The following is a 52,337-nucleotide window of genomic DNA, read 5'->3' on the forward strand; positions in this document are numbered from 1 at the left end:
GGACTCCAGCCACTCGGCGGTCTCTTCCGGATCACGATCAGGCAGCTGGTTAGTCAACCCGCTGAGGATATGGGAGGTCTCTTCTCCTGCAGCCACGTCCAACCTCTCTTTGAGCGCATGCATCGGCGCCCTCAGCTCCGGCAGGGTATCTGCCTGGCGTGAACGCGACGTGTGCGACGTATCGGTTACAACTGCCCGGTCATGTGCGCCGGGCAAGGTCCAATCACAACTATGCCCGCCTTCGTCAGCGGGGCGTCCGCCCTCACAGGCGTAGTCGTCATCAGCCACTCTAGCTCTGACCGCTCGGGGATGCGTAGCTGTCGCATGGGGGCCCAGTCGTATTTGACCCGCATACTGGTTGTGTGACGACGTGCCGCCCGGCGGTGCCCGGAATGCCGTGTGTGACGCAGAATATGGCGGATCGCGGGGCCAACAGCTTGAAGCGCAGGCGCAAAGGGTGTTGGCTTGGAGTAATGGAAATCACTAGAGCTATTGAAAACCCCAAGCATAGGAGCAACACGTGAGCGAGGCCGACGCCGCCACTTCGGTAAATGTGGCGGAAAAACTGGGTTTCAAAACCGGGGACCTGATTCAGGAATTCGGTTATGACGACGACGTCGACTTCGATTTGCGGGACGACATCGAAGATCTCACCGGTTCGGAACTCTTCGATGAGGACGACCACGAGGTAGTTGACTCCGTCATACTTTGGTGGCGGTCCGGCGACGGCGACCTCGTTGACACCCTGGTCGACTCGCTGACCACCCTGGCTGAGGGCGGCGTCATCTGGGTGCTGACCCCCAAGTCCGGCCGGGTGGGTTACGTATCACCAGCGGACATCCAGGATGCCGCACCCACCGCAGGACTGCACTACACCACCTCCGCCGGCGTCTCCAAGGACTGGAGCGCCACCCGGGTCACGCGGAAGAACAAGTGACCCCAGCCGGAGCGGTTCGCACCATCGCGGACCAGGCAGTTGAAGAGCGGGCCGTGCCCGCCGTCGGCGAGGCAGCCCCGGACTTCGAGCTGCTGAACCAGTACGGCGAACCCGTGAGGCTTTCGGAACACCGGGGACGCAACGTCGTTCTCGTCTTCTTCCCGTTCGCCTTCTCCGGCATCTGCACGGGGGAACTGTGCGAAATCCGGGACAACCTGGCGCTCTTCGAGGGAGCCGACGCCGCCGTGCTGGGTATCTCAGTGGACAGCAAGTTCGCCCAGCGGGCCTACGCGGAGAAGGAAGGCTACTCCTTCGACCTGCTGGCCGACTTCTGGCCGCATGGGGCCATCGCCGAGCAGTACGGAGTGTTCGACCCCGGAAGCGGCATGGCGAAGCGCGGAACTTTCATCATCGACGCGAGCGGGACCGTGCGGTACGTGGTGGTGAACCCCCGCGGCCAGGCCCGGGACTTCGCCGGATACCGCGCCGCCCTCGCTGGACTCGCAGGGGACTGACACAGTGAGGACGCGGCGGCCCGGGGTCGGCATGACTGGCTTTGCCAGCCTGCCCCCGGTTCCTGCCGCGGAGCCGGCCCGTGACGAGCTCGAGGTCCTCCAGGAAATCCACGGCATTCTGGCAGGGGAGCGCTTCGCGCTGCTGACCGGCGCCGGCCTGAGCACTGATTCCGGCATCCCCGACTATCGCGGGCCGGGCGCAGCGCCCCGGGCGCCCATGACCTACCAGGAATTCATCGGCGAGCCGGACAACCGGCGCCGCTACTGGGCCCGCAACCACATCGGCTGGTCACACCTGCGCCGTGCCGACCCCAATGACGGCCACGCCGCCGTCGCCTTGCTGGAGCACCGGGGACTCCTGACCGGACTCATCACCCAAAACGTGGACAGGCTGCATGAGGACGCCGGCAGCGTCAACGTGGTGGACCTGCACGGCCGTTTCGACCAGGTGCTCTGCCTCGCCTGCCACCGGCGCTACAGCCGAACCCTGCTGGCGGGGGTACTGGCCGAACTCAACCCCGGATTCCTGGAACGGGCCCTTGCCGCCGGGGCGGTCGAGATGGCTCCGGACGCCGACGCCACCGTCGAGGACGCGGACCTGATTAAGAACTTTGTCGTGGCCCATTGCCCGGCCTGCGGCGGCACGCTCAAACCCGATTTCGTCTACTTCGGCGAGAACGTCCCCAAAGACCGGGTGGAACGCTCGTACGCCATGGTGGATGAGGCGGGTGCCCTTCTGGTGGCTGGCTCCTCGCTGACGGTGATGAGCGGCCTGCGGTTCGCCCGGCACGCGGCCAAGCACGGAAAGCCCGTTGTGATCATCAACCGGGGCCAGACCCGCGGAGACGAACTCGCCACCATCAAGCTTGACGCCGGCGTCAGCGAAGCACTCACCTGGCTCGCCGCCGAACTTCCGCCGCTCTAAGCGGCTCCCCCCGCTGCCGGTCCGCCCGGAGGCGATTGGCGCTTCGCCGGGTTTATCCGGTACAGTAACTGTTCGTTGGTTGAAGCGCGGAAGCGCTGAAACAGCGGTTTGGGTCTTTAGCTCAGCTGGTAGAGCGCCACGTTTACACCGTGGATGTCATCGGTTCGATCCCGGTAGGACCCACCACCAAATACCCCGTTGCGACAGGCCGGAAGGCCCGTCCGGCGGGGTTTTGTTTGTCGTGCGGCCCGTCTTGGCCGCACGCCACTTCCTCACCTCCGGAACAGAACGACGGCGCCCCACCCTGGATAGCGGGACGCCAACGTGACGCCGGGTTATTTGTTAATTGCCGCGGCGTCCTCCTTCGACATCTCGATCAGTGCGAACTCCGGGTCATCCTCATACGACTTCACGCGGGCAACGTGGAAGATGATGAGTCCGTAGACCGCCTTCGCTACGATGTCAGCGACCGAGTAACCGACCTGCTTGAGCACCCACGCATCCGAGCCCTCGATGTTGAGCAACGGGAGCAGATACGCGATCGGGTACACAAGCCAACTCGCGAGGAGCAGGAAGCGCAGCGCGCTGAGGCTGCCGCGCACCGAGGCGGGCTGCTTGCCCAGCGACTTGGTGAGCTGCACAAACAGCACGTACAGGATGTACACGAAGGGGATGGTCGAGAGCAGTCCGAAGATTGCGCGGATGCTGTTGTCGCCGCTGATTTCGCCGGGGTAGCCAAGGATGATCATGAGCGCGGCAGCTGGGATGAGTTGCCTGATGAGGCGTTTCTGTACCGATCGTGCAAGCGCAAGAACAGCAATGAGTTCAAACAGCAGCAGCGGCACGGTCAGCAGCCAGTCGACGTAGCGGTATCCCTCGTTGAACGATTGGCCGACTGCCTGCGTGTAGTCACCCCTGCCGCCCACAGCGTCAGTCACGAACGACGCCCGGAAGGAGTCGAAGATCCTGAAGTAGTGGTAGGCGGCGATGCCGCAGACGATGATTGCCACCGTGATCGCCTGCCGGTAACGCGGCAGGATTCGCGGCAGTGCGATCAGCAGAAACAGCGCCGTAAACAGCTGTGAGGCTATGACCAGCGACAGAAAGTTGTAAACGGTATCGTATTGGCCCTGTGTAAGAGAGTCAGTAATCAACGGATCCTCCATGGTTGCGGTGTCCGAGCCGGGTTTTCGATGAACCTAGACGGACTTACATTATATTTGACTTAGTGAGTAAGTTACTAGATGATTCATCAAGTTCTTGGCTCAGACTGCACTAGACTTTTTACAGTCGAGGTAACCGAACCCTGATCGGAAGGGCCAGTCGGGAGGGGCAGCACAGTGGAGGAACCACGCATGACGCACGCCCTCACTGGCTTTCCCTACGCAGCCACCAGATTCGTACGGGCTCTCGAGCGCAACCGTGAAAAGATCGCCACGGACCACGGCCTCTCACCCAGTGAACTCCGCGCCATTTTCTGGATTGCCGAGCACGCCAACGTCACCCCCAAGCAACTCGCGGAACACATGGAGCTCACCACCGGTGCAATCACGGCCATCTCAACCCGGCTGGTGAACCTGGGGTGGCTTGCACGGCTGGCTCATCCCCACGACCGCCGGAGCCTGTACCTCGAGCTGACGCCCGACGGGCACACGGTGATGGCAGACATCCACACCGAGTTCAACGGAATGATCGCTGCATCCACCACGGCCCTCACGACCCAGGAGCTGGCGGCGTTCGAAGCGGCCCTCCTGACCGTGGCCGAAGAGGTAGCGCGGCGCACGGGGCCGTAGTGCCTGGACCCGCCGGGGCACGGTCGCCGGCCGGCCGGGTATTGAGGCCGCACCCTGTTAGCAAAACTGTCGTAGCCCGGCCCTACCGTGGTTGGCATGGAATACGTCACGGTGAAATCGGGCCCCGATGGCAGGCCCCAAGCGGTGGTCCGCGGCGGCCGCGAATGGATTATCGGCGCGGAGCCGGTCCGCTGGTTCGAGCGGGTGAGCTGGTGGGAAGCGGAGCGGCGGATGCCCAAGGGACTGAGCCGCGTTGACGTCGAGGTCTGGCAGGTCCAGGCGAGACTGGGCCGCAATTCCGGTTCCGCCCTCACCACAATGGAGATCATCCGTGACGGTCTGGGCGGCGGCTGGCGGCTCCGGGAGGCCATTGCGGACGTGGCGTAGACGCTGCGCAACTCCGGCACCACGTGCCGCATGTGCCGGGACATTGGAAAAGCCTTCCACCGCGACTATTGGGGGATGCCGCGGTGGAAGGCTTGGTATGAATATACCGTGAATATTTGGAAATGCGAAACACACGTCGGCGATTCTGAGCGGCAAAATGCCTATTCGATGGAGTAGCCAGCGGCTAGCGGACGGCAGGGCCGGGTGTTGGCCTGGCCCGACACATTCCGTACCTGCCACTGCCTGCGACCTAGCGGTTTAGCGTCGCTGTCGCGCCGTGGCGGGAGAAAGTTGTTCCCGCCTCACGTTTTGTCTCTGGCAGGCGAAACGCGGTTGGGCGGATCATGGCGGAGTCTGCCTCGGTCGGCGCTTCAACGACGAAATCGGTGAGGTCGTGGCCGCCCTCGCGGACGGGCCACTCTTCGTGGACCCGGTGGTCACCCACACGTTCCCGCTGGACCAGGGGCTGGAGGCCTTCGAGATGGCCCGGAACGCGGCCGTTTCCGGCAGGGTGCTGCTGGACTTCAGGCCGGGCCAGTGGTCCTAGAAACGCTGGACCGGGACAAACACCCTGGGCTGGTCCTTCCACTCAGGTTCCATCTCCGCGATGGTCTCCCGCATGATCCGGTCCGAGGCCTCGCGGGCTGCTACCGGGTTTCCGGCGGCAATCGCCTCTGCCACGTCCACGTGCCACCGCAGCGCCGTCTCGCGGGGGTGGTCCGGCATCAGGCCGTGCACCGTGCGGCCGGTCAGCGTCTCAGCCACCTGGCCCACCATGTTGGCGAACATTTCGTTCCCGGAGCCGGTGAGCAGCAGGGAGTGGAAGTGGATATCGAGCTCCAGGAACCGCGGCACGTCCCCGGCCTGGCCGGCGTCGCGCATAGCATGCGACACCTCCACGAGTTCCCGGCGGATCTCCTCCGGAGCGTTCGCGGCGGCCAGTTCGGCGGCCACGGGTTCGACGGCGGTGCGCAACTCCGCGAGGGAGCGCAGCTGCGCGCCGCGCCCCTCGCCGGCGAGGCGCCAGCGGATCACCTGGGGGTCGAAGGGGTTCCAGCGGTTGGCCGGCAGTACCCGGATGCCGACCCGCTTGGTCGTCTCGACCAGTCCGAGCGACTGAAGCACACGCACCGCCTCGCGGACCACCGAACGGGACACTTTGAGTTCGTCTTCGAGGTGCTCGGCCAGCATGATGTGGCCGGCCGGGAGCTCGCCCGCGACGATGCGGGTGCCGAGGTGCTCAATCGCGCGGTGGTGGAGGCTGGTTGACATAGTCGTAAGCATAGTGGGGCGGACGCGGATCCAGCCTCCGGTCCGGTCCGGACAGGCACAAAGGACGCCGGAAATCATAGACTGTTTGTGACGCGCCATATTCCGCCACGTGGGCACTGCTTTCCAGCAACCGGCGGAAATACATATGGTTTATTGACAGCCACTGATCCCAAGAAGACAGTCCCGCCTTCCGCGCGGGACGAACTGCACTAGTTGCACAGAAATGATTTGGAGTTTTGATGTCAGCACACATCGGTGTCACCGGCCTTGCGGTGATGGGGGCCAACCTCGCCCGCAACCTGGCCCGGAACGGCTTCACCGTTGCCCTGCACAACCGGTCCGTCGAGAAGACCGACGCCCTGCTGGCCAAGCATGGCCACGACGGCGACTTTGTCCGCACGGAGACCCTGCAGGAGCTCGTCGACTCACTGGAGAAGCCCCGCCGCGTGCTGATCATGGTCAAGGCCGGCAAGCCGGTCGACTCCGTGATCGAGCAGCTCGAGCCGCTCCTGGAACCGGGCGACATCATCATCGACGCCGGCAACTCCCACTATGAGGACACCCGCCGCCGCGAAGCCGCGCTGGCCAAGAAGGACCTGCACTTCGTCGGCATCGGCGTCTCCGGCGGAGAGGAAGGCGCCCTGAACGGCCCTTCGATCATGCCCGGCGGCTCGAAGGAATCCTACGATGCCCTGGGTCCGCTGCTGGAAAAGATCGCCGCCCACGTCGACGGCAAGCCCTGCTGCGCCTGGATCGGCACCGACGGCGCCGGCCACTTCGTCAAAATGGTCCACAACGGCATCGAATACGCCGACATGCAGGTCATCGGCGAAGCCTTCGACCTGCTGCGCTCCGGCGCGGGGATCGAACCGGCCGAGCAGTCCAGGATCTTCGAAGAGTGGAACAAGGGCGACCTCGCCTCCTTCCTGATCGAAATCTCCGCCGAGGTCCTCGGCCACGTGGACGCGAAGACCGGCAAGCCGTTCGTCGACGTCGTCGTGGACGCCGCCGGCCAGAAGGGCACCGGCCGCTGGACGGTCATCTCCGCCCTCGAGCTGGGCTCCCCGACGTCGGGCATCGCCGAGTCGGTCTTCGCCCGGGCGCTGTCCTCCCAGACGGAACAGCGCAAGCTGGCCCAGGAACTGCTCGCCGGTGCGGAAGCCGACGTCGAGATCCCGGAGAGTTTCGTGGAGGATGTCCGCCAGGCGCTCTACGCCTCCAAGCTGGTCTCCTACGCCCAGGGGCTGGACATGCTCACCTCGGCCGCGAAGGAATACGGCTGGGACCTGAAGCTCGACGAGATCGCCTCCCTGTGGCGCGGCGGCTGCATCATCCGCGCCGAACTGCTCAAGGAGATCACCAAGGCCTACGCCGCGGCGGAGAAGCCGGCCAACCTGCTGTTCGCCCCGGCGTTCACCAAAGCGATCGCCGACGTCCTCCCGGCCTGGCGCCGTGTGGTCTCGACCGCGGTCCAGCTCGGCATCCCGGTGCCGGTGTTCTCCTCCTCGCTGGCCTACTACGACGGCCTGCGCCGCAAGCGCCTCCCGGCCGCCGTGATCCAGGGCCAGCGCGACCTCTTCGGCGCGCACACCTACGGCCGTGTCGACGCCGAGGGAACCTTCCACACCCTCTGGGGCGAGGACAAGTCTGAAATCGAGGCAGTGGACACCCACTAGTCCGCAACTGACGCCGGCGGCCGGTGCTCCCGTTACTCTGGGAGCACCGGCCGTTCGCGTTTCCCGGGATCCGTCCCGGCTCCGGTCCGGCCAACCGTCCCGCCAGCGTCCCAGGAGTGCAGCAGATGACCCAGCCCGTAGCACTTGTCACCGGTGCCTCCACCGGAATCGGTTACGAGACCGCCTGGAAGCTCGCGGCCCGCGGGTTCACCGTCTACGCCGGCGCCCGGCGCGTCGAGAAGATGGAGCCGCTGACGGCCCACGGGGTGACAGTCGTGGCGCTGGACGTCACCAGCGAGGAATCCATGACCGCCGCCGTCGAACAGGTGTTGGCCGCCCACGGCCGGGTCGACGTCCTGGTGAACAACGCCGGCTACGGTTCCTACGGTTCGCTGGAGGAAGTGGAACTGGACGAGGGGCGGCGGCAGTTCGACGTCAACCTCTTCGGGCTGGCGCGGATGACCCAGCTGGTGCTTCCTGGAATGCGGGCCGCCGGGCGGGGGAGGATCATCAACGTGTCCTCGATCGGCGGACAGATGTACGAGCCGCTGGGGGCCTGGTACCACGCCACAAAGTTCGCCGTCGAGGGCCTGAGCGATTCCCTGCGGATCGAACTCAAGCCCCACGGCATCGACGTGTCCATTATCGAGCCGTCGGGAACCGAATCGGAGTGGGGCGCCATCTCCGGCGACAGCCTGCTGGCCACGTCCGGACGCGGGCCCTACATGGACCAGGCCAAGGTGGTGGCCGCGGCGCTGGCGTCCACCGTGGGTTCGAGCATGTCCACACCCCCGGGCGTCATTGCCGACGCGATCGTGCACGCCGCAACGTCCCCGAAGCCGAAGACGCGCTATCCGGTGGGCAAGGGCGCCCGGGCCATCCTGCTGCTGCGGCGGCTGCTGCCGGACCGGGCCTTCGACGTCGTGATCTGGAACCTCTACAAACGGTTTCCCGCTTAAGCTCATCCGGGAGGCCGGTGCGGGCCACGGGGAGCGCCGGTCAGATGTGGTAATCGATGACGTATTCGGCCGGGTCGACGGCGGGCTTGGTTTCCCGCTGTGCGTCCCGGTGGCGCCACGTGGCCGGCACGCCCGTGAGGATCGATTCTGCGGGGGCGTCCTTGACCACCACGGCGTTGGCGCCCACGGCGCTGTCCCGGCCGATGGTGATGGGGCCCAGGATCTTGGCGCCGGCGCCGATCACGACGCGGTCCTCAAGGGTGGGATGGCGCTTGACCTTGGCCAGGGAGCGGCCGCCGAGGGTCACGCCGTGGTAGATCATGACGTCCTCGCCGATTTCGGCGGTCTCGCCGATGACGACGCCCATGCCATGGTCGATGAAAAAGCGGCGGCCGATCGTGGCTCCGGGGTGGATTTCGATCCCGGTGCAGAACCTGGCCAGCTGGGATATCAGCCGGGCCGGGAAGCGCAGCGCAGGGTTCTGCCACAGCCGGTGCGTCAGGCGGTGCGCCCAGATCGCGTGCAGGCCGGAGTAGGCAAAGAAGTTCTCGAAAGAACCTCGAGCCGCCGGGTCGTGGGACCGGGCGGCGTCGAGGTCTTCCTTCAGTCTTGCGAAAAAGCTCACAAAGACCTTTCTACGAAGTCTTGGGACAGGGTTGGACTCAGCCGCGGATGTCGTCGTACAACACGGTGGAGATGTAACGCTCACCGAAGTCGCAGACAATAGCAACAATCAGTTTACCGGCGTTCTCCGGGCGTTTGGCGAGTTCCAGGGCCGCCCAGACGATCGCGCCGGAGGAGATGCCGCCGAGGATGCCTTCCTTGACGCCGAGTTCGCGGGCAACGCGGACCGAGTCCTCGAGGGTGGCGTCGATGACCTCGTCATAGACGTTGGTGTCCAGGATCTCCGGGATGAAGTTGGCGCCGAGGCCCTGGATTTTGTGCGGGCCCGGAGCTCCGCCGTTGAGGATGGCGGAGTCCTTCGGCTCGACGGCGATGATCTGCACCTCCGGCTTGCGCTCCTTGAGCACCTGACCGACGCCGGTGACGGTTCCGCCGGTGCCGACGCCGGCGACGAAGATATCGACCTTGCCGTCGGTGTCGGACCAGACTTCCTCTGCCGTGGTCTGGCGGTGGACCTCGGGGTTGGCCTCGTTGGCGAACTGCTGGGCCCAGATCGAGTTCTCCGTGTTGGCGACGATCTCCTGGGCCTTCTCCACGGCACCCCGCATGCCCTCGGAACCGGGAGTGAGCACAATCTCGGCCCCGTAGGCGCGCAGCATGACACGGCGTTCGGTGGACATGGTCTCCGGCATGGTCAGGATGACCTTGTAGCCGCGGGCCGCGCCGACCATGGCCAGGGCGATGCCGGTGTTGCCGGACGTGCCTTCGACGATGGTGCCGCCGGGCCTAAGGGCACCGGACTTCTCCGCGGCGTCGACGATCGCGACACCGATGCGGTCCTTGACGCTGTTGGCCGGGTTGTAGAACTCCAGCTTGACTGCCACGGTGGCGTCAAGGCCTTCAGTCAGCCGGTTAAGCCGGACCAGCGGGGTGCCGCCGACCAGCTGGGTAACATCGTCATAGATCCGTGCCATGGGTGTCTGCGCCTGTCTGTTGAAGAGGGAATGCTGAGGTCAGCCTAACGAGGGCCCGCAGGCCCTCGCTAAGCATTAAGCCATGCAGAGTAATATTTCCTGGCCTTGGCCAGCTTCGGATTGATGATCACCTGACAGTAGCCCTGCTCCGGGAACTTGCCGTAGTAGTCCTGGTGGATTTCCTCCGCCCGGTGGAACACCGGCAGCCGGCTGACCTCCGTGACGATCGGATGCGCCCAGAGCGACTGGTTCCGTTCGATGGCGTCCTCGAAGAGGATCTTCTCATCGGTCGTCTCATAGAACATCGAGGAGCGGTACTGGGTTCCGACGTCGTAGCCCTGGCGGTTGAGCGTGGTGGGGTCGTGGAGGGCGAAGAACATGTCAAGGATGACCTCCGCGGGGACGACCTCATCATCGAACGACACCGCCACCACCTCGGCATGGCCGGTGGTTCCGGAGCAGACGGCGTAGTAGTCGGGGTTTCGGTCATGGCCTCCGGTGTAGCCCGAAACGACCGCACTGACACCCTTGGTTTTCTGGTAGACGGCGTCGAGGCACCAGAAGCAGCCTCCGCCGAGGACAAAAGTTCTCATGCTCTCTTCAATGGTCGAAGGGCCCCGATGATTCCCGGCGGCTGCGGGGGAGGCCGGCCAATAGGGTAAAAATGGGGGTATGGAACCTGTAAACACCGACGTTTCAGCCGGCCCGTCCGAAGGAAACGACGACTCCGGCAACGGTCCCGGCCACACGCCCGAGGTCCCCACCCTGGGCATGATCCTGCTGGCCGTCGAGGAGCTCTGGCCCGAATCGCTCGCGGAAGACTGGGACGAAGTGGGACTCGTGGCCGGCCACCCCTCCGCCGGGGTGAGCAGGATCCTCTTCGCCGTCGATCCCACCCTTGAGGTGATCGAGGAGGCCATCGACTTCGGCGCCGAACTGCTCATCACCCACCATCCGCTGCTGCTCAAGGGCGTCACCTCGGTCGCAGCGAACACCGCCAAGGGCCGTGCCGTGCACCGCCTGATTGAGTCCGGGACCGGGCTGCTGACGGTGCACACCAACGGTGATTCCGCCGTCGGCGGCGTCTCCGATGTCCTGGCCGACGCGCTGGGCCTGCAGAACGTGGCCCCGCTGACCCCGGCCGTGAACGGACTGCCGGAAGAAGGCATCGGGCGGGTCGGAGACCTGGAGGACGTCATGACCCTGGGCGATTTTGCCGCCCGCGTCTTCGGCATCCTGCCCTCGGTCGCCGGCGGGGTGCGCGTATCCGGGGACCGGGACGGGCTGGTCCGCCGCGTGGCGGTCTGCGGCGGCGCCGGGGATTCCCTCTTCGGGGAGGTCCGGGCGAGCAACGCCGACGTCTACCTGACAGCGGATTTGCGGCACCATCCGGCGTCGGAAGCCCGGGAGGCGGCCGTCGACGACCGGCCGTACCTGATCGACGTCTCCCACTTCGCCAGCGAGTGGCTGTGGCTGCCGCCGGCGGCGGAAGCGCTGGGCAACGTGCTGAGTGACCAGGGGCACGACGTCGAGATCCGGGTCAGCACCACCAACAGCGATCCGTGGGACTTCATTCTGACTCCGGGCGGGGACTAGAGTCTAGGGAGCGCCGAATAGGTGCCCGGCTCCAGCCGGCAGGGAACAAGCGGAGGTAAATAGTGGCCAAGGCAGCACCGGCGGAACAGTTGAAGTTGCTCGAATTGCAGGGACTTGATGCCAAGCTCAAATCCCTGTCAAACCGCCGCCGAAGCCTTGAAAGCGACTCCCGGATCACCGATCTTGAAGCAGCCCTCAGCGTGGCCGGCGGCGAACTGGGCGCGGCGAAGATGGCGGTCCACGACGCCGAACTCGAGCTCAGGCGGGCCGAGGCGGACGTGGAGCAGGTGGCCTCCCGGATTGAACGCGACGAAGCCAAGCTCAACAGCGGCACCGGCCTTTCCAAGGACCTCGTGGCCCTGCAGCGCGACCTGGTGTCCCTGAACAAGCGCCGCTCCGACCTTGAAGACGTTGAGCTGGAAGTCCTGGAGCGGCTGGACTCGCTCCGCCTGCGCCAGGCCGGCCAGCAGCAGATTGTCGACGACATCCAGGGCTCCTTCGGCTCCATCCGCGCCGAGCTGGACGAGCAGCTCGCCGAGATCGCCGCTGAGGCCACCGTGGTGCGCGGCAAGCGTGCCGAGTTCGCCGAGGGACTGGACGCAGGCCTGCTGGCGATCTACGAGAAGACTTTGGCCAAGCGCGGTGTCGGTGCGGCCCGCCTCTTCCACGGAACGTCCGAGGGGTCGGGCATGCAGCTAAGCCCCGGTGACCTCGCCGAAATCAAGGCGGCGGCCGAGGACGATGTGGTGTTCTGCCCGGATTCCGGCTGCATCCTGGTCCGCTCCGCCGAGTGGGCTAACCACCCGCCCGCGAGCTAGTCAGGCAGGATCAGGTTGAGGGCGTGCGGCTTCCGGGCCGTGCCCTCAACCAGTTCGACGCTCCACTTTTCGGCAGCCGCTTGTCTCAGCTGGGCGGGAGTCTGCGGCGCCTTGCCCCGGCGGGTCAGCAGGTGCCGGGCGACCTCGCCCCGGGTGTGCTTCGCGAAGTGGCTGACCACTTTGCGTACGCCGTTGACCTCGGTGAACACGTTGACGGCGACGGTCTGTGCCGGCGGGGGAGCCCACGCGGCGGCGTAGGTGCTGGAGCGGCAGTCCACCAGCAGTTCGCCTTCCGTGGCGGCCGCGAGGGCCTCACTGAGTTGCGGCTTCCAAAAGGACGCCAGGCGTCCGACGTCGGGCAGTGCGGTCCCCATCGACAGCCGGTAGGCGGGCACCCGGTCGCCGAACCTGATGGCACCCCAGAGCGCGGAAATGACCAGCACACACTCGTCCGCCTTCCTCCGCTGCGTGGGCGTGAGCGAGTTGTAGTCCAGCGCGTCGTACAGCACCCCGGAGTAGACTTGGTGGGCGGGCGCCGCCGGTTCGGCGTGCAGCCTCGTGTTGCGTTCGACGTCGGCCCGCAGCGAGGCGCCGACGCCCAGCAGCGCGAGGGCGTCCTCGTGGGCGCTGACCGTTCCGAGCCCCTCCAGGACCTTGGCCCGGTAGGAGTTCAGTCCGGGGAAACTCAGGGTAGTCCAGTCGACGGCGTCGCCCGTTATGGCGGGGGTCTTGCCTTCAGAGGGCGGCAGCAGAATCAGCACCGTCCAATCCTAGCGGCGGCCCGTCGCCGGAATGATACCGCCGCGGCCCGCTGCCGGAACCGCGCAGTCCCGGCCCGAAGGCCCGCTCCTCAGCCGAGGTTGCGGCCGAGGAAGGACAACACCTCGGGCAGGATGGAACGCCAGTAGCTGCCGTCGTGACCGCCGGGCTGGAAGCCTCCTTCGACGGTGCCCGGGAGTTCCGCTCGGTAGTTCCGGACCGTGGCGGCGAGGTCGTCCCCGGTGCCGCAGTCGATCCGCTTGGGCAGCGCCGCGAGGCTGGGCCTCAGCGCGAACACGTCATGGGCCGCGAAATCTTCCGGGCCGTCGAAAGCGTCTTCCCGGCGCGGGTCGTAGTCCTCCCAGACCGCCGGGCTCATGGCCGCCACGGCCCGGACCCCGGGCAACCGGCCCTGGGACGCGAGCAGGAGCGAGCCGAAACCTCCCATGGAGAGGCCGAAGAGGCCGATCCGGCCGAGGTCGCAGCCCAGCCCGCCGAGGAACGGAACGAATTCCTGCACCAGCATGGACTGGGTGTCGCTGCCGTCGGCGCGCCGATGCCACCAGGTGTCCCCGCCGTCCACAGCCGCGAGGGTAAACGGCGCGCCGCCGGCGTCGAGGTGCCGTTGGAGGGCCTCGTGGGCCGCCAGGTCCTCCATCAGGACGGCGTGGCTCCCGCCCAGACCGTGAAGGAAGACCGCCACGGGACGTAAAGGATGCGCCCCGCCGGGCGTCAACCCGGGCCCGGCCACTGACCAGTGGGTGGCGACTCCGGGGCGGAAGGCCGAGACGAAGGAGCCGGTGCTGGTAGTGACTGTCAACGGGGCGGCGGCCGGCGGTACCGTCGCGGCGGGAGAACTCTTCTCCACGGGGGTGAGGCCCTCCGTGCACGCTGTGAGCGCTGAGGCGCCCAGCCCGATTCCTGCCAGCTCAAGCAGCCGGCGCCGGCCCAGGACGGAATCCTCCATTCCCCGATCATAAGCGTCACGGCCGGAGGTGTCCCCGGACGGGTCCGCCCTGACCGTAGAATGGACAGCGGATGGGTTGACCAGGCGGCCGCGCGTCACGCAAGTGGCTCGAGGAACGTCCGGGCTCCGCAGGGCAGGGTGGTGGGTAACGCCCACTCGGGGTAACCCGCAGGCCAGTGCCACAGAGAACAGACCGCCTGCGTGCGGCACGTGCGTGCACGGGCCGCAGGTCAGGTAAGGGTGAAACGGTGGTGTAAGAGACCACCAGCTTCCCGGGCGACCGGGAAGGCTAGGTAAACCCCACCCGGAGCAAGGCCAGACAGGGCACGTTTGAGGGCTGCTCGCCCGAGTGTCCGGGTAGGCTGCTGGAGGGCGTCGGCAACGGCGTTCGTAGATGGATGGCCGCTACTCCCGCGCTGGCAACGGCGCGGGAACACAGAACCCGGCGTATCGGTCAACCCATCCATTCACACCGCGGGGGATCCCCCGCCATCGTTTCCGCTGCTGAGGGCCGTCTGCCCGCGCGGGTACGGGCTGACCCAAATGCTTGACATAGTCCCGGCGGGACCAGAGACTGCAGGGAGCGTCTCAAGCAACGGTGCTATCAGGGAACAGCTTAGGGGGTCAGAGTGTCGGACGAGGCAACATACGACTACGTGATTGCCGGGGGCGGCAGCGGCGGCAGCGTCCTTGCTGGCAGGCTCAGCGAAGACCCCTCCGTCCGCGTCCTATTGCTCGAGGCGGGCAGATCCGACCGCCACCCGTTCATTCATGTCCCGGCCGGCTTTCCGAAGCTCAAAGGCGGGCCGTACCAATGGGACTATGCGAGCGTTCCGCAGAAGCACAGCAATGGCCGGTGCATCCCGCTTGCCCAGGGTCGCGTGCTCGGCGGCGGGGGGTCCATCAACTCCCAGGTCTTCACCCGCGGCGTGGCCGAGGACTATGACAGCTGGGTCACGGACTATGGCTGCGAGGGCTGGTCCGCTGACGAGGTGAACAAGTACTTTGTCCGTTCGGAGTCCAACAGCAGGCTCTCGGCGCCGCACCACGGTACCGACGGGCCGCTCGGAGTCTCCGACCTGCTGCGTCCGCACAAGCTCTCGGCGGCCTTCGTCAAGGCGGGCCAGGAGTTCGGGCTGCCCTATAACAGCGACTTTAACGGCGCCGAGCAGTACGGCGTTGGCTTCTACCAGACCACTACGAAGAATGGCCGCCGGTGCAGTGCGGCCGTCGCCTACCTACGGCCCGCGCGCAAGCGGCGGAACCTCACCGTCCGCGCCAACGTCACCGTCTCCAAAGTGATCATCAGCAACGGCAGGGCCGTCGGAATCCAGGCGTTCGAAGGCGGCAGCGTGCGGACGTACAGCGCCACCCGCGAGGTGATTGTCTCGGCCGGCGCCTTCGGTTCGCCGAAGCTGCTCCAGCTATCGGGCATCGGTGACCCGGCGGATCTCGACGCTGCCGGCATCGAGACCGTCCACGCCCTGCCGGGCGTCGGCAAGAACCTGCAGGACCACTGTGACGTCGACATCGTCTACGAACTCACGGATTACCACAGCCTGGACCGGCTGAACCAGGTTCGCCCGGCCACAGTCCTGGCCGGCGTCGAGTACCTTGCCTTCCGTTCGGGACCGTTCGCGTCAACCCTGGTGGAGGCCGGCGGTTTCAGTTACGCGAACAAGGAGGAAAAGACTCCTGACCTGCAGTTCCATTTCCTGCCCGCCGCGCGCGTGGGGACGGGGGCCACGGCGTTGAAGCCCGGATTCGGGGCCACGTTGAACTCGTATTTCCTGCGGCCGCGGAGCCGTGGAACCGTCCGCCCGGTGTCCTCAGACCCCAGCAAAGCACCGCTCATCGATCCGAATTATCTCGCCGACGACTACGACCTTGAAATGGCCATCGCCGGGGTGCAGCAGAGCCGCGGGATCATGGAGCAGTCGTCCATGGCGGCGCTCACCAAGGCGGAGCACATCGGCGACGGCAGCCGGGTGGAAACCCGCGACGAGTACGTGAAATTCGTGCGCTCCTTCGGGCGGACCTCCTACCACCCGGTCGGCACCTGCTCCATGGGAACCACCGATGAGTCCGTGGTCTCGCCCCGGCTGCAGGTCCACGGACTCGAGGGACTGCGCGTCGTGGACTCCTCGATCATGCCCCGCCTTATCAGTGCCAACACACAGGCGCCCACCATCATGATCGCGGAAAAGGCCGTCGATATGATCCTGGCGGACGCGCGTTAGCGGGGCTACAGACCCAGCTGCTTCGCGAGCTCCCACGGGGTGTCGGTGAAGACTCCATCAGCGCCTTCCGCGCGTAGCCTCGCCGCGGTTGCTTCGTCGTTGACGGTGTACGGCCACACGGTCAGCCCGGAGTCTTTCAGCTTTCGCAGGTAGCCTGCGGTGACGCCCTTGTGCGGGCCGACGTGGCCGATGCCGTTGGAGCTGATCGACGCCGGATCAGGTTCCTCCCCGTCCCGCAGGAGATACAGCACCTGCAGCCCGGACCGCGCCAGCGCCTGGGCAGCGGGAAAGCTGAACGTCTGCACCACCACCGTGTCCTGGATGCCGCGCTTCAGGATGGTCTCCGCGAAGGCAACCGGGTCGATGGCGGGGTCCTTCAGCTCGGGGACCAGGACGTTCCGCCCGCCGTAGGAATCCAACATGGCGTCCCACGTTGTCGGCGTGCCCTCGGCGCCGCCCAGCGGGTGCCTGATGCGGGCCCCTGCCCACTGTTCCAGGGTGATGCCGGCGGGATGGCCGCTGAGGCCGGGCATGGTCCGCCCGGCGTCGTCGTCGTGCAGCGGCACCAGCGTCCCGTCCCGGAGTTGCCGCAGATCCGTTTCGATCGGGAACGCCGTCTTGCTCACGGCCTCGAAGGCTTCCGCGGAGGACTCGGGGTAGACCAGCGCCCCGCCGCGGTGTGCCACCAGGGTGAATGCTGCTTTTGTCGCAGCTGACGCCGGACTGGACGACGGCGGACTGGACGACGCCGGGTCAGTCGCCGCCGGCGGTGCCGCAGCGGCGCAGCCGGTACACAGGAGGACGCTTAGCAGGAGAGCCCCAATCTTCATCATCGCCCCAGCGTAGCTGGCCCCCGGACGCCTGGGCGTGTCCACTGTGGGCCGCGCTACCGGGGCATCTGCCCCTTTCCTCGAGGTGGGGTGGCTGCTCGCTGCGGCCTCTTGCGCTGCAGCCGCCGGTGGCCAAGCCAGACTGCGGCGACCATGAGGCCCAGGACGTCGGCGAATCCCAGGATGGCCTCCCACGGCAGCTCGATGTCTCCGCTGTTGAGGTTGTTAAAGAACGAGCCCAGTGGTGTCAGCAGCGGCCACAGCACCAGGACACTGCGGACCATGGCGAACGCGACCGCATAGACCACGCCAAGCCCAAACAGGAAAACCAGTCCTTCACCGCCCATCCCGTAACCGACTTGGTAGGCCGCGTACAGGCCGGCCGCGAGTGCTATGCCGGGAGCCTGACCGAAACTCGCGCTGAGGCGAATTTGGACGAAGCCACGGAAAAACACGGTCTCGAAGGCGCCTACGGTCAAAGACATAACGAGCAAAGGGACCCATTCAACAGGTGCCGGCAGGGGGTAGCCGACGAGCGTTATTGCAAACTGGATGGAAGCCAGAATGAGTCCCAGCGCTGTCGCCTGCTTCCGGTTCCCCCACCACAGGCCCAGATCGGACAGCGGGCGCCCCCGCTTAACCGTGTAGAAAACCGGCCCCGCGACCCCCAGGACCAGGCCCGCACCAAAGCAAAGGAAAAGGCCGAGAACGTTGGTGGCGGTGACCACGGTGAAGGCTACGCGGAACAGCGCGACGACGATGATGTACAGCGCTGCCACCACTGCCAGATCCAACTTATCGACGCTCCGACGCCGCCAGGCCACCGGGCCGGCCAGAACAGCCAGCAGGAGTGCCGAGACCGGGACGACAATCCCGTAAACCGCCAGGTCAAGGAAAGCCAAGGACAACATCGCCGCCACGAGCCATGAAGTCCACATCCACGCGCGCCAGCCTTGAATACCCATGATTTTCATCAGGACCGCCCTTTCGCCCCGAAGTCAGCATGGCCCTGATGGGTCCATGTTGATAGAGCATTTGGCAGGGAACCCGACCGGTGCGCCGATGATTCGCGGCCGAAGCTTTCCCTTTCGACAAATCGCCCGGGAAACCGGGGCCTCCGGCCCATGACAAGTCAACCCCGGGGCTGCGAGACTCGGGTAGATGATGCCAGCACGAAACCTGAGCCGTCTCTGTGCCCCCGCAGCGCTCACTTGCGTTGTGGCCTGCGGATTCGCGTTCCGGCGCCTCCAGCTCCGTTGGGGTTCCACCCCCGAGGAGCTGGGCGGACGTCTGCCGGGGGACCACTTCATCACTCACGCTGGCCTGCAGGCAACACGGTCGATTACGATCCATGTTCCGGCTGAAAAGGTGTGGCCCTGGCTGGCGCAGATGGGCCAGCGCCGGGGCGGGCTCTACAGCTACGATGCCCTGGAGAACCTCGCCGGCCTGGACATCCACAGCGCGGACCGGATCCACCCTGAGTGGCAGGACATCAAAGTGGGGGACCCGGTGTATCTGGCACCCACGGACTCCTCGAACCTTGAGGTGGGGCTACTTGAACCGGAAAGGACGCTTGTCCTGCGCATTCCCCCCAGTCCAGCACCGGGCCCCTTCGACTTCACCTGGGCCTTCGTCCTCCAGCCGAAGCCGGACGGAACCACGCGCCTCGTTGTCCGTGAGCGGTACTCCTATCGGCAGTGGTGGGCCCGGTTCCTGGTCGAGACCGTGGAAGTTGCCAGCTTCGTCATGTCCCTGCGGATGCTCCACGGGATCAGGAGCCGGGCCGAGGGAGACGTTTAAGGGCACAGGCAGGCGTTTCCGCCCATCCACGGTGTCGGCGTCGAGCTTGACCGTGACCCCGTGCGCGCCGGTTGCCACGGCGTTGCTGCGCTTTTCTCTACTGACGCGTGTGTGAGTCATTTCACGCGTAACCGGGGACCGGACCCTGCCGGGCCGCCGCTAGAATGGTTGGTGAACGTAGAAGTTCTGCCGCCGGGTCTGCGTTCGCAGCCGGCGGCTTTTCTTTGCTCGACACAGGCGCCCGGGGTGGACCGAATCCCCGCCGGCGCCGAGGTTCCGGACACCCTCCGGCAGCCGACTTCCGCATACGACGCCGTATGTGGTGGATTCTAGGAAGGTATTTCTGTGAGCCAGACATCAGATTCTTGTCTTGATACGTGGATGGGCCGTGAGGCGCTCGCCGAGGCCATGATCCCGGTGATCGGCCGGCTGTACCGTGAGAACAACGTGGTCACGTCCATCCACGGCCGCAGCCTGATCAACAAGTCCACCATGAACATCCTCAAGGCACACCGCTTCGCCCGCCGGATGAGCAAGGAAGAACTGCGGCTCGAAGAGACCGCCCCGCTGCTGGATGCCCTGACCAAACTTGAGCTTGGCGCCGCGGCCATCGACATTGCCCGTCTCACCGAGAAGTACCGCGTCGAGGGCAACGGTGCCACCCTGGATGAGTTCCTGCGCAGGGAACTCGCGGAGGTTGTTGGCAAGCGCGGCGGCGACGACCGCACCAGCACCGACGTCATCCTCTACGGCTTCGGACGCATTGGCCGGCTCCTGGCCCGCCTCCTGATCGAAAAGGCCGGCGGCGGGCATGGCCTGCGGCTGCGCGCCATCGTGGTCCGCCGCGGTTCCGACAACGACCTCGCGAAGCGCGCCAGCCTGCTGCGCCGCGACTCGGTCCACGGCTCGTTCGAAGGCACCATCAAGGTGGACCTCGAGAACGACACCATCACCGCCAACGGCGTCCAGGTCCAGGTCATCTACTCGGACAACCCCGCGACGGTCGACTACACGGCCTACGGCATCCACGACGCCCTCGTCGTCGATAACACGGGACGCTGGCGCGACGCCGAGGGCCTGTCCCAGCACCTGAAGAGCAAGGGAGCATCCCGGGTGCTGCTCACCGCCCCGGGCAAGGGCGACCTGAAAAACATCGTGCACGGCATCAACCACGGCACCATCACCGACTCGGACAAGATCGTCTCCGCCGCCTCCTGCACCACCAACGCCATCACCCCGGTGCTCAAGGCGATCAACGACCGCTACGGCGTGGTGCACGGGCACGTCGAGACGGTCCACTCCTTCACCAACGACCAGAATCTGATTGACAACTTCCACAAGGGCGATCGCCGCGGCCGTTCCGCCGCGCTGAATATGGTCATCACCGAGACCGGTGCCGCCAAGGCCGTGGCCAAGGCCCTGCCGGAGCTGCTGGGCAAGCTCACCGGCAGCTCCATCCGCGTCCCCACTCCGGACGTGTCCTTGGCCATCCTGAACCTGAGCCTGGAGAACGGCACCACCAAGGACGAGGTCAACGATTACCTGCGGGAAATGTCGCTGCACTCGGAACTGCGTAAGCAGGTCGACTACATCGATTCGCCCGAGGTTGTCTCCACGGACTTCGTCGGCTCGCGCCGCGCAGGGATCGTCGACGGCCTGGCCACCATCTCCAACGACAAGAACCTCGTGCTCTACGTCTGGTACGACAACGAGTTCGGCTACAGCTGCCAGGTGGTCCGCGTGATGGAGGAAATGGCCGGCGTGAACCCGCCGTCGTTCCCCGCCAAGGACGCAGCAGCCACCCTGGAGGCAGCCGGCCTGCCCGTCGAGGTCACGGCCTGACGCCATCTCCTTGAATCTGTTCCACGTTTCCCGGCCGATCCTCTGGAATCGGCCGGGAAACGGCACCACAATGGTGCAATGGAACAGAACTCGGCTGTGGAGCACGAAACCACCTTGGAACACGCCCTGGACGTCGCGCGGCGGAACGTCAAGGAAGCCAAACGGCTCCTCGACGATGCCCGCGCCAAACACGCGGCCGGTGAGGTCGAGGAGGCAAGGGTCCGGCAACTCGAATCCCTCATGGCCCTCGCCAACGAAGACCTGGTACGCGTGACCCGGGAGAACTAGCCGGGCACCTGTCCTCCACACTGTGGACAACGCCTCCAGGGCGGGAGGCCGGGCCTAGGCTTCAGGGGTGCAAAGAATTTGCTCCGCACCGGGACGCACCGGACCCCGGCACACGTCCCGGGCGCCGGCTTGACGCTCTCGTGGCCGGAGTTCCGGCGGGAACGACGGCGGTCCCGCCAGGCGTGGGCCCTGCTGGCCGCCGCCGCACTCGCCGTCGTCGCCGGTCTCGGCTGGTTTTTCACGAACGGGCAGTTTGCCGCCGTCGAGCCGCCCACGGACGGACCCCGTGAGGCGCCGGTGCTGGCCGCCGGCTGGATGAACCCCGTCCCCGCGGTGCGCCCCGTTCCACGCGGCGCCGCGGCGGCGCTGCTGGACACGCTCCCGGTCAAGGGCCGGGCGGCCCAGGACAACTACGAGCGCAGCGCCTTCGGCCAGGCCTGGCTTGACGTGGACCGCAACGGCTGCGATACCCGCAACGACATCCTCCGCCGCGACCTTTCGGGGGCCGAGTTCACCGGGAACTCCAGCTGCCGGGTGGCCAGCGGAACGTTCCGGGAACCGTACACCGGCCGGCAGCTCACGTTCCTCCGGGGAGCTGGCAGCAGCAAAGCGGTGCAGATCGACCACGTTGTCGCGCTGGGGGATGCCTGGCAGAAGGGTGCCCAGCAGTTGACCGCCGGACAACGCATGTCCCTGGCGAACGATCCGCTGAACCTGATCGCCGTCGACGGCCCGGCCAACCAGGACAAGAGCGCCTCCGACGCCGCTACCTGGCTTCCGCCGAACAAGGCCTTCCGCTGCCACTATGTTGCCCGGCAGATCTCCGTTAAGGCCGCCTACCGGCTGTGGGTCACTCCGGCGGAGAAGGTCGCGATGCGCCGGATCCTCGCCACCTGCCCCGGGCAACGGACGATTGTCGCGGCTGCTCAGTAGACTTCAGCCATGGATTGCGCGTGGATTCCTGGCGCACCGGACCGGCACGGTGCCCAACAGGTGTGCCGATGACCAGTGAACCCATTGCCAGCTACGGCATGCTCTCTGATTGCCGCTCCGCCGCGCTGGTGAGTGCCGCCGGGTCCGTGGACTGGTTGTGTTTCCCGCGTTTTGACAGTCCCTCGGTCTTCGGCCGGATCCTGGGTGGGGAAGCGGGGTTCTGGTCGATCCGGCCGGTGGGCAAGCACTCCTCGGCCCGGCGCTACCTGGGGCCCACGATGGTGCTCGAAACGGTCCACACCACGGCCGGAGGTGCCGTCACGGTCACCGACGCCCTGGTGCTGGGGGAGGGGAACCGGGGCCACGAGCTTGGTGCCGGCGCCCCCGGAACCCTGCTGCGGCAGGTGGCCTGCCTCGAAGGCGAAGTTGACGTCGAGGTCATCTTCGAGCCCAGGCCGGAATACGGCCTGATCGTTCCTCTTCTCCACGGAACCGAAGATGGGATTCTGGTCAGCGGCGGAGCCGACGTGCTGGCCTTCTCCACGCCGGTTCCCTTCGAAGTTGTCGGGGATGCCGCGCGTGCCAGACTGGTGCTCCGCGCCGGTGACGTTCGCGGGTTCGCCCTGCACCACCGGCACAGTTCGCAGGGGGAACCGTCATTCTGGAGCCAGAAGGACATCGCCCGTCGGCTGGAGGACACGCTGGAGGGCTGGGGCAGCTGGTCACGGATGCACCAGAAGTACGTGGGTCCGTGGCAGGACCTGGTCGCTACCAGCGGCCGGATCCTGCAGGCGCTGACCTTCTATCCGACCGGAGCGATCATCGCCGCCCCGACCACGTCCCTGCCCGAGGTGGCCGGCGGCACCCGGAACTGGGACTACCGGTACACGTGGATCCGGGACGCCAGCATGACGCTGCAGGCACTGTGGGTGGCCGCCTGCCCGGACGAGGCCGGTAAATTCTTCCAGTTCCTCGCAAGGGCGGCCGCCAGCCGGCTGAGCACCGGTGCCGAGCTGCAGATCATGTACGGCATCGGCGGGGAACGGGACCTGTCCGAACGCGAACTGGCCCACCTCCCGGGCTGGCGCGACAGCAGCCCGGTGCGGGTCGGCAACGGCGCCTGGAACCAGCGACAGCTCGACGTCTACGGCGAACTCCTAGACGCCGCCGCCACCCTCCCGGACTATCTCGACGGCATGGAACCCGGCACACGGTTGTTCCTGGCCGACGCAGCCGACGCGGCAGCATCGCGCTGGCAGTCCACGGATCAGGGCATCTGGGAAGTCCGCGGCGCGCCCCGGCACTACCTGCATTCAAAACTGATGTGCTGGGTGGCCGTGGACCGGGCCATCGGCCTGGCCGGCGTCCTGGATGCCGAAGACAGGGTTCCACACTGGACCCAGGCCCGGGCGCAGCTGGCCGACTCGATCCGGACGAACGGCTGGAACGACACCGCCGGGGCCTATACCCAGGCCTACGGCTCCGAGGACCTGGACGCGTCGGCGCTGATGCTCGCCATCGTCGGTTTTGTGCCCGCCGATGATCCCCGCATGCTGGCAACGATCGACGCCATCGAACACCGGCTCACCGACAGCCGGGGTCTGGTGTACCGGTACCAGGCCGACGACGGGCTTACCGGTGAGGAGGGAACGTTCCTGCTGTGCACCTTCTGGCTGGCCCATGCCCTGGCCCTGTCCGGACAGACCCGGCGCGCCCGCACCGTCTTCGAACGGGCCGCGGGATTCGCCACCGATCTGGGCCTGCTGGCCGAAGAAGTCGCCCCGGACAGCAACGAGCTGCTCGGGAACTTCCCGCAGGCCTTCAGCCACATCGGCCTCGTCAACGCCGCCTGGGCCATCCGCACGGCCGAGGACAAGGGCCGGCCGCCCGGCGCCGGCGACGGGGACGCCCCGTGACGGGTCCTTTTCCGGTGCGGCCTGGCTGAGGATGCCGGGACCGTGGCCGTGCACAGACTCTGGCTGGTCTTCGCGGGCGCCGATCCGGAGCGGGTGTCCTGTCCCGTACCCGCGCGCATTGTTCTCCCCTGCCCGCGTCAATCCGTTGCGGCCACCACCGCTGGAAGATCCGTCAAAGCGGTGATAGTGAACTCCGGAGCCTCGAAGTAACCTGGGTAGGCCGCTCCCGTCCGGTTCAGCCATGCCGTGCGCAACCCGGCGCGGGCCGCACCGTGGATGTCCCAGGGGTGGACGGCGACCAGCAGCATCGCCGACATCATGGTTGCGGCAGCCGTGGCGGCATATTCGTACGATGCCCGGGCAGGCTTCCAGACAGGCGCGTCGTCAACCGACAGCAGCACCTCGAACTCGTCACGGATCCCCGCCTCGCTGAACAGCTTTTCGGCGATCTGGGCCGGGCCGTTGCTGAGTGTCATCAGCCGGAACCCGGCGGCGGAGAGTGCGCGGACCCCGGCCGGGACATCCGGATGCAGCCCGAGGCCGGCCAGGCCGGCCATGACATGCTCGACCGCCGCGTCGAGACCACGGTCAGGCTCCACCTCGCTCAGCAGGTGGCGGAGGACGTCGGCTCCGATGGCGGCGAACGATCCGCTATCTCCGCTGGCCGTGAGCGCGAAGCCGTCGCGCAGCAGCGTCGCGAACCACAGCTTCGCCAGTTCAGCCGGCGCTCCGACCTCACTGAAGCGTTCCCCCATGGGGGACATGTCGGAGAGGGTCTCGTTGACGTCAAAAACAATGACTGGCAAGGCGGTGGTCATGGGTTCTCCCGGTGTCGGTGTGCAGATCTCCCGTCCCAGTCTGCCCCCTCCCGCGTGCAGGCACGGGCATCCAGCCTCCCGGACAAGGGAACCGTGTTCGCTTAGAGGACGAGCCTGACGGGCCCGGCGGTCTCCGGGCCGCCGCAGGCCTCGCTGCCACCCACCCGGGTCCAGCGCAGCTCCACTTCGCGCCGGGCCAGGACGTTTCCGTCGGCTGAATACGCCCTGATGGTCGCCGTCGTCGGGGACTGCATCATCAGGCTGACCTGCCACGTCCGGTCGTCGACCCGGGCCACGGTGAAGGGACTGTAGGGCCGCCCGGGAGGAGCCGGCGCAGCGGTGACCGCCAGGGTTGTGGCCGGCGCAGGCACGGCGCCCGGGCTGACTGAGGTCGCAGGATCGCGCACCGGGCCATCCGCGCGGACCGAGCAGACGCTTTCCGCGCAGAACTCCACCAGGCTGACCTGCCCAACGGCGCCATCAAGTGACACCGTGAGGGAGTTGAACCACGCAATGGCAGGGCAGGCGTTCGGGACGGAGCCGGAACAGCCTGTGGTTGCCCCTGCCAGCAGCAGCGCAACAGCCAGCTTGACCGGTCCCGTCTTCACCGTCCGGTGCCCTCGTCCAGGGCCTGGGCGGTGAGCTGCGCCTCCAGCCGCTCGACATCCTCGCGGTGGCAGAGTTCGGTGGCCAGGGTCGTCACCGTGGCGCTTCCGGCGGCGACGGCGGCCCGGAGCGCCTCCTCGAGGGTGCGGCCCTGTGCCATGCGGAGCACAAAGGCGGCCAGGAAACTGTCGCCGGCTCCGACGGTGCTCCGAACCTGCACCTGCGGCACGGCCAGCCGCAGGATCCCGGAATCCGAGGCGAGCACGGCCCCTTCGCCGCCCAGAGTCAGGGCGACATGCTCCGCTGAGCCGTCCGCAACGAGCGCCGCGGCAGCCTCGACCTGGCTTTCATCGCTCTCCAGCGTCGTTCCGAAGTGCAGCCCCAGCTCCCGGCGGCTCGGCTTGACCAGGAACACCCCCTCGGCGAGGGCTTCGGACAGGGCGGGTCCGGAGGCGTCCACGATGCAGCGCGCATCGTGCAGCCGCGCCAGCCGGGCCACCTGGGCGTAGAAATCGTCCGGGACCCCCGGCGGCAGGCTTCCGCTGGCCACGACGTACCCGCCGACGGGAATCGAATCCGCCACGAGCGCCAGGCACAAGCGCCACTCGGGCTCACTCAACTCGGGTCCTTGAAGCACGAAACGGAACTGCTTGCCCGTCGTTGTCTCATCGACGGTGAAGTCCTCGCGGGTGCTCCCTTGGACCGGCACGGCCAGGGTGGGGACACGTTCGGCTTCGATGAGCCGGCGGTACGCCTCACCGGTGGGTCCGCCCGCGGTGTAGACCGCCAGGGTCCGGCCACCGAGGCGCTGCACCACCCGGGACACGTTCACGCCGCCGCCGCCCGGGTCGAGGCGGCTGGTGCCGCAGCGCAGCTTGTGGCCGCTGATGACCTGCTCCGTTGCGGTGCTGACATCCAGGGCGGGGTTTACGGTGAGCGTGAGGATGGGCTGCATCGGCAACGGTCTGGGGGCTTCCATGGCCCAAGCATAGGAGCAGGGGCTTGCTGGTGTCCCCGCCAGGACGTCCCCTTGTGCCGCGGTCGCCCGCTCGGCGAGAATGGGCGCGGCAGGACTGGCGACGCGAAAGTCCGCCGCAACCAGTGGAACGGGAACCATGGCAGATGGCAAGGACGGCGCCGGCAAGTCCGGCTCCGGCAAGGAAAAATCTGGCCGGAAGGGCGCCAAGGGTAAGGTCTCCCGGCGCAAGGAACGGTTGCCCCTGAGCGTTTATGAGGCTGAACTTTTCCGGCTCCAGGCCGAGCTTGTCGCGCTGCAGGAATGGGTCCGCAGCACGGGGGCGCGGGTGCTGGTGATCTTTGAGGGGCGCGATGCCGCCGGGAAGGGCAGTGCGATCAAGCGGCTCACGGAGTACCTGAATCCGCGCGTCGCCCGCATCGTCGCGCTGCCGGCCCCGACGGACCGGCAGCGGGGAGAATGGTATTTCCAGCGCTATGTGCAGCATCTGCCCGCCGCGGGGGAGATCGTCCTGATGGACCGCTCCTGGTACAACCGGGCCGGCGTCGAACACGTGATGGGGTTCTGCACGCCCGCGGAACACAAGCGCTTTATGGCCCAGTGCCCGGTCTTTGAGCGTCTCCTGGTCCAGGACGGCATCCTGCTGTTCAAATACTGGTTTTCGATCAGCCATGCGGAACAGGAACGGCGCTTCAAGTCCCGGCTGGATGATCCGATGCGGCAGTGGAAACTCTCCCCGATGGACCGGGAAGCGATCCTCCGCTGGGAGGACTATTCCCGGGCCAAGGATGACATGTTCATGCAGACAGATACGGCCGAATCGCCCTGGTACGTGGTCGAGGCGGAAGACAAACGACGGGCCCGGATCAACATGATCGCCCATCTGCTCTCCAGCATCGATTACACGGAGGTCCGGACGGAGCAGGTGACTTTGCCGGAACGGCCCAAGGCCGTCAACTACACGCGCCCGCCGCGGGAGTTGTTCCGGTACGTCCCGGATCACGCCTCGATCCTGCAGAAATCCAGCGACGAATAGCCCGGGGAGCGAAAAATCCTCTGCCGGAGCCGTGCCGCCCGCAGTCCGGGGCGGGTAGGGTACCGGCATGGACATCATCCTGGTTCCCGGATTCTGGTTGGACGCCTCCTCGTGGGAGGAGGTGACTCCGCCGCTCGTTGCCGCCGGTCATCAGGTCCACCCGCTGACCCTGCCCGGGCTGGAATCGGCCCACGCACCCCGGGCCGGCATTGGCCTGCGTACCCACATCGATGCCGTCGTGGCCAAGATCGACACGTTCGCTGCCCCGGTCGTCCTGGTGGGCCATTCGGGCGGGGGTGCCATCATTCATGGCGCCGTCGACGCCCGCCCGGACCGGGTGGCCCGGGCCATCTACGTTGACAGCGGCCCGCTCGGCGAGGGCGGCGTCATCAACGACGAGCTTCCGGCGATCGGCGACGACGTGCCGCTCCCGCCCTGGGAGTTGTTCGAGGATGAAGACCTTACCGACCTCAACGACGAGCTGCGGGCCATGTTCAGGGCCCGCGCCGTCCCGCAGCCCAAGGGCGTCGCCCAGGACGAGCAGCGGCTGCACGACGAGGCCCGCTTCGACGTCCCGGCCACCGTCATCGCCTGCGAGTTCCCGTCCGCCATGCTGGTCGAAATGATCGGGGCCGGGCACCCGTACGTCGCCGAGCTCGGTCGCATCCGTGACGTCGACTACGTGGACCTGCCCACCGGGCACTGGCCGCAGTTCACCAAGCCGGCCGAACTCGGGGCGGCGATCCTTGCCGCCGTCGACCGGGAGAGGTGAGCCCGGACCCTAGTGTCCGAAGGGGTCCGGGTCCACGCCCGGCATCCACGTCAGGCCGGGGACGCCCCAGCCGCTCTTCTTCGCCTGTTTCATGGCCTTGCGTGCGTAGCGGTCGATCAGCCGGTTGACGTAGAGCTTGCCGTCCAGGTGGTCGAATTCGTGCTGGATCACCCGGGCGAACCAGCCCGTCGCCTCGAAATCGACCGGGTTGCCGTCCCCGTCGAAGCCTTGCACCCGGGCCCACTCCGCGCGTTTGAGCGGGTATTGCCCGCCGGGGAAGGACAGGCAGCCTTCCTCTTCCTCGTCCGGATCCGGCAGCGCCCCGGAAATCTTCGAGAGGGTCAGCACCGGGTTGACCACCGCGCCGGACGGCGGGGCGCCGTCGTCGTTGTCGTATTTGTAGATGAACAGCCGTTTGCCCACCCCGACCTGGGGCGCAGCGAGACCGACGCCGTTGGCGGCGTCGTTGGTCTCGAACATGTCGGCGATCAGGGCCCGGAGCTCGTCGTCGAAGACTTCAACCTCGGCGGCCCGGCGGTGCAGTACGGGCTCGCCCCAGATCGTGATGGGCAGAACGGTCATGTGAGTAAAGTTCCTCTGGTGCTGTGGTGAGCGGCGGGTCAGTCGGCGATGGTGCGGCCGACGACGTCGCGCATGATTTCGTTGGTGCCGCCGAAGATGGTCAGCAGCCGGGCCGCCAGGAAGGCCTGCGCCACGGGGTATTCCAGAATGTACCCGTAGCCGCCGTGCAGCTGGAGGCAGCGGTCCGTGACGGACTTGGCGCGCTCGGACGCCCACAGCTTGGCGCGGGCGGCGGAGGCGGCGTCGAGCTCTCCGGCGTTGAAGGCCCGGATGGCCTGGTCCACGTAGGTTTCGGTGACCTCGACCTCGGTGAGGATGTCGGCCAGTTCGAAACGGCTGTTCTGGAAGTCGATGATCCGTTCCCCGAAGGCGTTGCGGTCCTTCGTGTAGCGGACGGTCTCCTCGTAGATGGCGCGGACGACGGCGGAGCTTGCCACCGCGATTGCGAGCCGGCCCTGGGGGAGCTGCTCGGCCGCGTACTGCAGGCCTTTGCCCTCCTCGCCAACGAGGTCCGCATGCGGAACCCGGACGTTGTCGAAGAACAGTTCCGCGGTATCCGAGGCCTTGAGGCCCATCTTGTCCAGCTGCTTGCCGGTGTTGTAGCCCTCGCCCTTTTGGACCATGAACAGGGAGAAGGAGTCTGTGTTCCCGCGGCCGGTGCCGCCGTCCGTGCGGGCCAGGACCAGGGAGGCGTCGCCGGAGATGCCGTTGCCGATGAACGTCTTCTGGCCGCTGATCAGCCAGTCGTCACCGTCGCGCACCGCCTTGGTGCGGATGCCGCGGAGGTCCGAACCCGCGCCCGGCTCGGTCCAGGCGATCGAGGTGACCTTCTCACCGGAAACCATGCCGGGAAGCCAGCGGGCCTTGAGGTCCTCTGAGCCGTAGGCCAGCAGGTGGGGGAGGACCATGTCATCGTGCAGGTGGAAGGCCAGGCCCACCGCGAGGTGGTTGCTCCGGGCGAACTCCTCGTCCAGCACGGCGCGGAAGCGGTAGTCGTTCATGCCCATGCCGCCGAAGTCCTCCGGAACGGCCAGGCCCAGCAGGCCCTGCTCGCCGGCCGCAGTCCACAGCCCGCGGGACATCATATGGTCCTGGTCCCACTGGGCGTAGTGCGGTGCCACGGCGCGGGTGTTGAACTCGGCAGCCATCTCACGGAACATCTCGTGGTCTTCTTCAAAAAGCGTGCGCTTCATTGCGGTTCCTTCCGCTGACGGTTCCATGGACAGACAACAAAGGCCGCACCGGATATCCGGTACGGCCTTCGTCTAAGGTCGGACAAACACTGCCGTCCTTTGTGAGGGTGAGCGACGGGGGTTGAACCCGCGACCTCCTGGACCACAACCAGGCGCTCTGCCAACTGAGCTACGCCCACCATGTGCCCTGTCATGCCTTCCGGCGAACCGGCTGGCTGAAAAGGCAACGACAAATAGCTTACCTGCTCTTCGGGGCTGCTTTTGCCACTTTTCGGGTTTTCGCCAAAATTTTCCGCAAACGTGGCGCAGATTACTCCCGGAGGCCCGCTGCGCAGGCAGCCGCTGGATCAACCCGAGGTCAGTCCGGGCGCTACTGCGCCGGGGTCCCGGAGGGAGCCTCGGCCGCTGCCGGTTCGTCCGCCGTTCCCATGACTTTTTTGGCGATCCGCTGCGCCGTGGCACTGTCCGGCCCCGGTGCGGGGACAAAGACGGCCTCGCGGTAGTAGCGAAGCTCGTCGATGGAGTCCTGGATGTCGCCGAGGGCCCGGTGGCCGCCGAGCTTGGCGGGAGACTGGAAGTAGGCCCGCGCGTACCAGCGCCGGGAGAGTTCCTTGATGGTGCTCACGTCGATGACCCGGTAGTGCAGGTGCTCCACGAGTTCCGGCATGTCACGGACCAGGAAGACCCGGTCGGTTCCCACCGAGTTGCCGCCCAGTGGCGCCTTCTTGGGGTCCGGGACCCATTTCTTGATGTAGTCCAGAACGATGGTCTGGGCCTCCGCCATGGTCTTGCCGTGGGGGAGTTCCGCCAGCAGCCCGGAGCGTGTGTGCATGTCGCGGACGAAGTCGTTCATCTGCGCCAGCGCGGCGTCATCGGGCTTGATGACGACGTCGACCCCGTCGCCGAGGATATTAAGCTCCGAGTCCGTCACCAGCGCCGCCACCTCAATGAGGGCGTCATTAATGCTGTCCAGGCCGGTCATTTCGCAGTCGATCCAGACGATGCGTTCATTAGATATAGGCACGCGCCCAGCCTACCGTTTCGTCGCCGCCGGGCGGTCCGATGCTAGGATTTCGGGTACGCGGCCGTCGGATCTTTTTCGTCATCGCGGCGTGCCCCGGGCCGGATAACACGGCTGGCAGAGGGCGGCATAAGAGCCCCACAAGAGATTGGACGATCCTGAGATGACGGTGCCTGTGCCTGTGGCGGGTAAGACGGCTGCCGGCACGTCCCCGGTGGCAACTGCTGCTGAAGTGGACAATGCCCGTTCACCGCTGCTGGCTGGATTCATTGGCTCTCTCCTGATGGCGATCGGTTCGCTCGGTGTGGGTTGGCTCGCGCCGGCTTCCGAGCTCCGCCGCATCCCACTGTTCATCTGGATGCGTACCGAAGCCGTCGGCGTCGCCCTGTGCATTGTGCTGCTGGCCGTTGGCGGGATGCTGCTCGTCCGCGCCTGGCTCAGGCTCGGCCAGCGCGTGCGGGTCTGGGGAGCCGAGGCCCGCAAGGCCACCCTCCAGGCGGTTGTCCTGTGGGGGCTGCCGCTGATGTTCTCCGTGCCGCTGTTCAGCCGCGACGTCTATGCCTACATCGGGCAGGGGCGCCTGATGGTGGAGGGCTTCAACCCCTACGAAAACGGCATCTCCGCGCTGTCGAACTATTTCCAGCTCGGTGCCGACAAGATGTGGACCGAGGCGCCCGTGCCCTACGGACAGCTCTTCCTCTGGATCGAGCAGTTCGTCGTCTGGTCCACGAATGTGCACCCGGAAGCCAGCATCATGCTGTTCCGCCTCGCCGCGCTGGTGGGGATCGTGCTGTGCATCATCTACGTGCCCAGGCTCGCCGAACTGCACGGGGTCAACCCGCACCGCGCCCTGTGGCTGACCGCCGCCAACCCGCTCTTCCTCACCAACTTCATCGCCAGCGTCCACAACGACGCCCTGATGATCGGCCTGGCCCTGGCCGGGCTGTACTACTGCGCCACCCGGCGGGTCATCCTCGGCCTGGTCCTGGTGACACTGTCCATCTCGGTCAAACCCATCACGATCGTCTTCCTGCCCTTCATCGGCCTGCTGTGGGCAGGAAAGAACGCCAGCTGGCCGCGGAAGTTCGTTTTCTGGGGGCTCACCGCCGGGATCAGCCTGGCCCTGCTCTACGCCATGAGCATGGTCAACGGTTTCGGCTTCGGCTGGATCAACGGCCTCTCCGCCCCGGGCAGCATCTGGATCTGGTACGCCCCGGTGGGGCTGCTGGGCCTGGTGGTCGCTTCCATCTTCAACGCTTTCGGACTCGACGGCTGGGGGCTGGCGAAATGGGTGTACGACGCCGGCAAGCTGCTGGCACTCGGCATTATCGCGTGGCAGATCTTCCGCGGCGACTACGACCGGCTGATCCGCCGCCTCACGCTGGCGTTCGCCGCCGTCGTGGTCCTGGCCCCGATGATCCAGTCCTGGTACGTCGTCTGGCTGATCCCACTCTTCGCCGTCACCGGCATCCGGGACGACTGGCAGGTCAAGGCCCTGTACTTCATCGTGTCGTTCTTCATGGTGTACGCGATCTCGGACCAGCTGGAAGTGTTCCCCTACCTGCAGACCGCCGATCTCGGCCTGGCACTGGCGCTGGCCCGCAACGCCGCCGCGATCATTGCCCTGCTCTTCGCCCTCTACCTGATCTTCCTCGACCCCAAGACCAAGCTGCTCTTCAGCAAGTCCGAGGAACCCGTCACCACCCGCCCGGTTATCTGAGCTTCCGCAGGGCTTCCCGGCGGGAGAGCGAACTCAGTGCCTCGCCGTGCCGCTGCGCGAAGTTCCGGACCCAGTCCGGATCCGTGGCGGCGTAGTCACGCAAAGCCCAGCCGATCGCCTTCCTGATAAAGAACTCGCTGTCGGCAAGGTTGGGTTCGATGACGGCTGCGAGCAGGGCAGGGTCCGTCGCGGATTTGGCGCCCAGCTGGGCGGTGATGGCGGCCCTCCGGATCCAGAAATCCGCGTCGGTGCTCCAGCGGCGGAGCACGGTGGACATGTCCTCGCGGTGTGTCTGCAGCAGCCCGCAGAGCCGGTGCGAGAGCCCGTCCACCAGGTCCCACCAGGCGCCGCTGCGGATAATCTCCTCGTACAGCGGCAGCATGCCCAGCTCACCGCGTGCCAGATTCAGGCCCGTGAGGTCGATGGCCGCGTAGCGTTCCTCCCGCCAGCTTGCGCCGCGCCACAGCTCCAGCACGGTGGACTGCAGGTCGTTGAGGGAACCGGGAGGCAACTCTCTGGCGGCGGCCTTGACGATCCGCCGGACCTGGGGAACCCGGACGCCCAGCGAGGGCATCACGGACTTCAGGTAGGCCTGCGCCCCCGCGGCCCGGGCCGGATCGGCGGCAGCCTGCAACCCGGACCGGATCGCGGATATCAGTTCAGCGTTGGCCATGGGGCAACTTTAGCCACGCGCCGGCTGGCCCTAGAGTTGAAGGCATGTCGATGATCAAGAGTCCCGCCGAGATTGCCCTGATGCGCGAAGCCGGCAGGGTGGTGGCAACCACGCTGGAACGCGTCCGGGAGGCCGCCGCCGTCGACGTGTCCCTGAAGGAACTGGACGAGCTGGCCGCGGCGACGATTGCCGCCGCCGGAGCGACGCCGGCCTTCCTGAACTACAAGCCGCGGTGGGCTTCGGTGCCATTTCCCGGGGTGATCTGCACGTCCGTCAATGATGCCGTGGTGCACGGCATTCCCAATGACTACCGGCTCCAGGACGGCGACCTGCTCAGCGTGGACTGCGGCGCGTTCCTCGAAGGCTGGTGCGGGGACGCAGCGATCAGCTTCATCGTGGGGACGGCCGACCCGGTGGACCAGGCCCTGATCGACGCCACCGACGCCGCGCTGGCCCGCGGCATCGAGGCTGCCCGGATCGGGAACAAGATGGGGGACCTGGGCTACGCGATCGGCGGTGCATCACGCCGCGCCGGTTACGGGCTGTTGGCGGACCACGGCGGCCACGGGATCGGCAAAACCATGCACGCCGAACCACACGTCCCCAACGACGGCCGGCCCGGCCGCGGCATCAAGCTGACGGAGGGGCTGGTCATCGCGATCGAGCCGATGCTGATCCTGGGCGGCAAGGACGACTACGTCCACGACGACGACGAATGGACCCTCCGCTCGGCCAACGGCCGCCGCGCGGCCCACAGTGAGCACACCGTGGCCATCACGAAGGACGGGCCGGTCATCCTGACCCTGCCGTAGGGGCCAGTGGCGGCGCCCGGCCGACATGTGGTTGAGGGACGGCACTAGGACCGACTGCACTAGCCGGACGGGTCCGTACCGCCGTTGCGGGGCGCCGTCAGGCGGACGACGGGACGGCCGGGCACCGCATCGCTGACCACGTCGAAGCCGGCCGCCAGGAAAAGACCCAGGGTGCCGTGATACAGGTCGGCCGGGCCGGCCTTGGGCCGTTGCGCGGGATCGACCGGATAGCCCTCCACCACCGTTGCGCCGTGGACGAAGGCATGCTCGACGGCGGCCGCGAGCAGCGCCCGGGCCACGCCGGTGCGGCGCTGGCCGGGGGAGACCACAAAACAACTCACGGACCATACCTGGTCCCCGCCAGGATCCCGGACCGCCTCAGGAGCCGCGGCCGACAGAACTTTTGAGCGCAGGATCCTGGGATAGCAGCCGCGGGGCTCGACGGCGCACCAGCCCACCGGATACCCGCCGCGGAAGGCCAGCACCCCCGGCGCCGGGTCACCGACGTCGAACCTGGCCCGCAACTGGGCCTTCCGCTGCTCCGGGGACGACACCGCCCATTCCGTTCCGGTCAGGGCGAAGAACCGGCACCAGCAGCGCGATGGCTCGCCGCGGACGCCGAAGAGGCGCTCGACGTCGGGCCAGTCCGCCGCGGCAGTCCTCAGGGCTGCCTGCGCCCGGGGTTCTGATTCGACCATGGAAAGAGATCAGCGCCCGCCGGCTTCAGCGCTTACGGGTTCCGTTTCCGGCCGACTGGCTGACGCGCTGACGATGAGCAGCGAGCCGCAGCTGAATGATGCGGGCGGCCCCGGCGATGGCGACGAGCACCCCGCCCCCGACGGCCGCGATGAACAGTGCGATGCCCAGGGGCACGGACCCTTCGAGGCCAAAGAATTTCACCAGCACGTAATCCTGGTTCTGCAGGATGAAGGCGATGAGCAGGATCAGCACCACCAGTCCGCCGGCAACCGCTGCCCAGACCATACCGGCACGGGTCACCTGGCGCGGTTCCGCGGCAGGCGCCGTCGTTTCCGGCGCGTCGGTACGGGGAGTTTCCTCGCCCGGTGCCGGCGTTGCGGACGCCGGAGCCCTGGAAACCATATCGGTGCTGCCTGCCGGGACTGCGTTCTGGTAGTCCCCCTCGGCGGACCCGGACGGGACGTCGGCCGCTCCCGGGTACTGGCCTGCCGTCCCCGGGTGCCGGGTGGGCGACGCTTCGTTGGGATCCTGGGGATCAAATCCGCGGGGTGTCTGGGTCATGGCGGCCGTACCTTTCAGTTGCGGGCAGGGCGCGCAGGCTGCCCCTGGTGTCCTGCCTGTCCACTCCATACTAAGTCTGCTGATGGCTGACCGGTGGTGACGCGCGCGGAGGGCGCGCTGCAGCAGCCTTGATGATCAGGGAAACGTTGAGTTCGGCGGCATCCATGCCCTTCGCGGGTCAGGCTTCGAGCGCCTATGCCCGTTGTGGGCGCGGCTCCGGCCTGCGGAAAAATCCGGCAGGCCAGAGCCGCGCTCTGGTGCCCCAGGAGGGAATCGAACCCCCGACCGGCGGATTAGAAGGCCGCTGCTCTATCCCCTGAGCTACTGGGGCATACCGGCGTACCTGCCCGGCTGCTGCCGGGGGGACGCCTCAAAAAGCTTACCGTGCCCTGCGGCTGTCCGTTGTCAGGAACGCCCGGCAACTCGGCAGCCACAGTCCCGGGCAGCATCTTGATCTCCAATGGCCTGCCCGGGTCCGGGTTATCCACATGGCCGGTCGTGCCTCTCGCGGCGGGCCGCGCCCGGCGGGAAGCTGGAGGAGCCTGCTAGGGCACGACATTTCGAGACAGGACATGAGAATGAGTGACAACATCACGGTCCGTGGCTTCGTCGCCACGGAGCCCAAGAGTTCGACGACGCCTGGCGGTGTGGCGACGGCGACCTTCCGGCTCGGTTCCACCGAACGGCGCTTCGACCGCGCCACGAATGCCTGGATTGACGGGAACACGAACTGGTTGACAGTTCCAAGTTGCGCTACTAAGTCTGCTGAAGGCTTTCTTCGTGCGCACGCACTCGTTCAAGAAATTCTTCACGACTTGGGGCGTCCTCGTTGATGAAATTCGTCCAGTGCTGAGCATCCCTTCGCGGTAGCTGGAGGCTGATCCGCATGGCTTCAGCGAGGTCCCTTGTTCGCTGCTCCATATTGTGGACATGGAGGCGCAATGCCCTTTCGAAGTCGTCATCTCGGCGCAATGACACCGCCTGCGTGAAGTGCCCCTTGGCAAAGCCCCGGAAATCGCTAATCTGCTGCTCCAACCTGTAGCAAGCTTCCACAACCTTCTTTGGGGCTATGAGTCGAAGCTGAAGTGAAGCGGCGTCGGCCTCTTTTGTCATAGTGCCCGATACGTCGGACCATGAATCTACAGCCCAAGGACGAGTCTCAGTCATGTACGTCTCGTAGGACCTTAAGCGTTCATTCCGTAGCCACTGGCGGTGTTCTCTCTTGTTTGCTATCCAAGCGCCAGCTACCGCGAATAGTCCAGCGACCAGCGCACCTCCGGCGGCGCCAGCCACCAAAGTCAATGCAAACTTCAAATTTTCGTCCATGGTCCAAAGTTACACAGCGGAGCCTTGCGTAGTCCGCAGGGCGTTGAAGCGAATGAACCACTGACGGTGGAGAGTTCGGGAGCGTGCCGGTCTAGCGGTCAACCGAGCGGTGGAGTTGACTCAAAGTGGTCTAAATGCAGTTCGGGTCCAACAAAACATCCAACGGCACATTCAGCAGAAGGCGTCATCCTGGCTTGCATAGGAACCTTGAAGTGAAAGCATGTCCGCTGGCAGCACGCTGTTACGAGGATCAATGTTTCGAAACACCCTCGTGGATCCTGACGGCCGACAACGCCGTCGCCATCGTAATCAGGGCCAACAGAAGGCCAGGGGCTTATTTAATGAGTCTCCGTCCGCTTCAATTGGAACAATCGATACGAATCCGGGGGAATATTAAGCATGTTTGAACGATTTACAGGCCATGCCCGTCGTGTAATTGTGCTCGCCCAGGAAGAGGCTCGCATCCTTCACCACAATCGGATCGGTACCGAGCACATCCTGTTGGGTCTGGTGCGTGAGGTTGACGGTGTTGCCGCCAAAGCTTTGGAGTCCTTGAGCGTTTCGCTCGAGGACGTACGTAAGCACGTGCTGGAACTTGTGAGTCAAGACCAGGAGGAGGCCCCTTCCGGACATATCCCTTTCACGCCGCGCGCCAAGAAGGTTCTGGAGCTCTCGCTCCAGGAGGCGCTACAGCTCGGTCACAATCACCTTGGCACGGAGCACATCCTGCTGGGCCTCATGCGTGAGGGTGAGGGCGTCGCTGCACACGTCCTAGTCCTACTTGGAGCCGAACTCGACGGCGTCCGCAAGGAAGTTCTTCGGCAGGGCAACCTCACGCATCCGGGAACGAGCCAAGGCGAGGAGGGCGGCTCGGTGATCTTAGACCAGTTCGGCGAAAACCTCACCCAGGCCGCTCGACGCGGCATGCTTGACCCCGTGATCGGGCGAGATAGGGAGGTCGGAGAGGTCATGCAGGTTCTTTCACGGCGCACCAAGAGCAACCCAGTGCTCATTGGAGAGCCTGGTATCGGCAAGGGCGCCATCATTGAAGGCCTCGCTGCGGCCCTAGTCCGGGGCGATGTCCCTGCGTCCATCAAGGGCAAAGAGGTCTACAAGCTGGATGTCGACAGGTTGACGAGCTCTGGTGATGGCCTTGCAGAAAACTTGAAAAAAGTCCTCTCAGAGGTCGAAATCCGCGGTGATATTATTCTCTTCATCGACGAAATACATTCCCTCTTAGGTGAAACTTCTCAATTCATTCCAATAGATGTCGCCGCAAGGTTAATACCGATATTGGCAAAAAGCCATTTGAAAATTATCGGTACGTCAACACTGGATGATTATCGAAGGCACATCGAGAGGAATTCAGCACTCCACCAACTGCTAGCCCAGGTCACGGTGAACGAGCTTTCGATTCCCGCCGCAATCCAATCTCTCAGACCGGTGAGGGACAGACTCGAAGCGCATTACAGGTTGGCAATCACCGACGGTGCTCTCGCCGCTGCTGCCTTGCTAGCTCACCGCTATTTTCGAAATCAGGTACTTCCTGAGAGTGCCATCGCTTTGCTCGATGAGGCTGGCGCCCGCATAAACATACTCCGAATGACGCCACCACCGGATATAAGGGACTTGGATGAGAGTATCGCTGTGGTCAGGATGGAGAAGGAGTCCGCGATTGATGCGCAAGATTTTGATCGGGCTTCGACGTTGCGCGATCACGAGCAGAGACTTATTGCTGAGCGGGCCGAAAAAGAGCGCGCCTGGAAGATTAGTGACTCATACGACTTATTTGAATTAGACGAGAACTCAATTGTCGAGGTCGTAGCTCGCGACTCCGGCGTCCCAATTAATCAGGTCATGGACACGCTCAGCCCGAGACGTAAAGAGCCCGCTCTGGTTCAGGCGGGTGCGACCGGAACTTACGTCTTGCTTGGTGACCAACCGGTCAAGGATGCTAGCGAGGACCTGCTCGGTGCGACAATAAGTGCCAAAACGATAGCCGCGATCATCAGCGACTCTCGAGCTTCTTCCCCCTTCGTCATGGCAATCGACGGCGGGTGGGGAATGGGAAAGAGCACATTGCTTCAGCAGATATCGTCCTGCCTGTCTGACGTGGACGGCATAAAAATTGTGCATTTCAACGCATGGACGTCACAGGGGGAAAGGGCATTGGAAGGGCTGATCAAGTCGGTTCTTAGCAGTCTGGACAGCAACTCCCTCCGGCGTGGTCTAAAGAGAGTAACTGAGCAGCGGAATACGCTGTTGATTACCCGAATATTTGTCGGAGCGCTCGCCAGATTTGTTGGGGCAGCCCGGCTTGTCGATGATATCTGGAATCGATTAGAGGTCGATGCAAAGGGCCGGAATGAACTTCGTTCAGCCATCTTCGATGTGCTTTCGGCTTGGACAAGAAAAGGTGAGGAAGGCACTTCTGGAAAGTCCCTCATCGTATTCATCGATGATCTTGATCGTTGCTCCGACCAAGTTATTGTTCAGATTTGTGAAGCCGTCAAACTGTATCTGGACGCACCAGGACTAATTTTTGTGATTGGGTGTGACTACGCCGTGCTCAGGCGTGGAGTATCTGCTTCGGATCGCGGCAACGAAGCGAGGATTTACCTCGAGAAGATCATTCAGGTTGTCCACCGACTCCGGCCCTCCAATGAAGACCAACTAAGAAGCCTGATCAGAGGCTATGCTCTCCGTTCAGGGACAGCCGCTGTTGTTGACCAAACCGCCGAAGAAATACTCTCCAAGCGTGCGGGGCGGAACCCAAGGCGCATTAAGAGGATTATTAATAGCTTTGTTCTTGAAAGCCGTCTGAATCCGGCTTGGAGCTCTCCGGAGTTGGGGAACGACCAATTGATCAAGGCCGTCATAATTCACCATTTGTACCCTTCGTTCTATGAAGAACTCATCAGCGAACAGTCCGGAAAGGATCCCATAGGGGACTTCCTGGACTACGCAGAGGTGAAAGGGCGCGCAGCAGATCCTCCGCCCACGAACGACGCGTGGTGGTCAACAAACAGCAAGTTGTTCCGCCGGCACGATATCTCGCCGCCGCCCCGATCAACCACTGATCTCGAGGGATTTTCTTCGGCTTTAGCCAACCTCGAAGCTGGTCTTCCGAGCGACTATCCGCTTCTTGCACGGGACCTGGCGTTTATTACCCTCCTGCGAGGAGTAGGTGATGATCAAGCCAGGGCAGCTCTTACAGGCCTTCTCAGGAATGAACCACTTCAAACTGAATCGTTCTCGGATGTAGGGGACGCCCCCCAGACATGAGTCACTTAGCGAAGCGCGTGGTCGTCTTCCGATACGGCCTAAGTCTCCGCCGCACGTTGACCTTCGGCTCCCGCGAGTAATGACTCTAGCTGCGTCAACCGGTCTGATGTCCCTCGCATTGGTAGGCGGTGTCTTATGGAGCTACTCCATCTGGGGGGACATGCTCGCTTGCCAGGCAGTTACTTGAGCTAGAAACTATGCCTCGGCGCATATGATTACTCCGCGCCTCCGGATGGGTGCGCTTTTGCTCGCGCCAGCAGCTGAGCTCTTACCTGGGGGACTAATGAAGAAATCATTGTTGTTTGTCGGCATTGTGGGATTATTGCTCGTCGGTTGCTCACCGGCGTCCGACGGATCCAAGGCGAGCGAACCGGCTCCAGAAACCCAGAAGTCGGATCGGGGCAACTTCGTAGAGAGTGTCGGAGAGACAGAGTTATTTGCCGCCCGGAACGGCGATCAAGTGGTTTCCTTCACCATAAGTTCAATCGCGGTTGACGTTCCATGTACCGACGAGTACGCGGTGCCCGCTCAGAACGGACACTTCTTGACACTGGAGATGGCCGTCGAAACGTCTGCAAAGCTCACAGATGAAGTTAATCCGTTCTTCTTATTAGGGGACGGAGCTTGGAAAGCCATTGCACCCGACGGCACCACCTCGAACGCCCAATTGGCAACTGGCGCGGCACTTTCCTGCTTCGCCGAAGACGATGTGCTTCCAAGCATGATTGGCCCTGGCGAAAAGGCGAAAGGAAAAATCGTTCTCGACGTAGAGGATTCGCAGGGCATTCTCGTCCTGGACTACAAGCCCAGCGGCGTCGGTGAAGGCCGGGAGTGGAGTTACCCACAAGCGCCGTGAACCTCTGGCCATAGAGCTGAAGAACTTAAGCAGGAAACCGGCCCTTCCGCTGAACTTCTTCATCCCCACAGAGGCCCTGGGTTAGCGCCTAAGGCGTTAGCACTTGCTTGGCTGCGGCCAGGGCGATGGCGGCCAGTTAGTGGCTGCTAGGGGCCTTCAGGCGCTCTTCAAGGTGCACCCAGGTCAGGGAGGTGGTTGACTTCGCCTGTTGCTATGCGTCGCGCGGTTTGCTCGTAAGCCGCCTCGATGTAGTTCTCGACGTCAATGCGTCCGATGCGCCAGAGGTTCTTGCCGCCAACCTGAATACCGCGGAGCTCCCCACTCTTGAGCAGGGCTCTGATCTGTGGCAACCCGACGTTTAGTTCTTCCGCGACTTGCTCAATGGTGAGGAATCTCGGAATATGCTCATGTTGCATATCCAGCCATCCCCTTTGCGGTGCCAGGTTCACGTTCCTGCTTGGGCTTCCACGTATTCCAGCCAGGTATTTTCTCGTTCAATGCCTGAAGCTCGTTAGCGGCAAGCGCTCCGCCGAGTGCTTTTTGTCGTTGGCCGTGAAGCCACACGCCAATGACGTGCTCATTCTCGCTTTGGTAATTGCGGTGGCGGGGCCAGCGGCCTTCGTGCTGGTGGAAGGCGTGTAGCTCTTGAAGTCGCTTCTGCCAGCGCCGGCCGTGCTCGACTACCCGCTGGTTGCATGTCCAACCCGCGAGCGGCTGGAGCGCTGCAAGTTTGTCTTGTGACAGCCTGCCTTCACGGTTAGCACGTCGCTGGACCGAAAGCCAGGAACCCAACCGGCGTCTTTGCGGGTCGGGATCGCTGGTCGTGGGGTACCGGCCTTCGAATGTACGTATCTTGTGCAGGGCGTCGATGTTCCCCGCCCAGGAGGCTGGAATTGGACGTGTTTTCGGCGGAGGACGCATGCCCAAATGGTCGGCCTGCATATCAGGATGCCGTGCACGTTGGCCCCGAATGTGCCTGCTCACTGTCTGGGGTACCGCACCACAGAGTTCGGAAATCCGTCCGACAGTGAGCCCCTTGCGATACATGAGATCCCACTCTGGATGGCGAGATTCTCTAGCCCCAAATGTGCCCTCAATACTCATGGAACAGAGCCTATGCGGAGGTAAGGCAGCAGCCAATGCTCCAGGTCGAGGTCTGGGAGTAGGCATGAATAACGATATTGGCTGACCTGGGAGATAGTCAGATGGTTATTGCTATTTAGATACCTGTGCTGACTGGGTCGAGGCCTAGGCCTGGTTGACGCGGCTCAGCCCCGGTGTCCTTGCGCGCCAGAGTGGCGAACGAATGGGTCATCTTCTTCAAATTCCCGATCCCGTTGGTCAGCTTGCCCTCAACTTCTTCAAGTTCCGCACTGTTTGCATCCGCCTCCGGTAGCATCTGGCACCGGTCTTGGTTCAGTCCGGCATTCATTAGGATCTGCTGCTTTATCTGGTTCGCGGCATTCCTGATTTCAGGGGGACCGATCAACCTCACCTCGTCGTAGGCCATCAGCGTGTTCATTGGGTAAGAGGCATCCGCGATGAAGGAGTTTGAGGCTGCTGCCGTAACGGTGGACAAGAATTTAGCGTAAGACTTTTGCTTGGCGTCTCGGAGCCAAACCTCATGCTCGCGGTCTACTTGAAGTTGCCATCGTTTTTCGTTGTCCTGACGGGCGGCCGTAAGTGTGTCCTTCGTGTTCTTGCGGTTGATCCACGCTGTGAGTATGGCTCCGCCCAAGCCGGCAATTATGGCTGCACCGGCGGAGATTGCTGCCACTAATACGAGTCGAGAGGTTTCTGCGTCCATGCTCTAAACCTACAGAACCGTCCCCGACTCAGGAGAAACGGCCCAGTAGGATGGGTCCTAGCAAAGCCTTCGTGGCCATCCTTACAGGAGTTGGGTCGCGGACGCGGCCAGGAAGACGGCCGGAGCCCCTAGGTTAACGCGTAAGGCGTTGCCACTTTCTTGGTGCATCAATGGCGAGGGCTGGCAGTTAGAAGCCGCTAGGACCCTTCCGGCGCCTCCTGGAGGCGCACCTGGGCAAGGGGCTGGGGGCGCTTCGCTGCCTGCGATACGTTGCGCCGTTTGCTCGTAAGCAACCTCGAACCGCCGACCGAATGCCGGGGGTCGCCACTCTTCAGCACGGGGACCGCCAAGTTCTTTCCGCTGGCGTCACTGAGCATCAAATCGTTTTGAGTCCCGTGTGGCACGAAAAACCCCGCCATCCTGCTTTCGGGGATGGCGGGGTACCTTCTGTTGGTCGGGCTGACAGGATTTGAACCTGCGACCCCTTGACCCCCAGTCAAGTGCGCTACCAAGCTGCGCTACAGCCCGTTACTTCGACCGTTCTCCGCTTCGGTGTCATCCGAAAAATTCCACTTGAGCAGTCCGGCCGAATCAACTCCGAAAGCTTACCCCAAATGAGAAGGGCCGTTCTCGGCACGAGCGTTGCTGTCGGGGCCGCCCGTGATGTTCCGTACTTGCGCGAACCTGGACCCGGTGGTCTCAATTCGCGGGAAGGAGTTGCCCCTGCCCCGTTCGTATTGGTGACTAAGCCGAGACGGATGCTGGGCCTGGCACTGCGGTTATCCAAGGCGGCCGGCTGTGGCGACATATGATCGAGAGGCTGGACTTGCGCCAGCTCGATCTCATCTCTAGTTCCTGGGGGCTTTCTGTGGCTAAAACGTTCGACGCGCTGCTTGGTTCGTACCGAGGACTCGCCGATTCGGAACGGATGAAGGGCAATTACTTCGAGCAGTTGGTCTTGCAATACATGAGGCAAGACGGTGTTCAGGCACCTCAGTACACCAACGTCTGGCTCTGGAAGGACTGGCCCGGCCGTGATGGCAAGCCGGACACCGGAATCGATCTCGTGGCAGAGCGGGCTGATGGCGGCATCACGGGGATCCAGTGCAAGTTTTACGCTGAGAACCACACCATGCAGAAGCATGACATCGACTCGTTCATTGCCGCCTCAGGCAGGAAACCGTTCACTCACCGGCTGATCGTGTCGACCACATCGCACTGGACCAAGAACGCGGAAGAAATGCTCGACAGTGCACATCTACCGATCCAGCGCATTGGCCTCTCAGACTTCCGCCACTCCAACATTGACTGGTCTACCTACGAGCTGACGGACCCGTCCAAGGCTCCGAAGCTGCACGACAAGAAGCAGTTGCGCCCCCACCAGCACGACGCCGTCACCGCGTCGATGAAGGGTTTCATCGACAACAACCGAGGCAAGCTCATCATGGCCTGCGGAACCGGCAAAACCTTCACTGCCCTGAAGATCGCGGAGCGGTTCGCCGAGATGGAAGGTCACGCACGGATCCTTTTCCTAGTGCCGTCCCTGGCGCTCATGTCGCAGTCGCTGAAGGAATGGTCGGACGAAGCCGAGCAGCCGATGCACGCCTATGCGGTCTGCTCGGACGTCAAGGTAGGTCGGCAGAAGAACTCGGATCTGACCGACGTCCCCCTGCACGACCTGCAAATCCCAGCCACCACGGACGGCAAGACCCTCGTCGAGGCCATGGGCAAGAAGGAACTGGACGAGGGCATGACCGTCGTCTTCTCTACCTATCAGTCCATCGACGCCGTAGCTCAAGCGCAACAGGCAGGCCTGCCCGACTTCGACCTCATCATCTGCGATGAAGCCCACCGCACCACCGGCGCCACACTGTCCGGCACTGAGGAATCACACTTCGTCAAAGTCCACCGCAACGACGTAATCGCCGGCGGTAAGCGCCTGTACATGACGGCCACACCGCGCCTCTTCAACGACGAGACTAAGAACGCGGCGATGGAGAAAGACGCCATCCTGTGCTCCATGGATGACGAAACAATGTACGGCCCCGTGTTCTACCGGATCGGCTTCGGCGAAGCAGTCACCAAGAAGCTACTGTCCGACTACAAGGTACTGGTCCTAGGCGTCGAGGAAACCCAGGTCGTTACTTCGTTCCAAGACCAACTCGCCGACTCCAACATGGAACTGAACATCGACGACGTCGCCAAGCTCATCGGCTGCTGGAACGGACTCGCGAAGCGCCGGTCGGGAGTGCACGAGGCCTCTTTTGGCACCGACCTCGCCCCCATGAAGCGTGCGGTCGCATTCAACCGCGACATCAAGTCCTCCAAGCTTGTCGAGTCCGAGTTCGAAGACCTCGTCCGCGTTCACTTGACCGACTTGGAGAACGACGATCCGACCGACGACCTCAAGGTTCAGGTAAAGCACATCGATGGCGGCTTTAATGCCGTCGCCCGTGCCGAGCGATTGGATTGGTTGAAGGAAGACTTCAACCACGACGGCGACCAGCCGACGTGCCGGATTCTTACCAACGCTCGCTGTCTGACTGAAGGCGTGGATGTTCCGTCCCTTGATGCCGTGCTGTTCCTCAACCCGCGTAACTCCATGGTGGATGTGATTCAGGCGGTCGGTCGCGTCATGAGGATCGCCAAGGGCAAGCAGTTCGGCTATATCGTGTTGCCCATCGCCATTCCGGAGGGTATGTCTACCTCTGAGGCGCTGAAAGACAACGCCCGGTACAAGGTTGTCTGGCAGGTACTTCAGGCATTACGTGCCCACGATGAGCGTATGGATGCCGCCATCAACCAGATCGAACTGAACCACAACGCTCCTGAATCCATAGTCATCGACACCGTTGACCTGAACCCGAAGAAGAGGGATCCCATTCTGGATCCCCGTCCCACGCCGGGTGACGAACCTGACGAGCCAGACTTCGTCCAGCCGCCCTTGCAGTTCCCCGTGGCCGATTGGAAGGACGCCGTCTACGCCAAGATCGTGGACAAGTGCGGTAACAGGATGTACTGGGAAGATTGGTCCAAGGACATCGCGGACATTGCTAACAAGCACATCGTCCTGATCAATAACCTGCTGGACCATGCCGACACTGGCCACCGCAAGGCTTTCGACGACTTCATCCAGGGCTTGCAAGATAACCTGAACCCTGACATCGACCAGGCCCAAGCCGTGGAAATGCTGGCCCAGCACCTCGTGACCAAGCCCGTCTTCGACGCGATGTTTACTGACTCCAACTTCACGGAACACAACCCGGTATCGCTGGCGATGCAGAACATTCTTAACCAGCTTGACGACCACTCCGCATTCGAGAAGGAGCGCGCGGGCCTTGAAAAGTTCTATGCGGCGGTAAGGGTCAAAGTTGAGAAAATTGACAACGCTGCCGCCAAACAACAGGTCATCGTTGAGCTGTACGACAACTTCTTCCGGAACGCTTTCCCACGGGTGGCGGACCGGCTTGGCATCGTCTTCACACCAGTACCGGTGGTGGACTATATCCTTCGCTCCGCTGACGCTGCGCTGCGTCTTGAGTTCGGCAGGTCGTTATCGGATGAAGGTGTGTCCATCCTGGAGCCTTTCGTCGGCACGGGGACTTTTGTCACGAGGTTGCTTCAGTCCGGCCTGATCAAGCCTGGGGACCTCCACCGGAAGTACACGCAGGAGTTGTTTGCCAACGAAATTGTCCTGCTCAGCTACTACATCGCTGCGATCAACATTGAGACGGTGTATGCCGAAGAATCAAAGAAGCATGGCTTCGGTTATGGCTACGTGCCGTTCGACGGGATCGCTCTCACCGACACGTTCCAGCTCAATGAGTCCGATGGCCAGGTTGAATCCAGCGAATTCTTCCCGGAAAACTCAGAGCGGGTGCAGCGGCAGAAGAACCAGGATATCCGGGTCGTCGTGATGAACCCTCCCTATTCGGGCGGACAGACAAGCGCCAACGACAACAACGAGAACCAGAAGTACCCTGTCCTCGACGAATCCATTTCCAACTCCTATGCAAAGCTCTCGTCTGCCACTAACAAGAACAACCTTTACGACTCCTATGTGCGTGGTATCAGGTGGGCGTCTAACCGCGTCAAGAGCGACGGCGTCATCGCCTTCGTCTCGAACGGTACCTTCATCGACGGCAACACGGCTGACGGAATCCGCAAGGCATTCGCCAATGAATTTAGTCGGATCTTTGTTTACAACCTCCGGGGAAACGCTAGAACATCTGGGGAGCAGCGCCGGAAGGAATCGGGCAACGTGTTTGGTGGCGCAGCACGGACACAGGTGGCGATCTGCATTCTGATCAAGAATTCGGCCCACTCAGGCCCCGCCGAGATCCGCTATGGCGACATCGGCGATTATCTAACACGTGAGCAGAAACTCGACATTCTTGAGAGTGAGCAATCAATAGAAGGAACGGAGTGGGACGCGATTGCACCCAATGACCATGGTGACTGGATTAACCATCGTGACGAGAAGTACAACTCCTTCCAAGCTATTGGGGACAAGGCCACGAAGGGCAAGCCGGATACTCCAGGGATGTTCGAGTTGTATTCAGCGGGCCTCCAAACGAATCGTGACGCATGGATCTACAACTTCGGATCCGTAGCGACGGCAGACAACGTTTCGCGGATGATCGTGAACTACAACCGGCAATTCGACCGGGGTGTCAAGGACTTGGATCCTAGCCGGATCAGCTGGTCGTCGAGCTTGGAGTCGATTTACAAACGACAGACACACCTTGAGTTTCAGGACTCAAACGTTCGCCCCACGTTATACAGGCCGTTCTGTCGACAGTTTGCGTATTTCGATTCCAGTTTGAACCACCGCCAGTATCAACTTCCAAAGTTCTTTCCGACGCCGGCACATCCCAACGTAGCGATTTACCTTCCGGCGCCAGGAACCCTTGCGCGGGGTTTCTCGGCTCAAGTCACTGACATTGTTCCCGACTTGGGTGTTTGTGCAGTCAGCGCTGCCCAAGTTTTCGCACTTTACTCCTATGAACGCGTCCAGGATGATCAACTGCCTGTTGCGGGGCAGGACGAGGTGATCATCGATGGGTACCGTCGTCGAGAGAACATAACCTCGGCGACGTTGGATGACTATAGGCAGTTCTATGAGGCACAAGGCATCACCAGAGAGGACGTTTTCTACTACGTTCTCGGCCTCTTTCACTCCCCGAAATATAAGGAGCAATATCAGGCAGACCTTAAGAAAATGCTGCCGCGCATCCCCAAAGTTCAAAACTTCGGGAGATTCACAGCCGCTGGTCGCGAGCTGGCAGCGTTGCAGCTCAATTACGAAACCGTTGAGCCATACCCTCTCGAAGAGATCACGACGGGGACTTCGATGGACGACGAGTACGAGTTTTATCGAGTGAAGAAGATGTCCTTCGGTGCCCGCAAGGACCGTTCACGCATCATCTTCAACTCCCGCATAACCCTGGACGGGATCCCCGACGAAGCCTTCGACTACCAGGTCAACGGCAAATCAGCGCTGGAGTGGATCGTCGACCGCTATCAGGTGACAACTCACAAGGACTCACAGATCACTAATGACCCCAACGACTACAGCCGCGAGATCGGCAACCCCCGCTATATCCTTGACCTTGTCAAGAGAATTGTTACCGTATCTCTGGAAACCAACAGGATCGTCGCTTCGCTGCCTCCACTAGAAATCGCGGAGTAGAGGAACCGTAGTGGACTCTATCTCTGGCGATGAAAACATTGATCGCTTGCTACATCGGCTATCGGGACTCGCCGATCGCGAGATGCGCCACTTTTCTGCTCCTGACCTTTCGGTAGATGTTGAGAAACAGCGGGTGCAGCAGAAATCATTGGAGCAGCGACACGTAGCGTCTAGCGATTTGCTTCGGCTGATTCTGACGACGGCAGGACAAGGCGTTGACCTTGGCGCGGCAGACAAGCGGTTGTGGGAGGTCCGGTTTGCCTATAAGAGTCAGGAATGTCTCATATTTTATGGAAAGGCAGGCCTAAGACTCCGGGGCGTCGTCGCGGAAGACGTTGATACTGCGTATGAGCTTCTCGTTGACGAGATCGACGACCGGCTTACCAAGGCCATCACCAGTGTCATGGAGAGCGGCGTTCAGCCGCTCATCGACTTGAAGCTTCGGACGAATGACGCAATCGTGGTCAATCAGCATGCCCGCTACCTTTCCATGTTCGAGTATTTTCGAGATCTCCTGCAGGAGATGCAGCTTTCGGAGTTGAAGTTCGAAAACCGGGAGCCAACCAACTCACCGTTAGATGGAATGGTGGCGTCAGCATTTGGCAAAATTTTCGCCACGAGGGCTAAAGAAGAGAAGATCTCGCATCTCGCCATCGCAACGATTGCCGCCTACTTCAGCATGTTGGAGCATAGATTCGTGCTGCTTGGGGCGTTTAGGGATGACATCCTCAGCCATGACTTTTCGCTAACAACAGTTTTGGGTGCGGGCTGGCGCGAGAAGTTTCAGTTTGCTTTCGGCGGGTTGCCCAGGGAGAAGAGGGCTGTGCACTTTGCTGACCTGGAGTATCTGGCACAGACGTATCGAAACCCACTCTTGCATGGCGGTGGGGGAGGCGCCATCGACGGGCTGGTAGTGCAGTGGCTCCCTAATTTCAGATCAGTGGTGTCGGCAAGGGGGAAGATCACAGATAAGTACATGCTCTGGACGTCTGCTGTCAGCGTTATCGAGGCAGAAGACATTCTTCTAAGAATAAATTCCCTTGAGACTTGGATGACAGAATTGCCGGGCTATGCATGGGTGAAGGCTGGCCTGGCCGTCGACTTCGAAGAGACGTCGCTGACGGAGTACGCAAGGCACCTTGCGGACGGCACCTTCGAATGGTTTGTGGACGGTTCAAGCCAGCAGTTTGATCGTGTACTAAATTTCGAATGAGCTGAGCGAAGTGTTCGTGGCACAGCTTTTCCCTAGGCTGCCCGCTGTCTCATAAACGATCGTTTTTTAAGACGCTCATGCCTGGAGACGCTGAGACGGGAGCCGCACTTGTTCTAGACATTTTTGTAATCTTGAAATGCCGTCTCAAAATAGATAGTCTCATAACACTCTTTGATACGGCATTCCTAGACAGGGCGGACACATGGCAGTTATTGGATATGCGAGAGTTTCGACGGTTGAGCAGAATCTCGATTTGCAGCTCTCTGCCCTGAACGAGGCCGGCGCAGTTCGGACCTATGCGGACCAGGGCGTGAGTGGCAGCGCGACCGAGCGTCCAGAGCTCACAAGGGTTCTCGACCGTCTTGAGGCCGGAGACGTCCTGACCGTCTGGAAGCTAGACCGCCTGGGGCGAAACACGCGCCATGTCCTGGAGGTTGTTGAGGAATTGCGAAATCGGGAGGTTGGCTTCCGTTCGCTAACCGAGGGGCTTGATACCAATGGCCCCATGGGAACCGCCATGTTGACGATCATGGCAGCATTTGCCCAGTTGGAGCGAGACACGATTGTGGAACGTACGCGCGCAGGTCTAACGGCGGCTGCCAAGAATAACCGCCACGGCGGTCGTCCCCGAAAAGTCGACGACGCAGCCGCTGTTCGCGCTGTCGCCCTCAAAGCGAAAGGGCTCAACGCGAGTGACATAGGCAAAATGCTGGGAGTCTCAAGGGCGACCATCTACCGATACCTGGCTGGATAGGCGCGATGGGGTTGGCCGCGGCGAATGTTGGGAAGCCGGAGCAACGCTCCGAACAGAGGCCTAAGATGGATTTACCAGGGGCTCATCGAGTCGCAATTTACAAACGAAACATAGGCACGTGTTCCTTAGAAATTTTTTGTAAGTCCGACGCACAATAGTTTTCTGTCAGGCTGACTGAAGTTTTGTAATTCGGACTTACAATTTTGGATGAGTATGCTGACCTTCACATCCGGCGATAAATAGCGACGGATTTGACGCCGACCAAAAAAGCGAGGACAGCATGAAGATGTTTGCAGTTGTTACCGACCAACGCATGCCCCGACCAGAGACCGCCCGTTGCCATGTCCATGCTGGCCCGTTATTCACCCCGGGCCACCATGTGGAGGATTGCTCCGAGGACTTCGCCCTCGTGTGCCAAGTATGTGGCATGAGTCGTCATAACGAGATGGATCCGATGTACCTCGACCGACCGATTTTCGACGCTTATCTCGAAGATTTGACTTAAAACCCGGGCGAAGTCATCGGACGAAGCTTCTCCCAACCGAATCTTCGGCTATTCACAATTGGCTTCATGCGGAGCGATTGTGGAAACATTCAGGGCAACTTTTGAAGGAACAGCACCAGGGTGCTCGCCAGCCTCACGACGGTAATTCCTAATATACCCAGTCGTTAAGCGCGCCTAGGCCTGCCCCTGGGAGCGTAGCTCTTGGAACTACCACTCCTAGAAGTAGGACCGATCTTAACTCATGGAACCTTCTACGCAAGGAACCTTCGCTGGTGGAGCGCTGTGGCTGGATCCCTGACAGTCTCCGCCTGTTTGGGCTGTCAGTGGGAAATGAAACTGGTGCCGGCGGCAGTAATTCAACCAGTTGCTCTCCTTCTGCGTGTTCTGGTCTTCGGACCTCAGCGATACCAAGAGTTCCGATGGTCCATCTCCGAGCACCTGCGGTCCAGTGCTTCAGCATCCGTCTCTCGGAGGTCTTCCGGTGGGGTGGGCCAGATCGGTCCTACGTAGTCGGCATCCGGTAGCGTCCAGTTGTTGGCATCGCTTGGTGGTGTGTAGATGTTGTTCATGTTCCGCTCCTGCGGTTGTTTCTGTTAAGGGAGCGTCTCTACGTCGTGCGTCGTTTGGCGTAAGACAGATAAGACAGATAAGGGTCGACCTCCAGAATTGCGGTCTCTATAGGGCCTTTTAGAGAGGTTAGATATAACTACGTATTTATCTGTCTTATCTGTCTTACTGTCGTACATCCCCATGTTCTAGGGGTTGTAGAGGGTCTTGGATGATCCTTCATCCGTCTTCATGCTGTCTCAAAATGGGTGCTTTCTGTCTTACGATTCCGGGGCAGAGACCGTAAGACAGAAAGCTGCTGATCTATCCGTCTCGCTAGACCATCAGTCCGAGATACCCGCGTACCTGCTTCTTAACGCCGAACTGATCGATGTTGTTAACGCCAACCGAAAATAGGGCCAGTTTTGCCAGCTGAAAACAGGGCCACGGGTTGTTGTTCTATTGTGCCTGAAGTTGGGTTCTTGTCTTGTTCCGGAGGCGGTAGCTGCTGCCGGTGAGGTTCAGGACTTCTGCGTGGTGGACGATCCGGTCGATCATCGCTGAGGCCACTGTCGCGTCGCTGAAGACCTCGCCCCACCTGCTGAAGGCCAGGTTGCTGGTGAGCACCAGGGAGGCGTGTTCATAGCGGGACGAAACCAGCTGGAAGAACAGGTTGGCCGAGTCCTGATCGAACGGGATATAGCCCACTTCATCGACCTATGCGGACATCCGCATAGGTCGACCTATGCCGAGCCCGTGACTATGCCGAGGCATTCGGTGGTGGCCGGTAAAGCCGTTGACGGTGGGGCGTTTCAGGCCGTGATGGACGTTCT

Annotated in this window: 45 protein-coding genes, 4 tRNA genes, 1 other RNA gene and 3 pseudogenes; 28 read left to right on the forward strand and 25 right to left on the reverse strand. The window is 63.4% G+C overall.

Features of this window, described 5'->3' with window-relative positions:
• Window positions 1-520: 520 nt before the first annotated feature.
• The 4 genes from ABIB29_RS18970 to ABIB29_RS18985 all read left to right on the forward strand — a co-directional run bounded on the left by ABIB29_RS18970 (window position 521) and on the right by ABIB29_RS18985 (window position 2,563).
• Window positions 521-937: a DUF3052 domain-containing protein gene (locus ABIB29_RS18970; protein ID WP_354174475.1), complete on the forward strand. Its 417-nt coding sequence runs from the start codon at window positions 521-523 to the stop codon at window positions 935-937.
• Window positions 934-1,452, forward strand: a complete 519-nt coding sequence (locus ABIB29_RS18975) for a peroxiredoxin (RefSeq protein ID WP_502915657.1) — start codon at window positions 934-936, stop codon at window positions 1,450-1,452. Before ABIB29_RS18970 ends, ABIB29_RS18975 begins: the two co-directional genes overlap by 4 nt.
• A 31-nt stretch (window positions 1,453-1,483) precedes the next feature.
• The gene (locus ABIB29_RS18980) at window positions 1,484-2,377 is read left to right on the forward strand and encodes an NAD-dependent protein deacetylase (RefSeq protein ID WP_502915658.1); all 894 of its coding nucleotides are present in this window, start codon (window positions 1,484-1,486) and stop codon (window positions 2,375-2,377) included.
• Between the two features lie 110 nt (window positions 2,378-2,487).
• Window positions 2,488-2,563 (forward strand) — tRNA-Val (locus tag ABIB29_RS18985).
• A 149-nt stretch (window positions 2,564-2,712) separates the two neighbouring features.
• On the opposite strand, the gene ABIB29_RS18990 is transcribed toward ABIB29_RS18985, so the two are convergent.
• Entirely contained in the window at window positions 2,713-3,531 is an 819-nt protein-coding gene (locus tag ABIB29_RS18990; RefSeq protein ID WP_354174478.1) for a bacteriorhodopsin-like, read from the reverse strand.
• Between the two features lie 201 nt (window positions 3,532-3,732).
• Here ABIB29_RS18990 and ABIB29_RS18995 point away from each other — a divergent pair, with 201 nt between their 5' ends.
• The 3 genes and pseudogenes from ABIB29_RS18995 to ABIB29_RS19005 all read left to right on the forward strand — a co-directional run.
• Window positions 3,733-4,170, forward strand: coding sequence for a MarR family winged helix-turn-helix transcriptional regulator (locus tag ABIB29_RS18995; RefSeq protein WP_354174480.1), 438 nt, complete (start codon window positions 3,733-3,735; stop codon window positions 4,168-4,170).
• A 96-nt stretch (window positions 4,171-4,266) separates the two neighbouring features.
• Window positions 4,267-4,557 carry a hypothetical protein gene (locus ABIB29_RS19000; protein ID WP_354174482.1) on the forward strand — a complete coding sequence of 97 codons (291 nt, stop codon included), beginning with the start codon at window positions 4,267-4,269 and terminating at the stop codon, window positions 4,555-4,557.
• 367 nt (window positions 4,558-4,924) lie between these two features.
• Window positions 4,925-5,104, forward strand: a pseudogene (locus tag ABIB29_RS19005) (L-idonate 5-dehydrogenase); the annotation flags it as partial.
• Here ABIB29_RS19005 and ABIB29_RS19010 read toward each other — a convergent pair.
• Complete coding sequence (locus ABIB29_RS19010; protein WP_354174483.1) at window positions 5,101-5,829, reverse strand: FadR/GntR family transcriptional regulator; 729 nt, start codon at window positions 5,827-5,829, stop codon at window positions 5,101-5,103. The pseudogene ABIB29_RS19005 and the gene ABIB29_RS19010 overlap by 4 nt on opposite strands.
• Window positions 5,830-6,068: 239 nt before the next feature.
• On the opposite strand from ABIB29_RS19010, the gene gnd reads away from it, so the two are divergent.
• Both gnd and ABIB29_RS19020 read left to right on the forward strand, forming a co-directional pair.
• On the forward strand, window positions 6,069-7,505 hold the full coding sequence (gene gnd, locus ABIB29_RS19015; protein WP_354174485.1) for an NADP-dependent phosphogluconate dehydrogenase: 1,437 nt from the start codon (window positions 6,069-6,071) through the stop codon (window positions 7,503-7,505).
• Window positions 7,506-7,630: 125 nt separating this feature from the next.
• A complete protein-coding gene (locus tag ABIB29_RS19020) occupies window positions 7,631-8,464 on the forward strand; it encodes an oxidoreductase (protein WP_354174487.1) in 834 nt (277 codons plus the stop codon).
• 40 nt (window positions 8,465-8,504) lie between these two features.
• Here ABIB29_RS19020 and epsC read toward each other — a convergent pair whose 3' ends face one another.
• The 3 genes from epsC to msrA form a co-directional block, all read right to left on the reverse strand.
• On the reverse strand, window positions 8,505-9,089 hold the full coding sequence (epsC, locus tag ABIB29_RS19025) for a serine O-acetyltransferase EpsC (RefSeq protein ID WP_354174489.1): 585 nt from the start codon (window positions 9,087-9,089) through the stop codon (window positions 8,505-8,507).
• 37 nt (window positions 9,090-9,126) lie between these two features.
• Window positions 9,127-10,062, reverse strand: a complete 936-nt coding sequence (cysK, locus tag ABIB29_RS19030; protein ID WP_354174490.1) for a cysteine synthase A — start codon at window positions 10,060-10,062, stop codon at window positions 9,127-9,129.
• Between the two features lie 68 nt (window positions 10,063-10,130).
• Entirely contained in the window at window positions 10,131-10,655 is a 525-nt protein-coding gene (gene msrA / locus ABIB29_RS19035) for a peptide-methionine (S)-S-oxide reductase MsrA (RefSeq protein WP_354174491.1), read from the reverse strand.
• A gap of 79 nt (window positions 10,656-10,734) precedes the next feature.
• On the opposite strand from msrA, the gene ABIB29_RS19040 reads away from it, so the two are divergent.
• Complete coding sequence (locus ABIB29_RS19040) at window positions 10,735-11,658, forward strand: Nif3-like dinuclear metal center hexameric protein (RefSeq protein WP_354174493.1); 924 nt, start codon at window positions 10,735-10,737, stop codon at window positions 11,656-11,658.
• Between the two features lie 62 nt (window positions 11,659-11,720).
• Window positions 11,721-12,476: a zinc ribbon domain-containing protein gene (locus tag ABIB29_RS19045; RefSeq protein ID WP_354174495.1), complete on the forward strand. Its 756-nt coding sequence runs from the start codon at window positions 11,721-11,723 to the stop codon at window positions 12,474-12,476.
• Here the strand turns inward: ABIB29_RS19045 and ABIB29_RS19050 are convergent.
• Both ABIB29_RS19050 and ABIB29_RS19055 read right to left on the reverse strand, forming a co-directional pair.
• Window positions 12,473-13,237, reverse strand: coding sequence for a YaaA family protein (locus tag ABIB29_RS19050; protein ID WP_354174496.1), 765 nt, complete (start codon window positions 13,235-13,237; stop codon window positions 12,473-12,475). The two genes, ABIB29_RS19045 and ABIB29_RS19050, sit on opposite strands and share 4 nt — an antisense overlap.
• 89 nt (window positions 13,238-13,326) lie before the next feature.
• A complete protein-coding gene (locus ABIB29_RS19055) occupies window positions 13,327-14,202 on the reverse strand; it encodes an alpha/beta hydrolase (RefSeq protein ID WP_354174497.1) in 876 nt (291 codons plus the stop codon).
• A gap of 72 nt (window positions 14,203-14,274) precedes the next feature.
• Between ABIB29_RS19055 and rnpB the strand changes: the two genes are divergently transcribed.
• Together rnpB and ABIB29_RS19065 are read left to right on the forward strand one after the other, a co-directional pair.
• An RNA gene (gene rnpB / locus ABIB29_RS19060) (RNase P RNA component class A) lies at window positions 14,275-14,668 on the forward strand.
• Between the two features lie 163 nt (window positions 14,669-14,831).
• Entirely contained in the window at window positions 14,832-16,442 is a 1,611-nt protein-coding gene (locus ABIB29_RS19065) for a GMC family oxidoreductase (protein ID WP_354174498.1), read from the forward strand.
• Between the two features lie 5 nt (window positions 16,443-16,447).
• Here the strand turns inward: ABIB29_RS19065 and ABIB29_RS19070 are convergent, their stop codons facing one another.
• Together ABIB29_RS19070 and ABIB29_RS19075 are read right to left on the reverse strand one after the other, a co-directional pair.
• Window positions 16,448-17,275: a glycerophosphodiester phosphodiesterase gene (locus ABIB29_RS19070; protein ID WP_354174499.1), complete on the reverse strand. Its 828-nt coding sequence runs from the start codon at window positions 17,273-17,275 to the stop codon at window positions 16,448-16,450.
• A 53-nt stretch (window positions 17,276-17,328) separates the two neighbouring features.
• The gene (locus tag ABIB29_RS19075; RefSeq protein ID WP_354174500.1) at window positions 17,329-18,246 is read right to left on the reverse strand and encodes a CPBP family glutamic-type intramembrane protease; all 918 of its coding nucleotides are present in this window, start codon (window positions 18,244-18,246) and stop codon (window positions 17,329-17,331) included.
• Between the two features lie 187 nt (window positions 18,247-18,433).
• On the opposite strand from ABIB29_RS19075, the gene ABIB29_RS19080 reads away from it, so the two are divergent.
• From ABIB29_RS19080 to ABIB29_RS19100, 5 genes are all read left to right on the forward strand, one after another.
• Window positions 18,434-19,072, forward strand: coding sequence for an SRPBCC family protein (locus tag ABIB29_RS19080; protein WP_354174502.1), 639 nt, complete (start codon window positions 18,434-18,436; stop codon window positions 19,070-19,072).
• Between the two features lie 345 nt (window positions 19,073-19,417).
• On the forward strand, window positions 19,418-20,914 hold the full coding sequence (locus ABIB29_RS19085; protein ID WP_354174504.1) for a glyceraldehyde-3-phosphate dehydrogenase: 1,497 nt from the start codon (window positions 19,418-19,420) through the stop codon (window positions 20,912-20,914).
• A 78-nt stretch (window positions 20,915-20,992) separates the two neighbouring features.
• Window positions 20,993-21,202 carry a hypothetical protein gene (locus tag ABIB29_RS19090; protein WP_354174505.1) on the forward strand — a complete coding sequence of 70 codons (210 nt, stop codon included), beginning with the start codon at window positions 20,993-20,995 and terminating at the stop codon, window positions 21,200-21,202.
• Between the two features lie 129 nt (window positions 21,203-21,331).
• On the forward strand, window positions 21,332-22,135 hold the full coding sequence (locus tag ABIB29_RS19095) for an HNH endonuclease family protein (protein ID WP_354174506.1): 804 nt from the start codon (window positions 21,332-21,334) through the stop codon (window positions 22,133-22,135).
• Window positions 22,136-22,203: 68 nt separating this feature from the next.
• Window positions 22,204-24,051 carry a glycoside hydrolase family 15 protein gene (locus ABIB29_RS19100; protein WP_354174508.1) on the forward strand — a complete coding sequence of 616 codons (1,848 nt, stop codon included), beginning with the start codon at window positions 22,204-22,206 and terminating at the stop codon, window positions 24,049-24,051.
• 137 nt (window positions 24,052-24,188) lie between these two features.
• On the opposite strand, the gene ABIB29_RS19105 is transcribed toward ABIB29_RS19100, so the two are convergent.
• The 3 genes from ABIB29_RS19105 to ABIB29_RS19115 form a co-directional block, all read right to left on the reverse strand.
• Window positions 24,189-24,869, reverse strand: a complete 681-nt coding sequence (locus ABIB29_RS19105; protein WP_354174510.1) for a haloacid dehalogenase type II — start codon at window positions 24,867-24,869, stop codon at window positions 24,189-24,191.
• A gap of 101 nt (window positions 24,870-24,970) precedes the next feature.
• Window positions 24,971-25,477, reverse strand: a complete 507-nt coding sequence (locus tag ABIB29_RS19110; protein ID WP_354174511.1) for a hypothetical protein — start codon at window positions 25,475-25,477, stop codon at window positions 24,971-24,973.
• Window positions 25,474-26,454, reverse strand: coding sequence for a 1-phosphofructokinase family hexose kinase (locus ABIB29_RS19115; RefSeq protein ID WP_354174513.1), 981 nt, complete (start codon window positions 26,452-26,454; stop codon window positions 25,474-25,476). The genes ABIB29_RS19110 and ABIB29_RS19115 overlap by 4 nt, the downstream gene beginning before the upstream one ends.
• A gap of 136 nt (window positions 26,455-26,590) precedes the next feature.
• Here ABIB29_RS19115 and ppk2 point away from each other — a divergent pair, with 136 nt between their 5' ends.
• Both ppk2 and ABIB29_RS19125 read left to right on the forward strand, forming a co-directional pair.
• Window positions 26,591-27,487 carry a polyphosphate kinase 2 gene (ppk2, locus tag ABIB29_RS19120; protein ID WP_354174515.1) on the forward strand — a complete coding sequence of 299 codons (897 nt, stop codon included), beginning with the start codon at window positions 26,591-26,593 and terminating at the stop codon, window positions 27,485-27,487.
• A gap of 67 nt (window positions 27,488-27,554) precedes the next feature.
• Window positions 27,555-28,259, forward strand: a complete 705-nt coding sequence (locus ABIB29_RS19125; RefSeq protein ID WP_354174517.1) for an alpha/beta fold hydrolase — start codon at window positions 27,555-27,557, stop codon at window positions 28,257-28,259.
• A 9-nt stretch (window positions 28,260-28,268) separates the two neighbouring features.
• On the opposite strand, the gene def is transcribed toward ABIB29_RS19125, so the two are convergent.
• The 4 genes from def to orn form a co-directional block, all read right to left on the reverse strand.
• Window positions 28,269-28,841, reverse strand: a complete 573-nt coding sequence (def, locus tag ABIB29_RS19130; RefSeq protein ID WP_354174520.1) for a peptide deformylase — start codon at window positions 28,839-28,841, stop codon at window positions 28,269-28,271.
• 38 nt (window positions 28,842-28,879) lie between these two features.
• On the reverse strand, window positions 28,880-30,034 hold the full coding sequence (locus ABIB29_RS19135) for an acyl-CoA dehydrogenase family protein (RefSeq protein ID WP_354174522.1): 1,155 nt from the start codon (window positions 30,032-30,034) through the stop codon (window positions 28,880-28,882).
• Window positions 30,035-30,140: 106 nt separating this feature from the next.
• Window positions 30,141-30,213: transfer RNA gene (locus ABIB29_RS19140), tRNA-His, on the reverse strand.
• 191 nt (window positions 30,214-30,404) lie between these two features.
• Complete coding sequence (orn, locus tag ABIB29_RS19145; protein WP_354174524.1) at window positions 30,405-31,058, reverse strand: oligoribonuclease; 654 nt, start codon at window positions 31,056-31,058, stop codon at window positions 30,405-30,407.
• 160 nt (window positions 31,059-31,218) lie between these two features.
• On the opposite strand from orn, the gene mptB reads away from it, so the two are divergent.
• Window positions 31,219-32,775, forward strand: coding sequence for a polyprenol phosphomannose-dependent alpha 1,6 mannosyltransferase MptB (gene mptB, locus ABIB29_RS19150; RefSeq protein ID WP_354174525.1), 1,557 nt, complete (start codon window positions 31,219-31,221; stop codon window positions 32,773-32,775).
• On the opposite strand, the gene ABIB29_RS19155 is transcribed toward mptB, so the two are convergent.
• Window positions 32,768-33,448: a DNA alkylation repair protein gene (locus ABIB29_RS19155; protein WP_354174527.1), complete on the reverse strand. Its 681-nt coding sequence runs from the start codon at window positions 33,446-33,448 to the stop codon at window positions 32,768-32,770. The genes mptB and ABIB29_RS19155 overlap by 8 nt on opposite strands.
• A 44-nt stretch (window positions 33,449-33,492) precedes the next feature.
• Here ABIB29_RS19155 and map point away from each other — a divergent pair, with 44 nt between their 5' ends.
• The gene (gene map, locus ABIB29_RS19160; RefSeq protein ID WP_354174529.1) at window positions 33,493-34,260 is read left to right on the forward strand and encodes a type I methionyl aminopeptidase; all 768 of its coding nucleotides are present in this window, start codon (window positions 33,493-33,495) and stop codon (window positions 34,258-34,260) included.
• 59 nt (window positions 34,261-34,319) lie between these two features.
• Here the strand turns inward: map and ABIB29_RS19165 are convergent, their stop codons facing one another.
• From ABIB29_RS19165 to ABIB29_RS19175, 3 genes are all read right to left on the reverse strand, one after another.
• On the reverse strand, window positions 34,320-34,958 hold the full coding sequence (locus ABIB29_RS19165; RefSeq protein ID WP_354174530.1) for a GNAT family N-acetyltransferase: 639 nt from the start codon (window positions 34,956-34,958) through the stop codon (window positions 34,320-34,322).
• Window positions 34,959-34,983: 25 nt separating this feature from the next.
• Window positions 34,984-35,520, reverse strand: coding sequence for a LapA family protein (locus ABIB29_RS19170; RefSeq protein ID WP_354174531.1), 537 nt, complete (start codon window positions 35,518-35,520; stop codon window positions 34,984-34,986).
• Between the two features lie 255 nt (window positions 35,521-35,775).
• Window positions 35,776-35,851, reverse strand: a tRNA-Arg gene (locus ABIB29_RS19175).
• 247 nt (window positions 35,852-36,098) lie between these two features.
• Here ABIB29_RS19175 and ABIB29_RS19180 point away from each other — a divergent pair.
• Window positions 36,099-36,263: pseudogene (locus ABIB29_RS19180) on the forward strand (single-stranded DNA-binding protein); the annotation flags it as partial.
• Window positions 36,264-36,276: 13 nt separating this feature from the next.
• Here the strand turns inward: ABIB29_RS19180 and ABIB29_RS19185 are convergent.
• Entirely contained in the window at window positions 36,277-36,846 is a 570-nt protein-coding gene (locus ABIB29_RS19185; RefSeq protein ID WP_354174545.1) for a hypothetical protein, read from the reverse strand.
• 399 nt (window positions 36,847-37,245) lie between these two features.
• On the opposite strand from ABIB29_RS19185, the gene ABIB29_RS19190 reads away from it, so the two are divergent.
• Window positions 37,246-40,131 carry a P-loop NTPase fold protein gene (locus ABIB29_RS19190; RefSeq protein WP_354174532.1) on the forward strand — a complete coding sequence of 962 codons (2,886 nt, stop codon included), beginning with the start codon at window positions 37,246-37,248 and terminating at the stop codon, window positions 40,129-40,131.
• Window positions 40,132-40,414: 283 nt separating this feature from the next.
• A complete protein-coding gene (locus tag ABIB29_RS19195) occupies window positions 40,415-40,987 on the forward strand; it encodes a hypothetical protein (protein ID WP_354174534.1) in 573 nt (190 codons plus the stop codon).
• A gap of 167 nt (window positions 40,988-41,154) precedes the next feature.
• On the opposite strand, the gene ABIB29_RS19200 is transcribed toward ABIB29_RS19195, so the two are convergent.
• The 3 genes from ABIB29_RS19200 to ABIB29_RS19210 all read right to left on the reverse strand — a co-directional run bounded on the left by ABIB29_RS19200 (window position 41,155) and on the right by ABIB29_RS19210 (window position 43,322).
• Window positions 41,155-41,403, reverse strand: a complete 249-nt coding sequence (locus tag ABIB29_RS19200) for an excisionase family DNA-binding protein (RefSeq protein WP_354174544.1) — start codon at window positions 41,401-41,403, stop codon at window positions 41,155-41,157.
• An 803-nt stretch (window positions 41,404-42,206) separates the two neighbouring features.
• A complete protein-coding gene (locus ABIB29_RS19205) occupies window positions 42,207-42,794 on the reverse strand; it encodes a hypothetical protein (RefSeq protein ID WP_354174535.1) in 588 nt (195 codons plus the stop codon).
• Window positions 42,795-43,245: 451 nt separating this feature from the next.
• Window positions 43,246-43,322 (reverse strand) — tRNA-Pro (locus tag ABIB29_RS19210).
• Window positions 43,323-43,620: 298 nt separating this feature from the next.
• Between ABIB29_RS19210 and ABIB29_RS19215 the strand changes: the two genes are divergently transcribed.
• From ABIB29_RS19215 to ABIB29_RS19225, 3 genes are all read left to right on the forward strand, one after another.
• Window positions 43,621-48,486, forward strand: a complete 4,866-nt coding sequence (locus ABIB29_RS19215) for a DEAD/DEAH box helicase (protein WP_354174537.1) — start codon at window positions 43,621-43,623, stop codon at window positions 48,484-48,486.
• Between the two features lie 10 nt (window positions 48,487-48,496).
• The gene (locus tag ABIB29_RS19220) at window positions 48,497-49,699 is read left to right on the forward strand and encodes a hypothetical protein (protein ID WP_354174539.1); all 1,203 of its coding nucleotides are present in this window, start codon (window positions 48,497-48,499) and stop codon (window positions 49,697-49,699) included.
• Between the two features lie 202 nt (window positions 49,700-49,901).
• Window positions 49,902-50,453: a recombinase family protein gene (locus ABIB29_RS19225; RefSeq protein ID WP_354174540.1), complete on the forward strand. Its 552-nt coding sequence runs from the start codon at window positions 49,902-49,904 to the stop codon at window positions 50,451-50,453.
• A 1,510-nt stretch (window positions 50,454-51,963) separates the two neighbouring features.
• Here the strand turns inward: ABIB29_RS19225 and ABIB29_RS19230 are convergent.
• Window positions 51,964-52,221 (reverse strand): annotated as a pseudogene (locus ABIB29_RS19230) (ATP-binding protein); the annotation flags it as partial.
• Window positions 52,222-52,337: the final 116 nt, after the last annotated feature.

The organism is Arthrobacter sp. UYEF36 (genome assembly GCF_040547025.1).
GTDB lineage: Bacteria > Actinomycetota > Actinomycetes > Actinomycetales > Micrococcaceae > Arthrobacter.

What these genes read in the sequence shown, in the direction of transcription:
- ABIB29_RS19225 (WP_354174540.1), top strand. Translation starts at nt 49,902, where the DNA reads ATGGCAGTTATTGGATATGCGAGAGTTTCGACGGTTGAGCAGAATCTC.
- ABIB29_RS19190 (WP_354174532.1), top strand. Translation starts at nt 37,246, where the DNA reads ATGTTTGAACGATTTACAGGCCATGCCCGTCGTGTAATTGTGCTCGCC.
- map (WP_354174529.1), top strand. Translation starts at nt 33,493, where the DNA reads ATGTCGATGATCAAGAGTCCCGCCGAGATTGCCCTGATGCGCGAAGCC.
- ABIB29_RS19100 (WP_354174508.1), top strand. Translation starts at nt 22,204, where the DNA reads ATGACCAGTGAACCCATTGCCAGCTACGGCATGCTCTCTGATTGCCGC.
- ABIB29_RS19125 (WP_354174517.1), top strand. Translation starts at nt 27,555, where the DNA reads ATGGACATCATCCTGGTTCCCGGATTCTGGTTGGACGCCTCCTCGTGG.
- mptB (WP_354174525.1), top strand. Translation starts at nt 31,219, where the DNA reads ATGACGGTGCCTGTGCCTGTGGCGGGTAAGACGGCTGCCGGCACGTCC.
- ABIB29_RS19155 (WP_354174527.1), bottom strand. Translation starts at nt 33,448, where the DNA reads ATGGCCAACGCTGAACTGATATCCGCGATCCGGTCCGGGTTGCAGGCT.
- ABIB29_RS19040 (WP_354174493.1), top strand. Translation starts at nt 10,735, where the DNA reads ATGGAACCTGTAAACACCGACGTTTCAGCCGGCCCGTCCGAAGGAAAC.
- ABIB29_RS19080 (WP_354174502.1), top strand. Translation starts at nt 18,434, where the DNA reads ATGATGCCAGCACGAAACCTGAGCCGTCTCTGTGCCCCCGCAGCGCTC.
- ABIB29_RS19115 (WP_354174513.1), bottom strand. Translation starts at nt 26,454, where the DNA reads ATGGAAGCCCCCAGACCGTTGCCGATGCAGCCCATCCTCACGCTCACC.
- ABIB29_RS19020 (WP_354174487.1), top strand. Translation starts at nt 7,631, where the DNA reads ATGACCCAGCCCGTAGCACTTGTCACCGGTGCCTCCACCGGAATCGGT.
- ABIB29_RS19195 (WP_354174534.1), top strand. Translation starts at nt 40,415, where the DNA reads ATGAAGAAATCATTGTTGTTTGTCGGCATTGTGGGATTATTGCTCGTC.
- ABIB29_RS19165 (WP_354174530.1), bottom strand. Translation starts at nt 34,958, where the DNA reads ATGGTCGAATCAGAACCCCGGGCGCAGGCAGCCCTGAGGACTGCCGCG.
- ABIB29_RS19205 (WP_354174535.1), bottom strand. Translation starts at nt 42,794, where the DNA reads ATGGACGCAGAAACCTCTCGACTCGTATTAGTGGCAGCAATCTCCGCC.
- ABIB29_RS19090 (WP_354174505.1), top strand. Translation starts at nt 20,993, where the DNA reads ATGGAACAGAACTCGGCTGTGGAGCACGAAACCACCTTGGAACACGCC.
- def (WP_354174520.1), bottom strand. Translation starts at nt 28,841, where the DNA reads ATGACCGTTCTGCCCATCACGATCTGGGGCGAGCCCGTACTGCACCGC.
- msrA (WP_354174491.1), bottom strand. Translation starts at nt 10,655, where the DNA reads ATGAGAACTTTTGTCCTCGGCGGAGGCTGCTTCTGGTGCCTCGACGCC.
- ABIB29_RS18995 (WP_354174480.1), top strand. Translation starts at nt 3,733, where the DNA reads ATGACGCACGCCCTCACTGGCTTTCCCTACGCAGCCACCAGATTCGTA.
- ABIB29_RS19185 (WP_354174545.1), bottom strand. Translation starts at nt 36,846, where the DNA reads ATGGACGAAAATTTGAAGTTTGCATTGACTTTGGTGGCTGGCGCCGCC.
- ABIB29_RS19000 (WP_354174482.1), top strand. Translation starts at nt 4,267, where the DNA reads ATGGAATACGTCACGGTGAAATCGGGCCCCGATGGCAGGCCCCAAGCG.
- ABIB29_RS19105 (WP_354174510.1), bottom strand. Translation starts at nt 24,869, where the DNA reads ATGACCACCGCCTTGCCAGTCATTGTTTTTGACGTCAACGAGACCCTC.
- ABIB29_RS19200 (WP_354174544.1), bottom strand. Translation starts at nt 41,403, where the DNA reads ATGCAACATGAGCATATTCCGAGATTCCTCACCATTGAGCAAGTCGCG.
- ABIB29_RS19070 (WP_354174499.1), bottom strand. Translation starts at nt 17,275, where the DNA reads ATGATGAAGATTGGGGCTCTCCTGCTAAGCGTCCTCCTGTGTACCGGC.
- ABIB29_RS19010 (WP_354174483.1), bottom strand. Translation starts at nt 5,829, where the DNA reads ATGTCAACCAGCCTCCACCACCGCGCGATTGAGCACCTCGGCACCCGC.
- ABIB29_RS18980 (WP_502915658.1), top strand. Translation starts at nt 1,484, where the DNA reads ATGACTGGCTTTGCCAGCCTGCCCCCGGTTCCTGCCGCGGAGCCGGCC.
- ppk2 (WP_354174515.1), top strand. Translation starts at nt 26,591, where the DNA reads ATGGCAGATGGCAAGGACGGCGCCGGCAAGTCCGGCTCCGGCAAGGAA.
- ABIB29_RS19135 (WP_354174522.1), bottom strand. Translation starts at nt 30,034, where the DNA reads ATGAAGCGCACGCTTTTTGAAGAAGACCACGAGATGTTCCGTGAGATG.
- ABIB29_RS19075 (WP_354174500.1), bottom strand. Translation starts at nt 18,246, where the DNA reads ATGAAAATCATGGGTATTCAAGGCTGGCGCGCGTGGATGTGGACTTCA.
- cysK (WP_354174490.1), bottom strand. Translation starts at nt 10,062, where the DNA reads ATGGCACGGATCTATGACGATGTTACCCAGCTGGTCGGCGGCACCCCG.
- gnd (WP_354174485.1), top strand. Translation starts at nt 6,069, where the DNA reads ATGTCAGCACACATCGGTGTCACCGGCCTTGCGGTGATGGGGGCCAAC.
- ABIB29_RS19170 (WP_354174531.1), bottom strand. Translation starts at nt 35,520, where the DNA reads ATGACCCAGACACCCCGCGGATTTGATCCCCAGGATCCCAACGAAGCG.
- ABIB29_RS19055 (WP_354174497.1), bottom strand. Translation starts at nt 14,202, where the DNA reads ATGGAGGATTCCGTCCTGGGCCGGCGCCGGCTGCTTGAGCTGGCAGGA.